Here is a 57671-nt window from a genome sequence, read left to right as displayed (position 1 = left end):
CCGGCACACCGGTCCGGACGGGGACACCCCCCACTTCGGCCCCTTCGACCTGTCGGAAGGGCTGCTGCTGCGGGCCGTCCTGCACGACCGCGGCCCCGGCCGGCCCCCCGTGCTGCACATCGCCGTACACCACCTGGTGGTCGACGGCGTCTCCTGGCGGGTGCTGCTGGAGGACCTCGACCGCGCCTACCGGGCCCGCCGCGCCGGCCGGGACGGCCGCAGCGCCCTGCCCCCCAAGTCCTCGCCCCTGCGCGCGTGGGCGCGCCGGCTGAACGCCTACGCGGCGGACGGCGGATTCGACGACGAGCGGGAGTACTGGGCCCGCGCGGTGCCCGCTACCGGCGGCGCCCTGCCCGCCGACCTGCCCGACGGCGCCAACACCTACGCGTCGCAGTGCGCCATCACCGTACGGCTGGACGCGCAGGACACCGCCGCGCTGCTGCGCACGCTGCCCGAGACCTACCGCACCCGGGCCAACGACGTGCTGCTGGGCGCCCTCGGGCGCGCGCTGTGCGCCGGGACCGCGCAGCAGCGGGTGGTGGTCGACGTCGAGGGGCACGGCCGCGAGGAGCTCTTCGCGGAGCTGGACCTCAGCCGCACCGTCGGCTGGTTCACCACCCGCCACCCCGTCGCCCTCGCCGTCCCCCGGGACGCCGGCTGGGACGCCGTGCTGAAGCAGGTCAAGGAGCAGCTGCGCGCCGTACCCCGGCACGGCCTCGGCCACGACGCGCTGCGCCACCTGGCCGGACCGGACGCGGCACCGCGCACCGCCCCCGCCCAGATCAGCTTCAACTACCTGGGCCGGATGGGCCTCGCCGACGGCGCGGACGGCGCAGACGGCCTCTACCGGGGCACCGTACGGCCGCTGGAGCTGGACGCCGACCCGGCCGCCCGGCGCCCGCACGCCCTGGAGGTCGTCGGGCAGCTCGTCGACGACTGCCTGGAGTTCACCTGGTTCTACTCCGACCGGCTGCACCGGCGGGAGACGGTGCAGGCCCTGTCGGAGGGCTACCGGGACGCGCTCGCGGACCTCGCCCGGTACGCCGCCCGGCCCGGCGCCGCCGGCCGCACCCCGTCCGACTTCCCGCTGGCCCGGCTCGACCAGGGCGCGGTGGACCGGATCACCGGCGCCGACCCGGCGGCGGTCGAGGACGTCCTGCCGCTGACGCCGACCCAGGCGGGCATGCTGTTCCACGGCCTGTCCGAGGACGGCCGCGGTGCCTACTTCCAGCAGCTGACCTTCGTCCTGGACGGCGTGCCGGACCCGGAGACGCTCGCCGCGGCCTGGCAACACGTGACCGACCGCACGGACGTGCTGCGCGGCCGGGTCGTCTGGCAGGACGTGCCCGAACCGCTGCTGGTGGTGCAGCGCCGTGCGGCCGTGCCGGTCACCCACCTCGACTGGCGCGGCCTGACCGACGCCGAACGCCGGCAGCGCCTGGACGACGTCCTGGCCCGCGACCGCGCGGACGGCATCGACCTGGGCCGCGCCCCGCTGCAGCGCCTGCTGTTCGCCCGCGTCTCCGGCACCGCGGTGCGCGTGGTGTGGTCCTTCCACCACCTCCTGCTGGACGGCTGGAGCCTGTTCCAGGTGCTGTCCGACGTGTTCGCCTGCCACGCCGCCGCGGACCCGCGGGCCGTACCGGAGCGCCCGCCGTACCGCGACTACGTCGCCTGGCTGCGCGCACGCGACACCGCCGAGGCCGAACGGCACTGGCGGCGGCGCCTGTCGGGCCTCACCGAGGCCACCCCCCTGCCGTACGACCGGGAGCCGCGCGAGAGCCACCGCGCCGAGTCCACGCACGCCGTCCGGGTCACCGTCCCCGCGGGCACCACCCGGGCCCTGGAGGAGCTGGCGCGCGGCGCCGGCCTCACCCTGAACACCCTGGTGCAGGGCGCCTGGGCGATGCTGCTGGCCCGTCAGGCCGGCCGCGACGAGGTGGTGTTCGGCACGACGGTGTCCGGCCGGCCGCCCGAGCTGCCCGGCGCCGACGCCATGACCGGCCTGTTCATCACCACCCTGCCCACCCGGGTCACCGTGCCCGCCCACGGCACCCTGCTCGACTGGCTGCGCACCCTCCAGCGCGAGCAGAGCGAGGACCGGCGCTTCGACCACACGCCGCTCACCCGGATGCGCTCCTTCACCGATCTCCCCGAGCGCACCGGCCTGTTCGACAGCATCGTCGTCTTCGAGAACTACCCGGTGGACGACGACAGCGCCGCCGCGCACGGGCTGCGCCTGAGCGACCTCGACGGCGTGGAGACCACCAACTACCCGCTCAGTCTCACCGCCTACCCGGGTCCCGAGCTGGCCCTGCGCATCGGCTACGACCCGCAGCTGTTCGACGCCGCCACCGCCGAGCGGACCGCCGAGTACCTGACCGTCCTGCTCGCGGGCATGGCCTCCGGTCCCGGACTGCCGCCCGCCCGGGTGCCGCTGCTCACCCCCGGCTGCCGCGAACAGGTGCTGCACGCCTGGAACGACACGCGCACCGAGCTGCCGGACACCACGGTGGCCGCGCTGTTCGCCGCCCAGGCCGCCCGCACCCCCGACGCCGTGGCCCTGGAGGCCGGCGGGGAACGCGTCAGCTACCGCGAACTGGACGACGGGTCGGCCCGGCTGGCCGCCCGGCTGGCCGGGCTCGGCGTCGGGCCGGAACGACCGGTCGCCGTGCTGATGGACCGCTCCGTGCACCTGGTCGTCGCCCAGCTGGCCCTCGCCCGCACCGGCGGGGTGTACGTGCCGCTGGACGGCCGGGCACCGCGCGAGCGGTTGCACCGGATCCTCACCGAGGCCGGAGCGCGGCTGCTGCTCACCGACGCGGCCTGGGAGGAGACGGCCCGCGGACTCCTGCCGGGCGACGGCGTCCTGCGCGCCGACGCACCCTCGGCGGCCGGCACCGCACCCCCCGACGCGGCCCCCGCCGACGCGGTCCACCCCGACCACGTCCAGTACCTGATGTTCACCTCGGGCTCCACCGGCGTCCCCAAGGGCGTCGCGGTCCGCCAGCGGGACGTCGTCGCCCTCGCGCTGGACCGGGCCTTCGCCGGGCACGACCGGGTGCTCGTGCACTCCCCGCACGCCTTCGACGCCGCCACCTACGAGGTCTGGGTGCCGCTGCTGCGCGGCGGCACCGCCGTCCTCGCCCCGCCGGCCGACCTGGACGCCGCCGCGGTGCGCCGCGCCGTCGGCGAGCAGGGCGTGCGCTGCCTGTGGCTGACCGCGGGTCTGTTCCGGCTGCTCGCCCAGGAGGACCCCGGCTGCCTGCGCGGCGCCCGCGAGGTGTGGACGGGCGGTGAGGCGGTGCCGGGCGCCGTCGTGCGCCGGGTGCTGGACGCCTGCCCCGGCCTGACCGTCGTCGACGGCTACGGCCCCACCGAGACCACCACGTTCGCCACCCGGCGCGTCTTCCGCGCCGGCGACCCGCTGCCCGCGGTGCTGCCCATCGGCCGCCCGCTGGACAACACGCGCGTCTACGTCCTGGACGCCGCGCTCCAGCCGCAGCCGCCGGGCGTACCCGGCGAGCTGTACATCGCCGGCGCCGGGCTGGCCCGGGGGTACGCGGGCCGGCCGGGGGCCACCGCCGCCCGGTACGTCGCCGACCCGTTCGGCCCGCCCGGGGAGCGGATGTACCGCACCGGCGACATCGTGCGCTGGAGCGCCGACGGGGAACTGCACTTCGTCGGGCGCGCGGACGACCAGATCAAGATCCGCGGCTTCCGGGTCGAGCCCGCCGAGATCGAGGCCCGCCTCACCGGCCACCCGGCCGTCGCCGAGGCCGTCGTCTCCCTCTACCAGGACGGCGGACGCAAGCGGCTCGCCGCGCACCTCGTGCCGGCCGGCGGCGCCACGATGCCGCCCGCCGCCGAACTGCGCGCCCACCTGGCGGCCGGGCTGCCCGACTACATGCTGCCCGCCGCCTTCGTGGCCGTGCCCGAACTGCCGCTCACCGGCAACGGCAAGGTCGACCGGCGGCGGCTGCCCGCCCCCGACTGGTCGGCCGGGGCCCAGCAGGCCCACCGGGCGCCGCGCACCGAGGCCGAACGGCTGCTCGCCGGTATCTGGGCCGAGCTGCTCGGCGTGGAACGCGTCGGCCTGGACGACAACTTCTTCATGCTGGGCGGCGACTCGATCCTCAGCATCCAGGTGGTCTCCCGGGCCCGGGCCGCGGGCATCGCCCTCACCCCGCGCGACCTGTTCAAGCACCCCACCGTGGCCGAGCTGGCCGCCGCGGGCGGTGCCGCGTCCGCCGTCGCCGGCACCGAACCGGTCAGCGGCGCGAGCGAACTCACCCCCATCCAGCACTGGTTCCTCGACCCGCAGCCCGAACACGCCGCCTTCTTCGACCAGTGCGTGGTCGTCGAGGCCGCCGGACCGGTGGACGAGGACGCCCTGCGCCGCGCCCTCGCCGCCCTGTGGACCCACCACGACGCCCTGCGCGCCCGGTTCACCCGCGACGCCGACGGCACCTGGCACCAGGAGGTGCCGCCCGCCGACGGCCCGGTCCCCGAGCTGCTGACGGTCCACGGCCCGCAGGAGGAGGAGCAGGTCACGGCCGCGGCCCACGCCGGCTTCCGGCTGGACACCGGCCCGCTGCTCACCGCCCGCCTGTTCACCGCCGACGGCACCCGGCCCGCCCGGCTGCTGCTGGTCGTCCACCACCTCGTGGTCGACGGCGTCTCCTGGCGGATCCTGCTGGAGGACCTGGAGACCGCCTACCGGCAGGCCGTGACCCGGGAGCCCGTACGGCTGCCCGCCCGCACCACCTCCGTCCGGGAGTGGGCCCGCAGACTCCGCGACCGCGCCGGCACCTTCGCGAGCCGGCGCGACCACTGGGCCGAGGCGGCCCGGGCCTGCGCCGTCCCGCTGCCGGTGGACGGCCCCGGCACCACCACCGCGGCCGACGTCCGCGAGGTCACCGTACGGCTGGACCGGGAGCGCACCGACAGCCTGCTGCGCACGGTCCCCGGCCTCTACCGCACCCGCATCGACGACGTCCTGCTCACCGCGCTCGGCCGGGTCCTCGCCGACTGGACCGGACGGGACACCGTCGCCGTCGGCCTGGAGGGCCACGGCCGCGAGGACGCGCTCTTCGACGACGTCGACCTCTCCCGCACGGTCGGCTGGTTCACCTCCCTCTTCCCGGTCGCCCTGCACGTCCCGGCGGGGGACTGGGGCACCGCCCTGAAGGCGGTGAAGGAGCAGCTGCGCGCCGTCCCCGACCGGGGCCTCGGCTACGGCGTGCTGCGCCACCTCGCCCGCGACGAGGCGCTGACCGGCACCCCGATGCCCGGCATCAGCTTCAACTACCTGGGCCGCTTCGACTGGTCGCCCGGCGGCGGCACCCTGGTCGGCGCGGTGCCCGGCGGACTCGGCGGCGCGGAGGCACCCGGCACCGAACGGCCGCACCTGCTGGACGTCGTCGCCCGCGTCGAGGACGACGAACTGGAGATCACCTGGTACTACGGCGCCGGACGGCACCGCGAGGACACCGTCACCGCCCTCGCCGAAGGCATGCTCCGGGCGCTCGGCGACATCCTGGCCCACTGCGCGCGCCCGGACGCGGGCGGCCGGACCCCGTCCGACTTCCCGCTGGCCCGCCTGGACCAGGCGGCGGTCGACCGGATCGCCGGCGACGGGCGCGAGGTGGCGGACGTGCTGCCGCTGACCCCGATGCAGGCGGGCATGCTCTTCCACAGCCTGCTCGACCCGGACGGCCGCACCTACGTCAACCAGGTCCAGCTGGTGCTGTCGGGCGTCACCGACCCGCGGGCCCTCGCCGAGGCCTGGCAGCACACCGCGGACGCCAACCCCGTCCTGCGCACCGGCCTGGTCTGGCAGGAGACCGCCGAACCGCTCCAGGTCGTCCGGCACCGGGCCACCGTGCCCGTCACCCACCACGACTGGACCGGCCGGCCCGCCGACATGTGCGCGCCCGACCTCGAACGGCTGCTGGCCGAGGACCGGCAGCGGGGCATCGACCTGGGCACCGCGCCCCTGATGCGGCTGACCTTCATCCGGCTGTCCGCCGACCGCGTCCGCATGGTGTGGACGTTCCACCACGTGCTGCTCGACGGCTGGAGCGCCGCCCAGGTCTTCGACGAGGTGTGCGAGCGGTACGCGGCCCTGACCACCGGGCGCCGCCCGCAGGTGCCGCAGCGCAGGCCCTTCGCCGACTACCTGCGCCATCTGGCCGGGCAGGACACCGGCCGGGCGGAGCGGTACTGGCGCGAGACGCTCGCCGGCTTCCCGGCCCCCACCGAGCTGCCCCGCGACCGGCGGTCCACCGAGGCCCACCGCAGCGCCTCCTCCGGCTCGGTGCGGGTGACCCTCGGCCGGGACGTCTCCGCCCGGCTGCGGGAGACGGCCCAGACCGCCGGGCTGACCGTCAACACCGTCCTCCAGGGCGCCTGGGCGCTGCTGCTGTCCCGTTACGGCGGCGGGGACGACGTGGTGTTCGGCACGACCGTCTCCGGGCGGCCCGCCGACCTGCCGGGCGTCACCTCGATGGTCGGCCTGTTCATCAACACCCTGCCCACCCGGGCCCGCGTCGACGGCCGGCGCCCGCTGCTGGACTGGCTGCGCGAGCTCCAGGCCGCCCAGTCGGAGGCCCGGCGCCACGACTTCGTCTCGCTGGCCCAGGTGCAGTCCTGGAGCGAGGTGCCCGGCGGGACCAACCTGTTCGACTCCATCGTCGTGTTCGAGAACTACCCCTTCGACGAGGGGTCGCTGGCCCGCCACGGCCTGGCCATGGAGCAGGAACGGGACCTGGAGCCGACGAACTACCCGCTCAGCGTGGTCGTCGCACCCGGCGACCGGCTCGCCGTCAACCTCGACTACGACCCGGCCGCGTTCGACGCCGCGACGGTGGAGGCGCTCGGCGAGAGCCTGCGCACCCTGCTCACCGCGATGGCGGCCGACCCGGACCGCCGCCTCGCCGACCTGCCGCTGCTGGACCCTGCCCAGGGCCGCGACCTGGTCGCCCGGTTCGGCGGGACCGGGGCACGGGCACCGCGCGACACGCTGCCGGAGGCGTTTCGCCGGCAGGCGCTGCGCACGCCCGGCGCCACGGCCGTGCGCAGCGGCGGCGACAGCCTGACCTACCGCGAACTCGACGCCCGTTCCAACCGGCTGGCGCGGCTGCTGGTGGCGGCCGGCGCCGGGCCCGAGCGCTTCGTCGCGCTGTGCCTGCCCCGCACCGCCGACCTCGTGGTGGCGCTGCTGGCGGTGCTCAAGAGCGGCGCCGCCTACCTCCCGGTCGACCCGCAGTACCCGGCCGAGCGCGTCGCGTTCCTGTTCGAGGACGTACGGCCGGACGCCGTGATCACCACCGCCGCGACCGCCGGCCGGCTGCCCGACGGCCCCTTCACACGCATCCTGCTGGACGAGGACCCCGCCGCCGGCCGGCCCGACACGCCCGTCGGCGACGACGAGCGGCACACCGCCCTGCTGCCCGGCCACCCGGCCTACGTCATCCACACCTCCGGCTCCACCGGCCGCCCCAAGGGCGTCGTCGTCAGCCACGCCTCGGTGCTGGCGCTGGCCGACTGGGCCGCCGCCGAGTTCGCCGGCCCGTCCCTGGCGCACGTGGTGGCCTCCACCTCGCTCAACTTCGACGTGTCGGTGTTCGAGATCTTCTCGCCGCTGCTGTCCGGCGGCTGCGTGGAGATCGTCCGCGACCTGCTCGCGCTGGCCGAGCGCCCCGGCCCCTGGCGGGCCGGACTGCTCAGCGCCGTACCCTCGGCGCTGGACCGGCTGCTGGCCGAGGACGCCGTGCACGTCACCGCGGACACGGTCGTCCTCGCGGGGGAGGGGCTACCCGCCCGCACCGTGCGCCGGGTCCGCGAGGCGATCCCCGGCTGCCGGGTCATGAACATCTACGGCCCCACCGAGGCCACCGTCTACGCCACCGCGTTCACCTGCGACCCCGCCGACCCCGACCGCGACCCGCCGATCGGCCGCCCGCTCGGCGGCGCCCGTGCCTACGTGCTCGACCGGTCGATGCGCCCGGTCCCCATCGGCGCGCCCGGCGAGCTGTACCTGGCCGGAACCGGCGTGGCCCGCGGCTACCTGCGCCGCCCCGGCCTGACCGCCGCCCGCTTCCTGCCCGACCCGTTCGGGCCGCCCGGCACCCGCATGTACCGCACCGGCGACCTGGTCCGCTGGAGCGCCGACGGCGACCTCGTCTACCTCGGGCGCGGCGACGACCAGGTGAAGGTGCGCGGCTTCCGCATCGAACTCGGCGAGGTCGAGGCCGCGCTGGCCCGGCACCCGGCCGTGGCCGCGGCGGCGGCCCGGGTGGTGGACCACGCCGGCCACCGCCGGCTGGTCGGCTATGCGGTGCCCCGCGCCTCCGGCCTGCCCGACCCCGCGGAGCTGCGCGCCTTCTTCGCCCGCAGCCTCCCCGACCACCTGGTCCCCGCCCTCGTCGTACCGTTGGAGCGGCTCCCGCTGGGCGCCACCGGCAAACTGGACCGGCGGGCGCTGCCCGACCCCGAGTGGAGCGCGTCCGCCGGCGGCACGGCCGGGCGCGAGCCGCGCACCGAGGCCGAGCGGATCCTCGCGGCGATCTGGTGCGAGGTGCTGGGCGTGCCCGCAGCAGGCCCGGACGACAACTACTTCACCCTGGGCGGCGACTCCGTCCTCGGCATCCAGATCGTCTCGGCCGCCCGCCGGGCCGGTCTCGCCCTCACCCCCCGCCACCTGTTCACCCACCAGACCCTCGCCGACCTCGCGGCGGCCGCGGAGTCCGCCGCGGCGCCCACCGCCGCCACCGAGGCCGAGCCGGTGACCGGCGACGCCCCGCTCACCCCCGTACAGCACTGGCTGTTCGACACCCTGGACGGCGACCCGGCCCACTTCAGCCAGACCGTCTCCTACGAGCTGGCCGCGGACCCCGACGAGGACCTGCTGCGGGCCGCGCTGGCCGCCGTACTCGACCACCACGACGCGCTCCGGCTGCGCTTCGGGCCGGACGGGGACGGCCGCCGCCGGCAGCACGGCACCGCGCCCGGCGACACCCCCGTGCACCTGGAGGTCCACGCCGGCCCCGCCGGACCCGAGGTGGCCGACGCGCTCGGCGCCGGCTTCGACCTGGCACACGGGCCGCTGCTGCGCGCCGCGCTGTGCCGCCCCGGCGGCGACGCGCGCCCGGTGCTGCTGCTGTCCGCCCACCACCTGGTCGTCGACGCCGTGTCCTGGCAGCTGCTGCTGGAGGACCTGGACACCGCCCACCGCGCCCTGAGCAGCGGCGAGCGGCCCGATCTCGGGGCGAAGAGCACCTCCTTCCGGACCTGGGCCCGGCGGCTGGCCGCGCACACCGCGGCGGGCGGCTTCGACGGCGAACTCGCCCACTGGAGCGCCCTGGACACCGGGCCCGCCCTGCCGGCCGACCACCCCGGCGGCGCCAACACCACCGCCGCCGAGGAGACGGTGACCGTCCGGCTCGGCGCCGAGGAGACCCGCCGGCTCCTCCAGGACGTGCCGGACGTGTACCGCACCCGGGTCAACGACGTCCTGCTCACCGCGCTGGGCCGGGTCCTGGCCCGCTGGACGGGGCGGGACCGGGTGGCGGTGACCCTCGAAGGACACGGCCGCGAGGACCTGTTCGAGGGTACCGACCTCGTCCGCACCGTCGGCTGGTTCACCACCATGTACCCGGTCGTCCTGGACGTCCCCCGGGACGCGGACACCGGCACCGTGCTGAAGTCCGTCAAGGAGAACCTGCGCGCCGTACCCCACGGCGGACTGGGCTACGGGGCCCTGCGCCACCTGCACCCGGGCGCCGGCCGGGAGCTGCCCGCACTGCCGCAGATCTGCTTCAACTACCTCGGCCGGCAGGACCGGAAGCCCACGCCGGGCGGCCTGCTGCACGCCCCGCACGGCGGCCTCACCGGCGGCATGGACCGCGCGGCCCGGCGGCCGTACCTCCTGGACGTGCTGGGGCGGGTCACCGACGGGCGGCTGGAGTTCACCTGGTCGTACTCCGGCGAGGTGCACCGCCGCGAGACCGTGGCCCGCCTGGCGGCCGAGCTGACCGAAGAACTCCGCGCGATCGAGCGCCACTGCGCCGCACCCGGCGCCGGCGGCCGCACCCCCTCCGACTTCCCGCTGGCCGGCCTGGACCAGGCCGCCGTCGACCGGCTGGTCGGCACCGGGAGGGACGTCGTGGACGTGTACCCGCTCACGCCCACCCAGACCGGCATGGTGATGCACGGGCTGGACGAGGCCGAACACGGCCTGTACGTCGAGCAGATCACCTTCGTCGCCGACGGCGCCCGCGACCCGGGGCTGCTGGCCGACGCCTGGCGGTACGTCGTCGCGTGCACCCCGGTCCTGCGCACCTCCGTCGCCCTGACCGACGTGCCCGTACCGCTGCAACTCGTCCACCGCGAGGTCACCCTGCCGGTCACCGAGCACGACTGGAGCACGCTGCCGGCCGACCGGCACCAGGGCGAGCTGGAACGGCTGCTCGCCGACGAGCGGGCCCGCGGCCTCGCCCTGGACCGGGCCGCGCTGCTGCGGCTGGCGCTGGTCCGGCTCGGACCGGACGCGGTGCGGGTCGTGTGGACCTTCCACCACGTCCTGCTGGACGGCTGGAGCGTCTTCCACGTGCTGTCCGACGTCATGGCCGCGCACGCCGCGCTGGCCGGCGGCGAGCAGCCGCGGTTGCCCGAGCGCCGGCCGTTCGCCGACTACGCCGCCTGGCTGGCCGGCCGCGACACCGGCCCGGCCGTGGAGCACTGGCGCACCGTCCTGGGCGGCCTGACCGGCCCGACCCCGCTGCCGTACGACCGCAGGCCCGCACCCGGTGCCGCGGCCCGCTCCGGCACCTGGCTGTCGCAGCGGATCGGCGCCGGACGCACGCGGCGGCTGGCCGAGTTCGCCCGCCGCCACCGCCTCACCCTCAACACGCTGGTGCAGGGCGCCTGGGCGCTGCTGCTGGCCCGGTGGAGCGGGCAGGACGAGGTCTGCTTCGGCACCACCGTGTCCGGCCGCCCCGCCGACCTGCCCGGCGCCGACACCATCACCGGCCTGTTCATCACCACCCTGCCCGCCCGGATCGGCGTCGACGGCGGCACCCCGTGCGCCGACTGGCTGCGGGCCGTGCAGGAGGCCCGCGCCGAGGACCGCCGGCACGACCACGTGCCCCTCAACGAGCTGCACGCCCTGACCGGGCTGCCGTCGGGGACCGCCCTGTTCGACAGCCTGCTGGTGTTCGAGAACTACCCGGTCGGGGACGCGACGGCCGGTGCGCACGGTCTGACCGTGCGGGACCTGGACGCCCGGGAGGCCACCAACTACCCGCTCACCGTCGTCGTCTCGCCGGGGGACGACCTCGCCGTCGAACTCGGCTACGACCCCCGGTACTTCGACGAGGCCACCGCCGAGTCGCTGGCCGGGCAGCTGCTGCACGCCCTGGACGCCCTGGCCGGCACGGACGGCACCGTCCCCCTCGACGCCGTCGACGTGCTGCCGCCCGCGCTGCGGCACCGGCTGCTGCACGGGCCGGCCCGCCCGGAGCTCGGCCCGGTGCCGCCCGCCACCCTGCCCGCCCTCGTCGAGGCCGCCGTCGACCGGTGGCCCCACGCCCCCGCGCTCGCCGCACCGGGCACGCTGCTCAGTTACGCCGAGGCAGAGACGCGGGCCAACCGGCTGGCGCACCGGCTCATCGCCCGCGGCGCCGGACCCGGTGGCCTGGTCGCCCTGCTGCTGCCCCGCTCGGCGGACATGGTGCTCGCCCAGCTGGCCGTGGCGAAGACGGGCGCCGCGTTCCTGCCCGTCGACCCCGCCTACCCGGAGGAGCGGACCGCCCTGATGCTGCGCGACGCGGCCCCCGCCCTCACCCTCGACGCGAAAGAGGTCGCCGACCTGCTCGCCGCACCGCCGGACGGCGTGCCCGGCCACCGGCCCACCGACGCGGACCGCACCCGGCCGCTCGACCTGGACGACCCGGCCTACGTCATCTACACCTCCGGCTCCACCGGCACCCCCAAGGGAGTCGTCGTCACCCACCGCGGCCTGGCCGCCTTCGCCGCCGCCGAGGCGGCCCACTACCAGGTCACGGCGGGCGACCGGGTGCTGGCCTTCGCCACGCCCAGCTTCGACGCCTCCGTGCTCGAACTGTGCATGTCGCTGCCGCACGGCGCCCGGCTCGTCGTCCCCCCGCCCGGCCCGCTGCTCGGCAGCCACCTGGCCGGCGTGCTCCGCGACGAGCGCATCACCCACACCCTGCTGCCCCCGGCCGCCCTGGCCACCCTGCCGCCCGACACGCCCGGCACGCTGCCGGACCTGAAGACGCTGACCGTCGGCGCCGACGCCTGCGGCCCGGAACTCGTCGCCCGCTGGGCACCGCACCACCGCATGGTCAACTCCTACGGGCCCACCGAGGCCACCGTCGTCGCCACCTGGTCCGCCCCGCTGCGGCCGGACGGCGCGGCCCCGCCCATCGGCCGCCCGCTGCCCGCCACCGGCGCCTACGTCCTCGACGCCCGGCTGCGGCCGGTCCCCGACGGCGTCCCCGGCGAACTGTGGCTCAGCGGACCGGCCCTGGCCCGCGGCTACCTCGGCCGGCCCGGGCTGACCGCGGCCCGGTTCGTCGCCGACCCGTTCGGTCCGCCCGGCACCCGCATGTACCGCACCGGCGACCTGGTGCGCCGCGACGCCCACGGCGAACTGCACTACCTGGGCCGCACCGACCACCAGCTCAAGCTGCACGGCCACCGCATCGAGGCGGGCGAGGTCGAGGCGGTCCTCGCACGGCACCCGGGCGTCCTGGACGCCGTGGTGAGCGTGCGCGAGGACGAGCCGGGCCTGCCCCGCCTGGTCGCCCACCTGCTCACCGCGCCCGGCGCCGAACCGCCCACCGCGGCGGACCTGCGCGCCCTGGCCGCCCGCTCGCTGCCCGGCTACATGGTCCCCTCGGCTTTCGTGCCGATGGACCGCTTCCCGCTGACCGAGAACGGCAAGACCGACCGGGCCGCGCTGCCCGCCCCGGCCCCCGACGCCGCCGGGGAACGCGAGCGGGCCGGCGAGCGGGCCGCGTACGTGGCACCGCGCACCCCCACCGAGGAGGCGGTGGCCGGGATCTGGGAGGAGACCCTGAACCAGAGCGTCGGCGCCGAGGACGACTACTTCCTGCTGGGCGGCGACTCCCTGCGCGCCCTGCTCATCGCCTCCCGCGCCAACGACGTGTTCGGCGTCACGCTCACCCCCCGCGACGTGCTGGTCGCGCGGACCGTGGCCGCCCTCGCCGAGCGCGTGGAGGAGCAGGTGCTGAGCGAACTGGAAGCCGCGGCACTCGCGGGCCACGACGAAGACGCCGCGCACGGCGGCCCCGACCACGACGAACGGTGAGGATCCGACGACCATGACGTCTTCGACCCCGTCGCACTCCGACGACCGCCCCGCCGCCGGGGCCCGCACCCCGCGCGACCGCGCCCAGGCCCTGCCCGCCGACCTGCGCGAGCAGCTGCGCCGACGGCTGGCCGGACGCGCCGGTCCCGCGGCCGCCCCCGGGGCCCGCACCGGCATCCCGCGCGCCGACCGGGACCGCCCGCTGCCGCTGTCGTTCGCCCAGCAGCGCCTGTGGTTCCTGGACCGGCTGCGGCCGGGCGACCCCCGCTACAACAGCGCGGTCGCCGTCCGCTTCACCGGCGCACTGGACCGGCAGCTGCTGGCGCAGGCGCTGACCGCCGTCGTCGCCCGCCACGAGGCCCTGCGCACCACGTTCGCCGAGCACGACGGCCGCCCCGTGCAGCAGATCCACCCGGCCGGGCCGGTTCCGCTGCCGGTGCGCGACGTGCAGGACCTCGACGCGGCCCTGCGCGCGGAGTACGCCCGCCCGTTCGACCTGCACCGGGGGCCGCTGCTGCGCGCCGTACTGCTGAGAGAGACCGGCACCGCGCACGTGCTGCTGCTCACCGCCCATCACATCGTCACCGACGGCTGGTCCATGGGCGTGGTCCTGGACGAACTGTGCACCGCCTACGACGCGCTGGCCCGGGGTGCGGCCCCGGACCTGCCCGCGGTGGCGGCCCAGTACCCGGACTTCGCGGTGTGGCAGCGCGAACAGCTCTCCGGCCCCCGCCTCGAACGCCAGCTGGCCCACTGGAAGGACCGGCTGTCCGGGGCGGTGGCCCCCGGGCTGCCGCTGGACCGGCCGCGCAGCGGCGAGGAGTCCGGCGCGGGCGCCGTGCACACCTTCACCGTGCCCGCCGCCGTCACGGACCGGCTGCGCGACCTCGCCAGGGAGCAGCACACCACCCTGTACACCGCCCTGGTCGCCGCCACGCAGGCCCTGCTGGCCCGCTGGTCCGGCCAGGACGACGTCACCGTCGGTTCCCTGACGCCCGGCCGCTCCCGCACCGACCTGGAGCGCGCCGTCGGGTTCTTCGTGAACACGGTCGCGCTGCGCACCACGGTGGACACCTCCGCCTCCTTCCGGGACCTGCTCGGCCAGACCGCCGACACGGTCAACGACGCCTTCGCGCACGGCGACACCCCGTTCGAGCGGGTCGTCGAGGCGGCCGGCGCCGCCCGCGAGGCGGGCCGCAACCCGCTGTTCGACGTCATGGTCCTGCTGCACCCCGAGCCGCCCGCCGCGCGCGCCCCGCACGGCCTGGGCACCGAGCCGGTCACCGTGCCCCGGCAGGCGGCCACCTTCGACCTGAGCGTGGAGTTCGTGCCCGACGGCGCGGGCCTGACCGGCCTGCTGGAGTACCGCACCGACCTGTTCGAGGCGGCCACGGCCGCCCGCCTCGCCGACCAGCTGCTGCGCCTGCTGCGGGCCGCCGCCGACACGCCCGACCGGCCCCTGGGCAGCGCACCCCTGCTGTCCGCCGAGGAGGCACGGCAGGTCCTGCACGACTGGAACCCGGCCCCGCTCCCGGTCCCCGACACCACCTACCCCGCCCTGTTCGAGGCCCGCGCCGCCCGCACCCCCGACGCACTCGCCCTCGTCGCCGGCGGTGAACGGCTCGACTACGCGACCCTGAACGCCCGCGCCAACCGCCTCGCGCACCACCTCATCTCCCTGGGGGCGGCCCCCGAACGGCTGGTCGCCCTGCGCCTGCCGCGCACCGCCGACATGATCACGGCGATCCTCGCCACCTGGAAGTCCGGTGCGGGCTACCTCCCGCTGGACCCGGCCCTGCCCGAGGAACGCGTCCGCTACCTGCTGGACGACGCCCGCCCCGCGCTCGTCCTGGACGAGGCCGCCCTGCGCGCCGTACCCGCCACCGCACCGGACACCGACCCCAGCGACGCCGACCGGCGTGCCCCGCTGCACCCGCTGCACACCGCCTACGTCATCTACACCTCCGGCTCCACCGGCCGCCCCAAGGGCGTCGCCGTCGCCCACCGCTCCGCGGTGCACCTGCTGGCCGCGCACCGGGCGGGCTTCGTCGCCGAGGCCGGCGGCGGCCCGCTGCGGGTCGCCCTCACCGCGTCGTTCTCCTTCGACACCTCCCTCGAAGGCGTGCTGCTGATGGCCGACGGCCACCCGCTGCACCTGGTCGACGAGGTGACCCGGATGGACCCGGCCGCGCTGGTCGCCCACGTCGCCGAACACCGCATCGACTTCCTCGACGTCACCCCCTCCTACCTGCGGCAGCTGCTGCCCGCCGGACTGCTCACCGGCCCCGGGCACCGCCCCCGGGTCCTGATGCTCGGCGGCGAGGCGGTCGGCCCCGCCCTGTGGCGCGAGCTGGCCGCCCACCCGGACGTGACCGCGCACAACTTCTACGGCCCCACCGAGTGCACGGTCGACGCGCTGTCCTGCCGCATCGACGGCGGCGACCGCCCGCTGGTGGGCCGCCCGCTGCCCGGTGTCCGCGCCTACGTGCTGGACGGCCGGCTCCAGCCGGTGCCGCCCGGCGTCGGCGGCGAGCTGTACCTCGCCGGCCCCCAGCTGGCCCGCGGCTACACCGGCCGCCCGGGGCTGACCGCGGCCCGCTTCCTGCCCGACCCGTACGGGCCGCCCGGCACCCGGATGTACCGCACGGGCGACCTGGCCCGCTGGACGGCCGACGGCCGCCTGGACTACCTCGGGCGGGCCGACGACCAGATCAAGGTGCGCGGCCACCGCATCGAACCCGGGGAGATCGAGGCGGCCTTGCTGGACCTGCCCGCGATCGCCGCCGCCGCGGTCGTCGCCGTCCCCGACGCGCACGGCCACACCCGCCTGGCCGCCTACGTCGTGCCCGCGCCCGGCGCGGCCCGGCCGGCCCCCGCCGACCTGCGCGCGGCCCTGCGCCGCACCCTGCCCGACGCCCTGGTGCCGTCCTCCTTCACCGCCCTGGACGCCCTGCCGCTGACCACCAGCGGCAAACTGGACCGCCGCGCCCTGCCCGCGCCCGACACGGCCGAGGGCGACCGCGAGTTCACCGCCCCGCGCACCCCGGACGAGGAGACGCTCGCCGCCATCTGGGCCGAGGTGCTCGGCGTGGCCCGGGTCGGCGTCACGGACAACTTCTTCGAACTGGGCGGCGACTCGATCCTGAGCATCCAGGCCGTCTCCCGGGCCCGCGCGGCGGGCCTGCGGATCGGCTCCCAGGACGTCTTCCGGCACCAGACGGTCGCCGACCTCGCCGCCGCTGCGCGCCGCACCGCCGCCGTGCCCGCGCCCCGGCGCGCGCACGAGGACGGCCCCGCCCCGCTCACCCCGGTCCAGGAGTGGTTCTTCGCCACCCACGGGCCGCTGCGGCACTTCAGCATGTCGATGCTGCTCGACCTGCCGCACGACCTCGACGAGGCGGCCCTGGAACGGGCGCTGGCGGCCCTGACCGGCCACCACCCGGCGCTGCGCGCCCGTTTCACCCGCACCGACGACGGGACCTGGCGGCAGGAGCCCGGCACGGGCCCGGCCGGCGCACCGCTGACCCGGCACGCCCCGGACACCCCGCCCGCCGAGGCCGCCGACGCCGCCCGCGCGGCCCTGGACCCGGCCACCGGCGCGCTGGTGCGGGCGGCCCTGCTGACCGGAGGCCCACGGCCCCGGCTGTTCCTCGCCGTGCACCACCTGGCTATCGACAGCGTCTCCTGGCGGGTCCTGCTCGCCGACCTGGAGCTGGCCTACCGGCAGGCCGCGGCCGGCGAGGAGCCCCGGCTGGAGCCCGAGCACACCCCGTTCGCCGACTGGGCGCGCCGGCTCGCCGAACGGGTGCGGGCCGGCGACCTGGACGACGACCTGCCGTACTGGACCGAGGAGACCGCACAGCCGCGCACCCCGCTCCCCGTCGACCTGCCCGGCACCCCGCTCGCCGGCTCCGTGCGCACCGTGCGCACCCGCGTGGACCGGGCGACCACCGAGGCACTGCTGCGGCGGGTGCCGGGCGTGTACCGCACCCAGGTCAACGACGTGCTGCTGAGCGCACTGGGCCGGGTGCTCGCCGACTGGGCGGGCACCGACCGGGTCACCGTCGCCCTGGAGGGCCACGGCCGCGAGGAGGACCTCGCGGAGGGCGCCGACCTGTCCCGCACCGTCGGCTGGTTCACCACCCAGTACCCGGTCACCCTCACCGTCGCGGACGGAGCGGACGGTGCCGACTGGGGCGCGACCCTGAAGGCCGTCAAGGAGCGGCTGCGGGCGGTGCCCCGCCGCGGCCTGAGCTACCAGGCCCTGGGCCACCTCGGCTCGCCCGGCCCGCAGGCGGCCGCGCTCGCCGGACTGCCGCTGCCCGAGGTCTGCTTCACCTACCACGGCCAGTGGGAGGCCGCCGCCGGCGGGGACTTCGCACCCGCCGCCGACGTGCCCGGCCGCGACACCGACCCCGCTCAGCCCCTGGACCACCTGCTCGACGTCTCCGCCGTGGTGTCCGACGGCGAGCTGGAGATCACCTGGCACTACAGCGAGCAGGTGCACCGGCCGTCCACCGTACGGCGGCTGGCCGACGCGATGGTGGAGGCGCTCGGCGCCGTCGCCGACCACTGCGCCCGGCCCGGCGCGGGCGGCCGCACCCCCTCCGACTTCCCGCTCGCCCGGCTGGACCAGGCCGGTGTGGACCGGCTCGCCGGCGACGGCCGGGACGTGGCGGACCTGCTGCCGCTCACCCCGCTCCAGGAGGGCATGCTCTTCCACCGGCTGGTCGGCGGGAGCGACGACGTGTACGTCGACCAGGCCGCCCTGCTGCTGGAGGGCGTGAGCGACCCCGCCGCGCTCGCCGTGGCCTGGCAGCGGGTCGCCGACCGCACCCCGGCCCTGCGCACCTCCGTCGTGTGGGAGGGCGTCCCGGTACCGCTCCAGGTCGTCCACCACCGCGTCACCGTCCCCGTCGAACAGCTCGACTGGCGCGACCTCGACGCCGGGGAGCGGGCCGAGCGCTGGGACCGGCTGCGCGCCGACGACCTCGCGCGCGGACTCGACCTCACCGCGGCGCCCCTGATGCGGCTGACGTTCGTCCGGCTCCCGGACGCCCGGCTGCACCTGCTGTGGACCTCCCACCACCTGATCCTGGACGGCTGGAGCCTGGCCCAGGTCCTCACCGAGGTGTTCGAGGAGTACCGGGCGCTCACCGCCGGCACCGAGTACCGGCCCCCGGCGCGGCGGCCGTTCGGCGACTACGTGCGCTGGCTGGCCGGCCAGGACGGCGAGGCGGCCCGCGCCCACTGGCGGGCCGTCCTCGACGGATGGGCCACCCCCACCCCGCTGCCCGCCGACCGCGTCCGGCGCCCCGGGCACGAGACCCGCTCCGCGGCGGTGCACACGGCCGCCCTGTCCGAGGAGGTCTCCGCCCGGCTGGCCGCGACCGCACGGTCGGCCGGACTCACCCTGGGCACCGTGGTGCAGGGCGCCTGGGCGCTGCTGCTGGCCCGCTACAGCGGCGAACGGGAGGTGCTGTTCGGCACCACCGTCTCCGGCCGCCCCGACGACCTGCCCGGCGCCGAGTCCATGGTGGGCCTGTTCATCAACACCCTGCCCACCCGCATCCGGGTGGACGGCGGGCGCAGGGCCGCCGACTGGCTGCGCGACCTCCAGGAGGCGCAGGCCGAGGCACGGCGGTTCGCCGCGGTGTCCCTGGCCGAGCTGACCGGGCTGAGCGACGTGCCCGCGGGCAGCCCCCTGTTCGACAGCATCGTCGCCTTCGAGAACTACCCCTTCGACGAGGCCCGTTCGGCCGCCACCGGCATCCGCCTCGCCGACGTCTCCTCCCGGGACGCCACCAACTACCCGCTGGTGCTGCGGGCGTACCAGGGCGCGCACGTCGGCTTCGACCTGGCCTACGACCCCGCCCTGTTCGACGCCGCCACCGCCGCGGACCTCGCCGGCCGGCTGTGCCTGCTGCTGACCGGGCTCGCCGACGACCCCGACCGCCCGCTGCGCGCCCTCGCCTGGACCACCGCCGCCGAACGGCACCGGATGCTGACCGAGTGGAACGGCACCGCCGAGGGCCGGCCCGCCGACACCCTGACCGGCCTGTTCGCCGCGCAGGCCGCCCGCACCCCGCACGCCGAGGCCGTCACCTGCGGCGACGACCGCCTCGACTACGCCACCCTGGACGCCCGGGCCGGCCGGCTCGCCCACCGCCTCGCCGAACTCGGCGCCCGCCCCGAGACGTTCGTGGCGCTCGCCCTGCCCCGCTCCACCGACCTCGTCGTGGCCGTCCTCGCCGTGCTGAAGACCGGCGCGGCCTACCTGCCCGTCGACCCCGCGCTGCCCGCCGAACGCGTCCGGCACCTGCTCGACGACGCCCGGCCGGTGGCACTCGTGACCACCGCTGGCACCACCGCGGGCACCGAGGCCGGCACCGCCGTGCCCGCCCTGCTGCTGGACGACCCGGACGTACGCGCCGACCTGGCCCGGCGCCCGGCCACCGGCCCCGCCGACCCCGCGCTGCGCCCGCTGCCGGAGAGCCCCGCCTACGCCATCTACACCTCCGGCTCAACCGGACGGCCCAAGGGCGTCGTCGTCCCGCACGCAAGTGTCGTCCGGCTGTTCACCCGCACCCGGCAGTGGTTCGGCTTCGGCCCCGACGACGTGTGGACGCTGTTCCACTCCTACGCCTTCGACTTCTCGGTGTGGGAGCTGTGGGGCCCGCTGCTGCACGGCGGCCGGCTGGTGATCGTGCCCGAGGACACCGCACGGTCCCCGGAGGACTTCCTGCGCCTGCTCGCCGACGAACGGGTCACCGTCCTCAACCAGACGCCGTCCGCGTTCTACCCGCTCATCCGCGCGGACGCCGAACACCCCGGCGTCGGCGCACGGCTGGCCCTGCGCACGATCGTCTTCGGCGGCGAGGCACTGGACGTCACCCGGCTCGCCGACTGGTACGCCCGCCACCCGGACGACGCGCCGCGCCTGGTCAACATGTACGGCATCACCGAGACCACCGTGCACGTCACCTACGCCCCGCTGGACCGCGGCACGCCCGGCGGCACCGCGAGCCCCATCGGCACCGGCATCCCCGACCTGCGCGTCCACGTCCTCGACGACGCCCTGAACCCCGTACCGCCGGGCGCGGTGGGGGAGTTGTTCGTCGCCGGCGAGGGCCTGGCCCGCGGCTACCTGAACCGGCCCGGCCTCACCGCGACCCGCTTCCTCGCCGACCCGTTCGGACGCCCCGGCACCCGCATGTACCGCACGGGCGACCGGGCCCGCCGGCGGGCCGACGGCACCCTGGAGTACCTGGGCCGCGCCGACCAGCAGGTCAAGATCCGCGGCTACCGCATCGAGCCCGGCGAGATCGAGGCCGCGCTACACACCCACCCGGGCGTGGGCGCGGCCGCCGTCGGCGTGTACGAGGACTCCGCCGGCACCCGCAGGCTGGTGGCCCACGTCGTCGGCACCGGCACCGGGGACCGCGCCGCGCCCCCGCCCCCCGCCGCCGCCCTCCGCGCCCACCTCGAAGGACTGCTGCCCGCGCACATGGTGCCCGCGGCCTACGTCCCGATGGCCGCCCTGCCGCTGACCGTCAACGGCAAGCTGGACCGGCGCGCCCTGCCCGCCCCCGGACCCGGCGGCTTCGCGGCCGACGGACCGCGCACCCCCCTGCGCACCCACGCCGAACGGCTCGTCGCCGCCGCCTGGACGGACGTCCTGGACACCAACGAGATCGGCGCCGACGACGACTTCTTCGCGCTCGGCGGCGACTCCATCCTCGCCGTCCGGGTCACCTCCCGGCTGCGCGCCGCCTTCGGCACCGACGTCTCGCCCCGGCTGCTGTTCACGCACAGCACGCTCTCCGCGCTCGCGGCCGCGCTCGGCGAGCCACGGGAGGGGACCGGCGCCGGCCGCGGCGAGGCCGCCGACCCCATCCCGGCGACCGACCCGGACACGCCCGCACCGCTGTCGTACGCCCAGCAGCGGCTGTGGTTCCTCGACCGGTTCGAACCGGGCAGCACCGAGTACACCACCCTGTCCGTGCTGCGGCTGCGCGGACGGCTCGACCTCGCCGCCCTGCGCACCGCCCTGGACGGCCTGGTCGCCCGGCACGAGGCCCTGCGCACCACGTTCACCGAGGACGGCGGCGAGGCCCGGCAGGTCGTGCACCCGCCGCGGCCCGTCGACCTGCCGGTGGAGGACCTCCAGGACCGCGCCGCCCTGGACGCCCTGCTGGAGCGGGAGGCCGGCACCCCCTTCGACCTGGCCACCGGGCCGCTGCTGCGCGCCCGCCTGGCCCGGCAGGCCCCCGACGAACACGTCCTCGTCCTGGCCGTGCACCACATCGTCACCGACGGCTGGTCCGTCGGCGTCCTCGGCCGGGACCTCGGCGAGCTGTACGCGGCGGCCCTCGACGGCCGCCGCCCCGCCCTGCCCCGACTGCCCGTCCGCTACGCCGACCACGCCGCCTGGCAGCGCGGCCGCGCCGACCGCGTCGAGGCCGGCCTCGCGTACTGGCGCCGCGCCCTGGACGGCGTACCCGCGCTGGAACTGCCCACCGACCGGCCGCGCCCGGCCGTGCGCACCCGCGACGGCGCCCTGGTCACCTTCACCCTGCCCGCCGCGCTGACCGGGCGGCTGCGCGAGCGCGGCCGGGAGGCCGACGCCACCTTGTACATGACCCTGGTGACGGCCTGCCAGGTGCTGCTCGCCCGCTGGGCCGGGCAGCAGGACCTCACCGTCGGCACCGTCACCGCCGGCCGCGACCGGCCCGAACTGCACGACGTGGTCGGCATGTTCGTCAACACCCTGGTGCTGCGCACCCGCGTCCGCCCCGAGCTGTCCTTCCACGACCTGCTCACCGAGGTACGGGGCACCGTCCTGGACGCCGTCGCCCACCAGGACGTGCCCTTCGAACGCGTGGTGGACGCCCTCCAGCCCGAGCGGGACACCAGCCGCACCCCGCTGTTCCAGGTCATGGTGGCCCTGCACAACCTCGGCGCCCGGGCACCCCGGCTGCCCGGGCTCACGGCCGAGCCGGTCACCCCGCCGGTCCGCAACGCCACCTTCGACCTCGCCTTCGACTTCGTCGAGACGGACGGCGGCCTCACCGGCCACCTGGAGTACAACACCGGGCTCTTCGACGCCGGCACCGCCGCATGGCTGGCCGAGCGGCTGCGCATCCTGCTGGAGGCCGCCGCCGCCGACCCGCGGCAGGCCGTGGGCGCCCTGCCGCTGATGACCGACGGCGAACGCCGGCAGGTGCTCGCCCAGGGCCGGGGCGCCCCGCTGCCCGGGCCGGACACCACGTTCTGCGCCCTGTTCGAGGCCCAGGCCGCGCGCACCCCGCACGCGACCGCGCTGGTCGCCCGGGACACCACCCTCGACTTCGCCGCCCTCAACCGGCGGGCCAACCGGCTCGCCCACCACCTGATCGCCCGGGGCGCCGGCCCCGAGGACGTGGTCGCCGTACGGCTGCCCCGCACCTCCGGGCTGCCGGTGGCGCTGCTCGCGGTCCTCAAGGCGGGCGCCACCCTGCTCTGCCTCGACCCCCAGCTCCCCGAGGACCGCGTGCGGTACCTCCTCGACGACGCCCGGCCGCACACCGTGCTGACCGGCCTCGACGACGTGCCCTGGGACCGGCTGCCCGACCACGACCCGTTGGACGCGGACCGCGTCCGGCCGCTGCTGCCCGGGCACACCGCCTACGTCGTCTACACCTCCGGCTCCACCGGCCGCCCCAAGGGCGTCGCCGTCGAGCACCGGCACCTGGTCAACCTCTGCCACGACCACCGCGAGAACCTGCTCGCCCCGCACACCGCGGGCGGACGCCGGCTGCGGGCCGCGCTCAGCGCCTCGTTCTCCTTCGACACCTCCTGGGAGGGCGCCCTGCTCCTCGCCCTCGGCCACGAGGTCCACCTCGTCGACGAGGACGTGCGGCTCGACCCCGAGGCGTTCTGCGCCCAGGTCGCCGAGCACCGTCTCGACCTGGTCAACGTCACCCCGTCGTTCCTGCGCGAGCTCACCGCCGCCGGCCTGCTCGCCCCCGGCCGCCACCACCCGCGCCTGCTGCTCGTCGGCGGCGAGGCGGTGCCCACCGCCACCTGGCGCGAACTCGCCGCGGTGGAACGGGACCTGGGCATCGCCGTGTACAACATGTACGGGCCCACCGAGTGCACCGTCGACGCGGCCTACGCCCGCACCACCGACCGCCCCGACCGCCCGGTCATCGGCCGTCCCGGCGGCAACCTGCGGGCCTACGTGCTCGACGGCGCCCTGCGCCCGGTCCCGCCCGGCGTGCCCGGCGAGCTGTACCTCGCCGGAGCGCAGGTGGCCCGCGGCTACCTCGGCCGGCCCGGCCTGACCGCCGCCCGATTCCCGGCCGACCCGTTCGGCGCGCCGGGCGAGCGCATGTACCGCACCGGGGACCGGGCCCGCTGGGACCGCGGCGGGCTGCTGGAGTTCCTCGGCCGGGTGGACGAGCAGGTCAAGATACGCGGGTTCCGCATCGAACCCGGCGAGGTCGAGGCCGCCCTGCTCGCCCACCCCGACGTCGCCGACGCGGCGGTGACCGCACGCGAACACGCCGGCCGCCTGCTGCTCGTCGGCTACGTCGTGCCCGCCCCCGGCCGCAGCCCCGGCGCCGACGAACTGCGCGTCGCGCTGCGCCGCACCCTGCCCGACCACATGGTGCCCGCCGCGTTCGTGCCGCTGGCCCGCATCCCGCGCACCACCAGCGGCAAGACCGACCGGCGCGCCCTGCCCGCCCCGCCCGAGCAGCCGGACAGCGGCAGCCCGTACGTCGCCCCGCGCAGCGGCACCGAGGAACGCCTCGCAGCCATCTGGGCCGACGTCCTCGGCGTCGAACGGGTCGGCGCCCGGGACAACTTCTTCGCGCTCGGCGGCGACTCGATCCTGAGCATCCAGATCGTCTCCCGCGCCCGGCAGTGCGGCCTCGCACTCACCACCAAGGACGTCTTCCGCCACCAGACCGTCGCCGAACTCGCCCTGCACGTCACCGAGTCGGCGCCACGCCCGGCGGCCGGCGACGCCACCGGGCCGGCCGAGGCACCCCTCACCCCGATCCAGCACTGGTACCTCGACGGCCGGGAACCCGGCGAGCGGCTGCGGTTCACCATGACCCAGCGCCTCGAACTCGCCCCCGGCACCGACGCCTCCGCCTGGCGGCAGGCCGCCGACGCCCTCGTGCGCCGGCACCCGGCCCTGCGCACCCGCTTCCACCGCACCGGCGAGACCTGGCGCCAGCAGGTGCTGCCCGAGGCGCCGGACGCCGTCTTCACCCGCCACGACCTGACCGGCGCCGACGGCCCGGCGGCGGAGGCGGCGGTCCAGCGGTGCACCGAGCAGGCGCAGGCCGGCCTCGATCCCACCGCGGGCCGGGTGGTGCGCGTCCTGCTCTTCGACCGCGGCCCGCAGCTGCCCGGCCAGCTCGTCGTCACCGCGCACCACCTGGTGATCGACGGCGTGTCCTGGCGCATCGTCCTGGCGGACCTGGAGAGCGCCTACCGGGCTGCCGCCGCCGGCCGCCCGGCCGAACCGCCGGCCGCGAGCACGCCGTACGGCCACTGGGCGGACCGGCTGGAGCGGCACACCCGCTCCGGCGCCCTGGACGCGGACCTGCCGTACTGGACGCGCACCGCCGCCGCCCCGGCCGCGCTGCCCGCGGGCCGGCCCGGCCCGAACACCCACGGCACCGCCGCCACGGTCACCGTCACGCTGGACGCCGCGACCACCGACGCCCTGTTGCGGCAGGTCCCGGAGGTCTACCGCACCCAGGTCAACGACGTCCTGCTCAGCGCCCTCGGCCGCACCCTGGCCCGCTGGTGCGGCCGCGACACCGTCCTGCTCGGCGTGGAGGGCCACGGCCGCGAGGACCTCTTCGCGGACGTGGACCTGTCGCGGACCGTGGGCTGGTTCACCGCCGAGTTCCCGCTCGCCCTGCGCGTCGCCCCGGACGCCGGCTGGCACGACACCCTCCGCTCGGTGAAGGAACAGCTGCGCGCCGTGCCGCTGCACGGTCTCAGCCACGGCGCCCTGCGCCACCTGCGGCCCGACAGCCCGCTCGCCGGCGCCCCGGCCCCGCAGATCGGCTTCAACTACCACGGGCAGTGGGACCCGGGCGCCGCCGACGGCGACGGCCCGGTCCGCGGCCCGCTGCCCCCGGCCGGGCGGGACACCGACCCCGACGCACCCCGCCCCTACCTCCTGGACGTCACCGGCGTGGTCCAGCAGGGACGGCTGGAACTGGGCTGGACCTACCCGCCGGGCGTCTACGACGAGGACACCGTCCGGCGGCTCGCGGACGACACGATCGCCGCCCTGCGTGACATCGTGCGGCACTGCGCGACGCCCACCGCCGGCGGCCGCACCCCGTCCGACTTCCCGCTGGCCGGCCTCCGCCAGGACCAGCTGGACCGGCTCGTCGGCGACGGCCGGCACGTCGCCGACGTACTGCCGCTCACCCCGCTCCAGTCCGGCATGCTCTTCCACGGCCTGGTCGACACCGAGCACGCCTACTTCGACCGCACGGCCGTCCGGCTGTCCGGGGTGGCCGACCCGCGCGCCTTCGCCGCCGCCTGGCAGCAGGTCGCCGACCGCACCCCGGCGCTGCGCACCAGCGTCCACTGGCAGAACCTGCCCCACCCCGTCCAGGTCGTCCACCAGCGCGCCGAACTGCCCGTCACCCACCTCGACTGGCGCACCCTCGCCCCGGCCGAGCGGGCCGCGGCCACCGAGCGGCTGCTCGCCGAGGACCGCGCGGCGGGCATGGACCTCACCACCGCGCCGCTGACCCGCCTCACCCTGGCCGCGCTGCCCGGGGACGAGGTGCTGATGCTGTGGTCCACCCACCACATCGCGCTCGACGGCTGGAGCACCGGGCAGCTCCTCACCGAGGTCTGCGCACGCTACGCCGAGCTCACCGGCGGCCCGCACACCCCGCCCCCGGTACGGCGGCCCTTCGCCGACTTCCTGCACTGGCTGGCCGCGCAGGACGAGACGGCGGCCGAACGGCACTGGGCCGAGGCCCTGGACGGGTTCACCGCCCGCACCCCCCTGCCCTACGACCGCACCCCCGCCGAGGCACACCGCACCCGGTCCGCCGCGGCCGTCCACCAGGAGCTGGACGCCCGCACCTCGCAGCGGCTGCGGGAGACCGCCGCCCGCGCCGGGCTCACCGTCAACACCGTGGTGGAGGGCGCCTGGGCGCTGCTGCTGGCCCGCACCAGCGGCCGGGACGACGTGGTGTTCGGCACCACCGTCTCCGGCCGCCCGGCCGAACTGCCCGGCGTCGAGGGCATGATCGGCATGTTCATCAACACCGTCCCCACCCGGGTGCGCATCCCGTCCGGGCCCGTGCTGCCCTGGCTGCGCGGCCTCCAGGAACGGCAGAGCGAGGCCCGCCGGTTCGACCACCTCGCGCTGCCGCGCATCCAGGCGGTCACCGGCGTCCCGGCCGGCGAGCCGCTGTTCGACAGCATGGTGGTCTTCGAGAACTACCCCGTGGACGAGGCCGCCACCGCCCGCACCGGCGTCCGCGTCGAGGAGGTCCGCGCCGACGACGCGACCACCTTCCCCTGGTGCCTGCGCGCCCACCTCGCCGACCGGCTCGCCTTCGACCTGGCCTACGACCCCGCCCTGTTCGACCCGGCCACCGTCGAGCGCGCCGCGGACCGCCTGACCGCCCTGCTCACCGCCCTCGCCGACGGGTTCCACACCGGCCTGGACGAGCTGGACCTGCTCACCCCCGCCGACCGCGAGCTGCTGGCCGCCTGGAACACCACCGCACGCCCGGCCCGGCCGCACAGCCCCGTCACCCTGTTCACCGCACAGGCGCGCCGCACCCCGGACGCGACCGCCGTGCGCGACGGCGACCGCGACCTGACCTACCGGGACCTGGCCGACTGGGCGGGGCGGCTCGCGGCGCGGCTGGTGGCGGACGGGCTCGCCGCCGAGGACCGGGTGGCACTGCTGATGGACCGCTCGGCCGAACTCGTCGTCGCCCAGCTCGCGGTGCTCATGGCGGGCGGCGCCTACCTGCCCGTCGACACCCGGGCCCCCGGGGAACGCCGCCGTCTCCTGCTCGACCAGGCCGGCGCCGCGGTCCGGCTCACCGCCGCCGACGTCGTCGCCGCCCGCACCGCCGGCGCGGACGGGCCGCTGCCGGCCGCCGACCCCGACCGGGCGGCGTACGTGATGTTCACCTCCGGCTCCACCGGCCGGCCCAAGGCGGTCGTCGTCCGTCACCGCGACGTGGCCGCCCTGGCCACCGACAGCCGGTTCACCGGCGGAGCGTGCGCACGAGTGCTGCTGCACTCGCCGGTCGCCTTCGACGCGGCCACCTTCGAGGTGTGGGCGCCCCTCCTCAACGGCGGCTGCGTCGTCGTCGCCCCCGCCGGCGGGGTGGACGCGGCCCTGCTGCGCCGGCTCGCCGCCGACGGCGGACTGACCGCGCTGTGGCTGACCGCGGGGCTGTTCCGGCTGCTCGCGCAGGACGCCCCCGACTGCTTCCGCGGCCTCGGCCAGGTCTGGACCGGCGGTGACGTCGTCCCCGCCCAGGCCGTGCGCCGGGTCCTGGCCGCCTGCCCCGGCCTGACCGTCGTGGACGGCTACGGACCCACCGAGACCACCACCTTCGCCACCTCCTACGCCCTGACGGACCCGGCGGCCGTACCGGACACCATCCCCGTCGGCCACCCCCTGGACGACATGCGGGTCCAGATCCTCGACCCCCGGCTGCGGCCCGTGCCGCCCGGCTGCGCGGGCGAGCTGTACGTGTCCGGGGAGGGCGTGGCCCGCGGCTACCTGGGCCGGCCGGGCGACACCGCGGCGCGGTTCCTCGCCGACCCCGCCGGGCCGCCCGGAGCCCGCATGTACCGCACCGGCGACCTCGCCCGGCGGCGGCCGGACGGCGCCGTGGAGTTCCTCGGCCGCGCCGACGACCAGGTGAAGATCCGCGGCTTCCGGGTGGAGCCCGGCGAGGTCGAGGCCGTCCTTGCCGCCCACCCCGGCGTCCTCGACGTGGCCGTGCTGGCCCGCGAGGACCGGCCGGGCGCCAAACGGCTCGTGGCCTACGTCGTCGGCCCGGCCGGCGAGGACGAGGAGGAACTGCGGGCCCACGCCGCCCGCAACCTGCCCGAGTACCTGGTGCCCACCGCCATCGTCCCTCTCGCAGCCCTGCCGCTCAGCGGCAACGGCAAGGTCGACCGGGCCGCCCTGCCCGCGCCCCGGACGCCCGACCCGGCCGTACGGGTGGCACCGCGCACCGAGGCGGAGCGCCGCACGGCGGAGGTCTTCGGCGAGGTGCTCGGCACCGAACCGCCCGGCGTGCAGGACGACTTCTTCCAGCTCGGCGGCGACTCGATCCTCAGCATCCGGCTCGCCGCCCGCCTCGCCGCGGCCTTCGACACCGACGTCACCCCGCGCGCGGTGTTCACCCACCCGACCCCGGCCGGGCTGGCCGCGCTGCTCGGCGCGCGCCAGGGCTCCGGCCGGCCGGAGATCGTCCCGGTCCGCCGCGACGGGCTCGCCCCGATGTCGTACGCCCAGCAACGCCTGTGGTTCCTGGAGGAGTTCGCGCCGGGCGGCGCCGAGTACGTCACCGCGCTCGCCCTGCGCCTGCGCGGCACGCTCGACCTGCGGGCCCTGCGCGCGGCCCTGGCCGCCGTCGTGGCCCGGCACGAGTCGCTGCGCACCACCTTCGACAGCGTCGACGGGCACGGCGTGCAGCGCGTCCACCCGCCGCAGGACGACGTGCCGCTGGACGTCCGGGACCTGACCGGCCAGGCCGGGGAGGAACAGCAGCGGGCACTGCGCCGCGTCCTCGCCGAGGAACGCACCCGCCCCTTCGACCTGCGCCGCGGACCGCTGCTGCGCACCCTGCTGGTCCGGCTGGCCGACGACGACCACGTGCTCGGCCTCACCCTGCACCACATCGTCACCGACGGCTGGTCCACCTCGGTCCTGCTCGGCGACCTCGCCCACTTCTACCGGGCCGAACACGGCGTCGTACAGGAGGACCTGCCACCGCTGCCGGTCCAGTACGCCGACTACGCGCACTGGCAGCGCGCCGCGGCCGGCGCCGGCGACGACGAGCACCTCGCCTACTGGAAGGAGCACCTGGCCGGCACCGCACCACTGGACCTGCCCACCGACCGGCCCCGGCCGCCGGTGCGCACCACCGCCGGCGCGACCACCCGCGTGGTGGTGCCCGCCCGGACCGCCCGGCGGCTGACCCGGCTCGCCCGGGACCGGGGCACCACCCTGTTCACCACCCTCGTCGCCGCCGCCCAGGCCTACCTGGCCCGGCTGTCCGGCGCCGAGGACATCGCCGTCGGCACCGTCACCTCCGGCCGCGACCGCGCCGAGACGCAGGCCCTCATCGGGTTCTTCGTCAACACCCTGGTGCTGCGCTCGACGGCGCGGACCGGACAGTCCTTCAGCGACTTCCTCACCACGGTCCGCCGCACGGTCCTCGACGCCTTCGCCCACCAGGAGGTGCCGTTCGAGCGCGTCGTCGACGAGGTGCAGCCCGTCCGCGACACCAGCCGCAGCCCGCTCTTCCAGGTCATGGTCGTCCTCCAGAACACCCCGGCGAGCGGTCTCGACCTGCCCGGCCTCGACGTCACCGACGTGCCGCCGGAGTCGGAACAGGCCGCGTTCGACCTCACCTTCGAGTTCGCCGAGGCCGGCTCGGGGGCTCTGCACGGCCTGCTCACCTACAACACCGACCTGTTCGACGCGGCCACGGCCGAACGCATGGCCGGCCAGCTCGCCACCCTGCTGGGCGCGGTCGCCGAGGACCCCGACCGCCCGCTCGGCGCGCTGCCGCTGACCACCGACACCGAGCTGAAGGGCCTGCTCGACCAGGGCCGGGGAACCTTCCGCCCGGTACCGGAGGAGACCCTGCCCGCCCTGTTCGAACGGCAGGCGGCCCGCACCCCGGACGCGGTGGCCCTCGCCGACGGCGACCGGGAGCTCACGTACGCCGAGGTCGACCGGGCGGCCAACCGGCTCGCCCACCGGCTGATCCGGGACGGCGCCGGACCGGAGCAGGTGGTGGCCCTCGCCCTGCCCCGCTCGGCGGCGACCGTGGTGGCCCAGCTCGCCGTCGCCAAGACCGGCGGCGCCTTCCTGCCCGTCGACCCCGACTACCCGCCGCAGCGCCGGGAGTTCATGCTCCGCGACGCCGGCGCCCGGCTGGTCGTCGGCGACCCGGCCGAGGTGTGGGCCGCCGACGGCCCCGAGACCGCACCGACCGACGCCGACCGCACCGCCCCGCTCACCCCCGACCACCCCGCCTACGTCATCTACACCTCGGGATCCACCGGCACCCCCAAGGGCGTCACCGTCACCCACCGGGGCCTCGCCTCGTTCGCCGCGGCCGCCGCCGACCGGTATGCCGCCGGCCCCGGCGACCGGGTCCTCCAGTTCGCCTCGCCCAGCTTCGACGCCTCCGTGCTGGAACTGTGCATCTCCCTGCTGAGCGGCGCCACACTGGTGACCGGCGAGGAAGGGCCGCTGGTCGGGGAACGCCTCGCAGAGGTGCTCGCCGGGCGGCGCATCAGCCACACGCTGATCCCGCCGGCCGCGCTGGCCACCGTCCCGCCGGAAACGGCCGCCGCCCTGCCCGACCTGCGCACGCTCATCGTCGGCGCGGAGGCCTGCCCGGCCGACCTGGTGGCCACCTGGGCACCCGGCCGCCGGATGATCAACTCCTACGGGCCCACCGAGGCCACCGTGGTCGCCACCTGGACCGGCCCGCTCACCCCCGGCACCGGAGCCCCGCCCATCGGCCGCCCCGCCGGCCACACCCGCGTCCTCGTCCTGGACACCGCCCTGCGCCCCGTCCCGCCCGGCGTCACCGGCGAGCTGTACGTCGCCGGCCCCGGACTGGCCCGCGGCTACCTCGGCCGGCCCGGACTCACCGCCCAGCGGTTCGTCGCCGACCCGTTCGGCGCGCCGGGGGAGCGGATGTACCGCACCGGCGACCTGGTCCGCTGGACCGCCGACGGCCTGCTCCGGTTCGCCGGACGCGCCGACGACCAGGTCAAGCTGCGCGGCTTCCGCATCGAGCCGGGGGAGATCGAGGGCGCGCTGCGCCGCAGCCCCCAGGTGCGGGACGCGGCCGTCGCCGTCCGCGAGGGCGCGGCCGAGGGCGCCCCGGCCCGGCTCGTCGCCTACGTCGTGCCCACCGGGCCGGCCGGGGGACCGCTGCCCGTCGACGAACTGCGGCTGCATCTGGCCGGGCTGCTGCCCCCGCACATGGTGCCGTCCCTCTTCGTGCCGCTCGACCGGCTGCCGCTCACCCCGAACGGCAAGCTGGACCGGCGGGCGCTGCCCGCACCCGGGCCGGCCCAGGCCGGGGACACGCCCCGCACCGCGCCGCGCACCGACACCGAGCGCCGCATCGCCCGCATCTGGGCCGACGTGCTGGGCATCGAGGAGGTCGGCGCCGACGACAACTTCTTCGCGCTGGGCGGTGACTCCATCCTGACCATGCAGGTCGTCTCCCGGCTGCGTCGCGACGGCCTGCACGTGGCCACCCGGGACCTGTTCACGCACCAGACCGTCGCCGAACTCGCCACCGTCGTGCGCAGCGCGCCCGAGCGGACCGGGGAGGGCCCGGTGACCGGCGAGGTGCCGCTCACCCCGATCCAGGAGTGGTTCCTCACCAGCCCGCGCGCCGCCCACCACCACTTCAACCAGTCGGCGCTGCTGGAACTCGACGGCACGCCCGACCAGCGGGCGCTGCGGGCCGCGCTCGACGCGCTGTTGGAGCACCATGACGCCCTGCGTATGCAGTTCACCCGGTCCGCCGGGACGGACGGCCCCGGCACCGGCTGGCGCCAGTTCAACCCGCCGCCCGCCGCCCACGACGTCCTGGTGTGCCACGACCTCACCGGCCTGTCCGCCGAGGAGGCCGACCGGGCCATGGAGAAGACCGCGGACGAACTGCACGCCGGGTTCGACCTGGCCCGCGGTCCCCAGCTGCGGGCGGCGCTGTTCACCGGCGGCCCGGACCGGCCCGTGTTCCTGCTGCTCGTCGCCCACCACCTCGTCGTGGACGCGGTCTCCTGGCGCATCCTGCGCGACGACCTGGAGACCGCCTACCGGCAGGCGCTCGAGGGCGGCACGGTCGGCCTGGGCGAGCGCAGCACCAGCTTTCGCACCTGGTCGCGACGGCTGGCCGCGCACGTCGCCGACGGCGGCCTCGACCACGAACTGCCGTACTGGGAGGAGGCGGTGCGCGCCGAGCCCGCCCCGGCCGCCCCCGCACCGCAGGCCGGGACGGGACCGGCCGCCGTGGTCGGCGTGGAACTGGACGAGGACGACACCGCCGCCCTGCTGCGGGCCGCGCCCACCGCCTACCGCACCCGCGTCGACGACGTCCTGCTCGCCGCCCTCACCCTGGCCCTGGCCCGCTGGACCGGCCGCGACCGGGTCCGCCTGGACCTGGAGGGACACGGCCGCGAGGACCTGCTCGACGGGGTGGACCTGTCCCGCACGGTCGGCTGGTTCACCACCGTCTACCCGGTCGCCGTCCAGGTCCCCGACCCCGGCGACCTGGGCCCCGACCGCGACTGGCGGGCCCTGGTGAAGTCCGTGCGCCGCCAGCTGCGCGCGGTGCCCGGCAACGGCATCGGCTTCGGCGCCCTGCGCACCTTCGGTCCGCCCGAGGTCCGCGAGCGCCTCGGCGGCAGCGCGCACAGCCAGGTGGTGTTCAACTACCTCGGCCAGTGGGACGCCCGTCCGGAGACCGCGGGCGGCGGGCTGGTCCGCGCCGAGCACGGCTCCTTCGGACAGGACCACGACCCCCGGGACCCCGGCTCGCACCCGGTGGAGGTGGTGGGCGCCGTCCAGCACGGCCGGCTCGCCTTCACCTGGCACCACCGCCCCGGCGTCCACGACACGGCGGCCGTGCGCCGGGTGGCCGAGGAGTTCGCCGAGGCCCTGCGGCAGCTCGCCCGGCACGCCCGGGGAGGCCGGTGACGGCGCCCAGCCGGGACGGGGCGCACCGTGCCGGGCCACCGCCCGGCACGGCCCGCGCCCCTCCCGCGCCCCTCCCAAGGCAGGACGACCTCCACCCGACGACACCCGTACTGACGACACCCGTACTGACGACACCCATAGGACGAAGGAGCCCGACATGGACGAGAACACCCGCTACCAGGTGCTGCGCAACGACGAGGAGCAGTACTCCCTGTGGCCCGCCGACATCGAGGTGCCCGCCGGCTGGCAGCCCGTCGGCAAGGAGGGCACCGAGGCCGAGTGCTCCGCCTACGTCGACGAGGTCTGGACCGACATGCGGCCCAAGAGCCTGCGCGAGCGCATGGAGAACGCCGGCGCCTGACCGGCCCGCACCACGGCACGCCGGGCCGGCCCACAGCCGGCCCGGCACCGCCGCCCCCCCGACCGCACCGCCGCCTCCCGACCGCACCACCACCGGGCGCCCCACCGCCCTCGGCCACCCAGCACCGTGCCGCACCAGCCCGAGGAGCCCGCCATGATCCCCGTACTCCACACCGAACGCCTGGAGTTCCTCCCCTACAGAGCCGAGGACGAGGACCACTTCGTCGCCCTCCTGCGCAACGAGGAGGTGTGCCGCTGGATGGGCCAGGATCTGGTGCCCGAAGCGGACCTGCGCACCCTGTTCCGCGCCATCCTCACCGACGTCTACCCGCAGCGCCGCTTCGACGTGTGGGGCCTGTGGCTGGCGGGCACCTATGTCGGCCACGCCGAGATCAAGCCGACCGGCAACGTCGACGGCCACGAACTCGTCACCGCGCTCGCCCCCGCCCACTGGGGCCGCGGCCTGGGGGCCGAGGTGGTGCGCGGCCTGCTCCGGCACGCCGCCGACGACCTCGGGCTCACCGAGGCGTACGGCATGGTCGGCGCCGACAACACCGCCAGCCTCGCCATGTGCCGCCGACTGGGCTTCCGGCACGTCCGGGACGTCGTCGACGAGGACGGCTCCGTGACGAAGATGCTGGTCGTACCCACCCTGCCCGCCGACGCCGGGCCGGCGGACCGGGCGCCCTCCGGGGCCGGAGCGGCGGACCGTGCTCCGTTGCCCGCGGGGGCGACGGATGCGGCTCCGGCCGCCACCGTGCCCGCCCCGGCCGCTGACGGCTCACTCGCCATGGAATGACCGACAGGATGGGAGCCTCAGAGGGCGCTTCCATCCCCTGCGCGGCATTCAGTTTTGCCGGTGCACCGAACGGGCCGGCTGCTTCGCATGAAGCGGCGCATGCGCCTCACGGCTGGGTGAGGATGTCGCTCACCCGGTGGGCATAGATCACCCGTCCGCAGGGCGTCGGGTCGGGTGTGGGGCCGGTCGCTGCACAGGAAGGGTCGTTGATGTCGGCGCGGTGCTCACTCTGCGACCAGAGCAAAGGTGCCGCGCCGGTGGCCTGACCGTGCTCGTAGTACATGTCCTCGGCGCCGACCGCCGTGCGGATCTCGCCCCCGGTCACCGCCAGGGCGCCGTCGCCTCCCACTGCTGCCCGCCACAGACTGGCATTGCTGTAGCGATGGCTCTGGTTGAGATACCAGCGGCCGGCGTAACGGGAGGCCCCCTGGACCTGTTTCACGGGTAGCGCGTAGGTGGCGACCGCCGACACCAGGCCGTCGGCAGTCGCCAGGAGGGATCCGTCCGTGTCGTCGACGGGCAGGGCGCCGATGCGTCCGTTGTCGGGATGAGTGGAGTCGGTGGTGCAGTACTCGCCCATGATGAGCTGCGGGGGGCTGCTGCTGCGGTCGACCGAGAGGTAGGACGCCTTGGGCGCCCCACTCGACTCGCACGTGCCGGCTGAGCTGTTGTACTGGGCGCTGACGAAATCGTAAGAGCCCACCTGCGGCAGGACGTAGCGATAGCCGTAGGAGTACCAGACGTTGCTCTGCCGTCCGACCTTGCCGTTGTCCTGGACGTTGCTGGTCAGGCCGTCGGGGGTGCTGTTGTTCGTGCTGGGGTTCCGGTCCGGGTCGAGGTCGAGGATGTCACGCAGGTCGAACACCCTCAGTCCGTGCAGGGCGTCGGTGACGTAGAGGCGGTACTTGTACCAGGCGATGCCGCCGGCGTGGATGTTGATCGCCCGGTACGAGATGTGCCCGTAGGAGTTGTAGTACGGCGCCGCGAGCAGGACGTGGCGATACTTTCCGGTGGCCGGGTCGAGGAAGGACAAGCGCACCCCCTTGTCGGCACACGCCGGTGTACCGGCGGGCGTGCAGGCGGTGGAGTCGTCGTACCAGGAAGCGATCAGGGGCCGCTTCGTACCCCAGTACTCATCGGCCTGGGCATCCGAGACACCGGTGATTCCCTGTGGGATCCATTCGTGGTTCAGGGCATCGTCGTCGCTCCAGCAGTACTTGACGGCCGGAGCCAGCGGAGCGATGCCGCCGTCGCCGGCGCCGAACGGATCAGTCGCGCAGGCCGTTCCGCTGCTGATCGACTTGTCGGCCTGGCTGAGCAGGTTCTGGACGCCCTGTGTGGGCAGCGAGGTGGTCAGATCGGCGACGCGGTCACTCAGGTCGGTGGCCGCGAGGCCGAAGCCGCCGTCGACCGTTGACACCGTGCGGGCAGCGATCGCCTGCACGGCGGCCGGCTCCGGGCCTGTCGGCGTCGCCGCAGCCGGCTCTGGCTGCCACAGCAGTGCACCGGCGGCGAGGGCCAGGGCCAGGAGACGGCCTGTCCGGCGCGGGCGGCATCGGTCGTTGCGGGTCTTCATGGTGACGAAAGCCTCTTGGTCGCGGGTGGGCGAGCGGCGGACGGTGCGACGACGACGGTGCGCCCGACGAGGCTGCTCGGTCAACCACCTGAAGTCGTCGAGGCGGTGCTCGCCTGCCACGACGCGCTTCCGAAAAGGGGAGTTGCTCACCCATGCCACGGCATGAACGCCGACGTGGCCGTTGTCGGAGCAACAGCGACTCCAACTGGGGTTCCGTGCCTCCGCGGCCGACGCCGACACCGTGATCCGGGCCCGCACGCCGCGGTCGCCCGCCGCGGGCCTGGGGGCCCGAATTCATGCGCTGAGCGACAACGGCATTGCGTTCACGGTCAATGCATCGGACAGCCGCCGGTGAAAGGCTCGCCGGGGTTCCACTGCTGAGGTTGCCGCAGCCTATGGCCGGCGGCCGTCCTGGACAGGCTGAGGGGGAGAGGCTTGTGAAGGTACGCAGACGACTGTCGCGGTGGCTGGCACTGTTGTGCCCGCCACTGATCCTCGCCGGACTGCTCCAGGGGGCCGTCCCCGCCTCCGCACTGACCACCGTCACCGCGAAGGCCTCCGCGCATACCGGGACACCGCGCAGGGAGAAGTCCGTACCCGGTCGTCCGCTGCCCGCCGCGGCCAGGCGCCGTGACCGGGAGGCCGTCTCCTCCGCGTCACCGGCGGCGCCCACCTGGCCGACGGCTCGTTCCGCCACCCTCGATGTCACCGAGGGACACACTGCAAAGCTTCCGGGGACCGGGCTCGGCCTGACGGCAACTGGGGACACTGCAGCTCGGGTTGCGGTGCGTACCTACGACCGGGCCACGGCGCGGCGGCTGGGAGCCATCGGATACGTCTTCACCGCTGCCCGCGCCGACAACGCAGTACCTCAGGCGAGACCCGCGACCGCTCCCGTGACCGTCACGATGGACTACGCGTCGTTCCGTCATGCCGCCGGCGGCGACCTCGCGAGCCGGCTACGGATGGAACGCCTGCCGCGGTGCGTGCTGGACGCCAGACCGTGCCGAGGGCGGCCAGCCTTCGTACCCGCGGACAACGACGTTGACAAGGGGCGGATCAGCGCCCGGGTGCCGCTGGCCGACAACGCGGTGTACACCCTGGTGAGCACCGCGTCCGGTGATTCCGGCGACTACCGGGCCACCGATCTCAAGGCGTCCGGTAAGTGGTCGGTCGGACCTGAGTCGGGTGACTTCCGGTATTCCTACCCGCTCCCGTTGCCCCCTCCGCCCTACGGCAAGGCGCCGGACCTGTCGCTGGAGTACTCCTCGCAGTCGGTCGACGGCCGGACCTCGGCCTCGAACAACCAGGCGTCCTGGGCGGGTCTGGGCTGGGACCTGAACCCCGGGTTCATCGAGCGCAAGTACCGGACGTGCGTCGACGACGGAAGCCCGACCCTGTCCGACCTGTGCTGGCGCTCGCCGTATTCGGGCGCGGAGGACGGCGCGGAGTACGTCATCTCCCTGCAGGGCACGACCACCGAGCTGATCAAGGACGGCAACGGCAGATACCACGCCGAGGACGACCCGGGCTGGAAGATCGAGCACACCTACGACGGTGCCAACTCCGACAACAGCAAGGAAGCCTGGGTGGTCTCCACGGACGACGGCACCCGCTACTTCTTCGGCTACCACGAGGACTCCAACTGGACGGTGCCGGTCGTCGGCAACGACAGCGGCGAACCCTGCCACGACGCGGCGCAGTCACTGTGCCGCCAGACGTACCGTTGGAACCTCGACGAGATCCGGGACCCCAACGAGAACGACACCCGGTTCTCCTGGACCAAGGAGACCAACTACTACAAGCGCTTCTCCAATGGCGACAAGGAGTCCTACGACAGGGGCGGATACCTCAGCCGGGTGGAGTACGGCATGCAGACCGGCGAGAAGCCGGCCGACCGCGTGGACTTCGCCACCGCCTACCGCTGCCTGTCCGACGTCACGAAGCAGAGCCCGAACTGCTCCGCTCCGACCTCCACCAGCGACAGCGACTATCCTGACGTACCGGTCGATCTGATCTGCACCAGCGGCCAGGACTGCACGAAGAACTCCCCGGCCTTCTTCGTCACCCGGCGCCTGGCGTCGATCACCACACAGGTCTGGGACCCGGCTACTTCGGCCTATCTACAGGTCGACCGCATCCAACCCACCTATGCGATGCCTGACCCGCCCGGCGCGACCGACGCGATGCTGTGGCTCAACTACATCCAGGTGCAGGGCACATGGGCGGAGAACGTGACTCTTCCCGCCGTGGACTTCGACGGGGCCTGGCTCAACAACCGGGTCGACTACCCCAGCGGTGATTCCACCAAGGCGATGCCCATGCGCCGTATCACCAGCATCCAGAACGGGCTCGGCGGTGCGACGGACATCCACTACGGCCACGGTTCCGCCGCCGCCACCTGTCCCAGCGACGGTTCCGACTCCACCTGGGAGTCGGGCAAGCACTGGGACACCAACGACCAGGAATGCTTCCGCGTCGACTACCGGCCCGAAGGGGCCTCCTCGACCGTGCACGGCGTCTTCCAGAAGTACCTGGTGACCAAGCTCGACCAGGTCGACCTGATCGGTGGTTCGCCCACCAGGACCACCCAGTACGACTACCTGGGCACACCGGCCTGGCACTACGACGACGACCTCACCACCCCCACCGACCAGCAGCAGTGGGCCGACTGGCGCGGCTACGCCACCGTCCGGCAGACCGACGGCAGCGGGCCGGCCGAGCAGCGCACGGTCACGGAGACCACCCACTTCCGCGGTATGGACGGGGACAAGCTCAAGAGCGGCGGCACCAAGAACGTCAACCTCACGGACTGGGACGGCAACCAGTTCGCCGACAACCACGCCAAGAGCGGCGAGACGCTGCAGACCCGCCACTACCGTCTGAACTCCGACGGCTCGCGCACCGAACTCGCCTCCGAGCGGTACACCTACTGGGACTCGGGCGTCACCGCGAACGGCCCCGGCCTGCACAACGCCCACATGATCCGCCCGTACCAGACCCGGGCCCGGCAGCTGAGGGCCGACGGGACCTGGCGGCAGACCGGCAGCGACAAGGACGGCTACAGCACCGGTGGACTGCCCACCCGGACGGTCCAGTGGGGCGAGATCGGCACCGCGACCGACAACACCTGCAGCGAGATCACCTACGCGCAGAACACCAGCGACTGGCGCTGGATGCTCGACTATCCCGAAACCCAGGAGACGCACAACGGCGACCCCGACGCGAGCACCACGCAGTGCCCCGGGCCAGTGGTGGCCCGCACCGTGACCCTCTACGACAACGCCACCGCACCCGGCACCAGCGACCAGCCCATCGACGGCAACCCGACCGAGATCCGCCGGTACTGGAACGACACGTCCCACTCCGACGAGAAGAAGATCTACGACCAGTACGGCCGCGTCACCTCCGACACCGACCCGCTCAACCACACCACCACCACGTCCTACAACCCGACCAGCGGCTGGCCGGTGAACGGCACCAGGACGACCAATCCGCTGAACCAGAGCACCACGACGTACACCAGCCGCGCCTTCGGAGTGGTGTCCCGCACCATCGACCCCAACGGCCTGACCACGACAACCGACTACGACGGCGCCGGCCGGCTGGTCCGGGTGTGGCTGCCGACCGAACCCAAGCCGAACGCCGTGGACGTCCCGCCGCCGGCCGGCGCGGTGCCCTCCTACGAGTACACCTACCGCGTCACCGTCGACGGAACCGCCCCCAACTCGCAGCCGGACAAGCCGACCGTCGTGACCGCGCGCCAGCTGCAGTCGCTCACCGACGGCACCCCCCAGTGGCTCCCGACATACACCTATCTCGACGGCTTCGGCCGCACACGCGAGGTACAGGCGCCCAGCGCGGCCCGCACCGGCGGCCGCACGGTCACCGTCACGACCTACGACGACCGGGGCCTGGCCAAGGGCACCTCGGCAGCGCTCTACAACACCCAGGCTCCCGGCGACGACCCGGACCTGCTCCTCAACCCGGCTCCCAGCGAGATCCCCTCGTGGACCGAGAAGACCTACGACGCCCTGCAGCGGGAGACCTCCAGCACCCTTTACGGCTACGGCGCGGTCGACTGGACGACCACCACCGCCAACTACGGCGACGGAAAGGTGGTCACCCCACCGCGCGGCGCCCGGACCGCCTACTGGAACGACGGCCTGGACCGACTCGCCAAGGTGCAGGAGAACGTCCCCGCCGGCAGCGACGTGCCGCCGTCCGCGACCCCCACCACCAGCTACACGTACACACCGCGCGGAGAGGTCGCCACCCTCACCGACGCGGCCGGCAACCTCACCTCGTACGGCTACGACTGGCTCGGCCACCGCACCAGCACCCGTGACCCCGACGCCGGCCCGTCGACCACCACCTACGACCCGGCGGGCAACGTGCTCACCACGAAGGACGCGGCCGGAAAGACACTCGCCTACACCTACGACGCGCTGAACCGCAAACGCACCGAATGGTCCGGTTCGGTGGGCGACACCAAGCTCGCCGAATGGACCTACGACACCGTGCCCATGCCCGGTCAGACCGGAACACCCACCAAGTTCGTCCTCGGCCGCCCCGCCACGACCACCCGCTGGAGCGGGGGGCAGGCCTACCGCGTCGACGTCACCGGCTACGACCTGCGCTACCAGGTCACCGGCCGCACATGGACCGTGCCGACCGCCGAAGGAGCACTGGCCGGCACTTATGCCTACGGCTACGGATACGACCGCGCCGGACACCAGACCTGGATCTCGTATCCAGCGGCCGGCGGCCTGCCCGCCGAGAAGGTCACCACCGGATACACGGACACCGGCCGCCCGGACACCCTGACCGGTGATGCCGCCACCTACGTGAAGACCAGCACCTACTACGGCAACGGAGTGCTCGAGGGCAGGAGTTACGGGGCCGACGGCAGCGTGCAGCGGCAGTACGGCTACGAAAGCTCCGGCGCCCAGCGCCTGTCGTCCGTACAGAGCTATGTGGCCGGCGACCGGGTGCAGTACGACACCTACGCCTACGACGACGACAGCGACCTGACCTCCGTCACCGACCAGACCCAGGCCGTACCGCAGAACCAGTGCTACGGCTACGACGCCCTGCAGCGCCTGAGCAATGCCTGGACGACGACGGCGGCCTGCTCCGCGGGGCCCTCGGGTGCCGACAAGACAGGCACGGACCCCTACCGGCTGGCCTACTCGTACGACGCCGTAGGCGACATGACCGCCGTCACCGACGACGCCGCCACGCGCACCTACTCCTACCCCGACCCCGGACCGACGGCGGTGCGCCCGCACGCGGTCACCTCCGTCGGCTCCGACACCTACGGCTACGACGCCGACGGACGCCTCACCTCACGCTCGGTCGGCGGCACCGCGGCCACCCTGGCCTGGGCCGACAACGGTTCCCTCACCTCGGTCACCAGCGCGGGCGCGACGACGTCGTTCGCGTACAACGCCGACGGCGACCGGCTGGTCCGCCGCGGCCCGAGCGCCACGACGCTCTACCTGGACGGGATGGAACTGACCCGCACCGGCTCGGCGGTCAGCGCGAGGCGCTACTACACCGCGGGCGGCAGCGTCGTCGCCCTGCGCACGCCCGACACCCTGCAATGGCTGGCCAACGACCAGCAGAACTCCACCCAGCTCGCCATCGATGCCGCCACGGGCAAGGTCTCCCGCCAGCGCTACCTCCCCTACGGCGCACACCGCGGCGCCACCGACGCCGTGCCCCTGACCGACCGAGGCTTCCTCGGCAAGACGGAGGACGCCGACACCGGCCTCGACCAGATCGGCGCCCGCTACTACGACCCGTCCCTGGCCCGCTTCATCTCCCCGGACCCCCTGTACGACAAGACAAAGCCGCAATCCCTGAACGGCTACACGTACGCCGACGGCAACCCGACGACGTTCAGCGACCCGACGGGGCTGCGCGTGTGTGAGGGCACAACAGGCGAAAACGCCTGCGCCCCGGGGCAACGGCCGGACGGCAAGGAAACGTCCGACGTGGGCGCCGGTAATGACGACGACCGCTGGCTCGGCCAGCCCGTACATCCCGGGGCCAACTGGGACACACTGCGGAGAATGGTCCAGTTGTATCGGCAAATGGGATACGAGGGAAGTGGTCTACTCACCCGCCGTGACCTCCTCGCCTGGGCGGCGCAGGGCAATGCGTTCGCTTGGGACAACTTCTGCCAGGGGGTTCTCGGCTTCTCGACCGGCACATGCAAGGCGGATCCGTTTACCGGCGATAAGAACATCTATGCCGATCCAGCTAAAGCCCTGGCGAAGTTCGCGTGGCAACACGTGGGGGTCAGTGTAAACGGGTGTGCGCTCTACTGCTTCTCGCTCACCATCCAGGATGGCCAGGTCTGGGGGGCATTCGGAGGTGGGTTGAAACTCAGCGGGATGGTCGTTGGTGTATCGGCATCGGCACAGGTCACCAGTAAGAAGCCGTCAGACCAGTCGAGCTCCTACTTCTCGATGTGCAACGGATCAAAGGTAATTACATGCGCGATGCATGGAACTGGCGACCAGGCGTGGACTGGGTATTCCATCGGCTATGGCCGATCAGCAAGGGATCTGATTCCGGTGCCGGACAATTTCCTCGGCCGAGCGATCATGTCCAGAGAGATAGCGCCTATGAGGAGCGCCTGTCTCATAGGTTTGACAAACCCCTGCTGATAAGCCCCGGGAAATCGGGAGGACAGTTGTCTGTCAAGCGTATTGCAGCCTGTGTCGCTGCTTCACTGGGTCTCTTGGCTGTGTTGATTGCGGCGCCGGGCCAGGCCCTGGCCCGGCCCCACCCGCACGCGGCACTGACCGCCCCCGGCGGCGTAGCCGCCCGGGCCGATGTCAATGGTGACGGCATCCCCGACATGGTCGTCTCCACCGGGGCCCGGCTCACCTTCGCCGGGGACCCCAATGCGGAGGGGATCGACAAGGGCGGCTCCATCTACGTGATACCCGGCGGGGGCACGCTTCCCGCAGGGCCCGCCGTGACGATCAGCCAGGACAGCAACGACTTCGTCCCGGGCAGCGGGGAGTCGGACGACACCTTCGGGGCGTCCCTGGTGACGGGCGACTTCAATGGTGACGGACTCGCCGACGTCGCCATCGGCAACCCGAGCGAGAGCATCAACAGCAACCTCGCCGTCGGCATGGTCACCATCCTGTACGGCAAGCGCGAATCGCCCTACCTGGGCCTCATCCCCAACGGTCTCGCGCAGATCGACCAGGGCGTGCCCGGCATCCCCGGTGACAACGAGCCCGGCGATCGGTTCGGCGCGAGCCTCGCGGTCGGTGACTTCGACGCGGACGGCTTCGCGGACCTCGCTATCGGCGCCCCCGGCGAGGCGATCGGCAGCACCCAGCGGGCCGGCGCGGTCACCGTCCTGTTCGGCAGCGGCAGCGGCATCACGGCGAGCCGCTCGGTCGGTGTCTCGCAGGACACCTCCGGGGTTCCGGGAACGCCGGAGACGGGGGACAAGTTCGGCTGGTCGGTCGCGGCCGGGGACGTCACCGGCGATGCCAAGGACGACCTGGTGGTCAGCGCGCCCGGGGAGGCGATCAGCGGGGTGTCCGACGCCTGGGGCGGCGTCGTGGTGATCCCCGGCTCCTCGGGAGGCATCAACGCGGCCGCCACCAGTTCCATCAGCGTCCAGGACACCCACACCCAGGACCACCTGCGCACCGTCGCTGTGGGACGGTTCCACGGCGGCAACAACGCCGACGTCCTGGTCTTCGCCGACCGTGCCTCCGGCGAGCCCCAGTACTCCGGCGCCCTCGTCGTCGCCCGCGGAGGGTCCGGCGGTATCAGCCCCAGCCGGGTACAGACGATCAGCCAGAGCAGCCCTGGCATCCCCGGCACTCCGGAGGAGAACGACTTCTTCGGCGGTTCCCTGGCCGTGGGGGACCTCGACGGCGACGGGTACGCCGATCTGGCGACGGGGGCGCTGCGCGAGAACAACACCGGAACGGTGACGCTGCTGCGGGGCGGCAGCGCGGGCCTGCTGTCCGCCCCGGGTGCCACCTTCGACGAGAACGCCGCGGCGATCGGTGCCAGTGCCCAGGTCGGTGAGGGATTCGGCTACGGCCTGCGGATCCTTGACGTGACGGGCGACGGACGGCCCGAACTGCTGGTCACCGCGCCGTGGGAGGACGGCTCCTTGCAGGCCGGAGCCCTGTTCGTGCTGAACACCGCCCTCAGCGGGGACACTCTCACCGTCACCGGCTCGCAGGTCCTCACCCGCGGAGCGCTCGGCGGGGCGTCCAACTTTGGCCCCGCCACGCCCTTCGCGGGGGGCGCCGTCGTCACGCTCGACTCCAACGAGCAGCCGCAGCGCGCACCGCGAGGCCTGCTGCCCGCCGTACGAGCGGAGCGTGGCGCTCGCCGGTGAGGACGGGGAGGAGCACGGGCGTCCCGGGGCCTACCGCAGCTGTCGCCTGCGGTAGGCCCCGGGCGTGACCCCGTACGCCGACTTGAAGGCCCGGCTGAACACCGCCGGATCCCGGAAGCCCCATCGCCTCCCGACCTGGCCGACGCCGCGACGGACGAGAGCGGGGTCGGCGAGATCCGCCCGGCAGCGTTCCAGGCGCCGTCGACGCACGTAGGCGCCGACGCTCCGCCGGTCCCGCTGGAAGAGATGATGCAGATACCGCACGGAGATGTGGTGCGCGGCGGCTATCGAGGCCGGTGAGAGATCGGCGTCGGCAAGGTGGTCCTCGACGAATGCCTTGATGTCCCGGAGCAGTCCGTCGACGGGTGACGCGGTGGGCCTCGGCGCGGGTCTCGGACCGCCGTCCGTCCCGCGGGACGCACCAAGGCCTGTGCTTCTCCGCCCCCTCGATACGGCGTGGCGCGCAGCGTTCACGTGAACCCCCGGAGTCTGTGCGTACGGCGGATCGGCCGGCCCGATGCTCGGCCGCCGCAGGTGCCGACGAGTCTGGCCGGGTGCGATCGCGGCGGCCATCGGTGCCGGGCACCTGACCCAAATCCGGGACGCCCGGCCCGTGGCCTGCGAGGATGCCAGAGCCGTGGGCAACGCGGTGGGACGCTGGAATGCGCCCGGGGAACGTTCGTGGCACGACGGACCGAGCGGGGAGGGGCGTTGTGGGCCGTTGGCGACCACTGCCGGGAGACCTGCCGATCGAGGTCGTCCGGCTGGTGCGGGAGCTGCGCCTGTGCCTGGACAGATGCGAGGCGAGCGCGGCGGCCGTGGCCACCAGAACCGGGTACAGCCGCAGTTCCTGGCGGCGCTACGTCAACGGTTCCCGGCTGCCGCCCTGGCCTGCCGTGGAGGCAGTGGGCCGACTGGCGCATGCCGACCGGGAGCAGTTACGGGTGTTGTGGGAGTCGGCCGCTCATGCCTGGCAGAAGGGGCAGCCCCTGGACACCGGGCCGGAATCGCGGGTGTCCGAGGCGCTCCCCGCCCTGGACCTGTCCGGGCCCGCCGGAGAGCCACCGCCCCACACACCCTCGCCGCCGGCCGCCCTCTCGTCCGGGCGACCCGGGGCGACAGCCGGCCCGGTCATACCCTGGGTCGGCGTCGCGGCCGTCTGCGTGCTTCTTGCCGTCGCCGTGCTCGTGTGGCCGTGGAACGCCAGGTCGGCCGACCGCCCACCACACGGCGCACCGACCGGCGTGCCGGCCTGGCCGTACCCACTGGCGGGCGGCGCCGACAGCGCGACGACCGGATGCCGGTCGGTCGCCTGCGAGGGGCGGGATCCCGGCCGGGAGCGATGCGACGGCGACCGGGTGACCGTCCACCGCCTGCGGGCGTACGGCCAGGTCCTGGAGCTCGTGTACAGCCCGGCATGTCAGGCCAGTTGGGCAGAGGTCGAGTCGGCGGGGGCCACGCGCGGCCTGCGCATCACCACGCGAGGGGGAGAGGGGAGCTCGGCCCCCGCCGGCGCGGTCCGCACCCCGATGGTCGCGGGCGGTCCGGGATCGGCGACGGCGACCGTGGTCGTCGGCGGCCACCAACTCGGGGTCACGCTGTACGACAGCTGGATCGACCGCGTCACCGGCACAGGATCAGGGTGACCTCGTCGGTCCGTAGCCGACGAAACACCCCGGCGTCGTAGACCTCGAGGAATCCGTCCGCGTCCCGACGCAGCGGAAGGTCGTACCGCTCACCCCGGTAGACCGTCCAGCGGCCCACCGGGGCCAGACGCGCCGCGGCCGTGCCCCAGGTCGCCGGTCCCACCACACCGTCCGCCGAGAGGTGGTGATTGCTCTGCCATGCGCGGGTCGCGACGGCCGTCGGACCGTCGTACACGCAGGAGACCCGTCTTCGCGCCGTGTAGCCGTCGGCCCACAGGATCGCCTGCCACAGCCCCACGACGTCACTGCGCGTCGTTCGACCGGACACCAGCAGGTCCGCCGCGTGCAGGTCCGACAGGAGTACCCGGCCGTTCGGCTCTCGTTCGTCGTGCGGTCGAGTGGCCCCCGCGCACAGCGCCCCGACGAGAAGTACACACAGCGCGGCACCGGCCGCGGTCTTTCCCCACATCCAACCGTCTTAGCCGCGTCCGTGGGCACCGGCCAAGGAATTTGGCAGATTTGACGGTGCTGGTGGTCTATGCCCCGCCGCTACCGTGGGAGACAGGTGGGACAACTGGTGGTGGGGGGTCTCAGTGACCGACTGGAAACCACTGCCGGACGACCTGGCGACGGACGTCCGGCAACTGGTCACCGAACTACGGACGTTGAAGATCCGCAGCGGACTGAGCCTGACGGCACTCGCCGAGCGAACCCCGTACAGCAAGTCTTCCTGGGACCGGTACCTCAACGGCAAGACACTGCCGCCACGGCAAGCGGTCACCGTCCTGGGGCAGTTGTCCGACGCGGAGCCCGCCCGGCTCGCAGCGCTGTGGGAACTGGCCAACGCCGCCGCGCACGATCAGCGGGCGGGAAGCGGACGGCCCGCACCACCCGCCCCGCGGCCCGAACCGCCCGTCGACCCCACTGAGGCCACTCCGCCGTCGTCCGACAAGGGGCGGCGTCTTCGGCACGACGCACGGCTGCTCTGGGCGGCGGCCCTGCTGTTGGCCCTCCTGCTCGCGGGCACCGCGGTCGTGCTGGTCAAGGGTGGCTCGTCGACCGGCAGGGCACGGGCCGCCGTGTCGAAAACCGAGCCCCAAGGCAGGCAGGCCGACGTCAACTGCTTCGCGGACAGCTGCGCCGGAAAGGACCCGAAAGAAGCCGGCTGCGGGGGTGACGCGTGGACGGCGGCCCTGACCAAGGTCCAGCAGGTCTACGTGGAGCTGCGGTACAGCGACGCCTGCCGGGCCGCGTGGGCCCGCATCAGCTGGGGCCGCCCCGGCGACATCGCCCGCATCGTGGGGCCGCGCAACAGCACCCAGCAGAACAAGGTGCACTACGACACCGACACCTACACCGCCATGCTCGCCGCCCCCACCCCGTCGGCCGTCAAGGCCTGCGCAGTCCTCACCTCGGGCCGGCACGGCTGCACGGGTCCCGGAGGGGACCAACGGTTGACCGAGCCCCCCAATCCTCCTGCCCCCACACTGTCGCCCACGGGATGACCTGCCACTACACGCCCGAGCCGGTGCTGCCGTCACCGCCTCGGGAAGCCGCGGGTTTTCACGGACTCCTTGATCGACCGCCTCGCCGGCTGTTGCGCTTGCGGTTGGCGATCTGGTCGGCGCCGGGGTCACTGCCCGGATTCCGGAGACGGGCGAACCTCGGTCAGCGGAGTCCGGCCCCGTCTCGACCAGGTCCAGCCCTTTTCGCCTCAGCTTCTACGGCTCCTGCCCATTCAGCAACCCTGACCAACCGAGGCTACGCTTAAAGAGGGGATCCGCCGCGTAGAGAGGTGGGGCCATGTTCGAGGACCTTCACGCTCCTGATGGCACGAATCAGCCCATCAACAACCAGACACTTCAACGTATCGGTACGGTGCTCCCGTTCTCGACCGCAATCCTCTTCGCGGGTGGAAACTCGGACTGGGAACAGGCTGGCATTGTCTACATCAACGGAGTACGCCAGACGGAACAGATAGGCAACTTCAGTCGCCCGAATACGTTTGGTGTCGGAGAGGAAACCTTCGATCAGGAGATTGCGGTTGCCGGTTGGCACAAGCGGGGCGCCCCTTCCGGCGGACTCCCCTGGACGGCGTCGCGTGGTCAGGTACAAGGTACGGAAGGCCGATGGGATGATTCCTTTGGCGACTTGGACTTCAACGACTTCACAGCATCGCTGACCGCTCTCACCGGTACGGTCCATCCTATAGGTGGCTGATTGTCTCGACGCGAGATCAGTCCAGCTCGCCGGCCGCGTGCAGCTCGGCAAGCAGGAGGCGGTGCAACTGGTCGAAGACGCCGGCCTCATGCCACCGGCCCAGCCGACGCCAGCAGGTCTGACGGAACCGAACCCCGGCTCCCGTAGCAGCAGTTGCCGGCTCACGTCGTTGGAGAGCACGTACAAGATGCCAGGCACAGCCGGCCGTCCACCGGCTTCGGCCCGGGCGCCTTCTGCGGCCAGGGCGGCAGCAGCGGCCCGATCAACACCCACACAAGTCGTCGTAGCCGTTGTCTTTCCGGACGCGGCCGTTGAGTTCACTCGCTGATGCCCTGGCCATGCCGGCCGGGGAGACGGATGCCCCTGCCCCTGCCGATCGTTGAGCTGGTCCAGGCCGAACCGGGTGACGGCGAGCGGGTGTCGGCGAAGGAGCTGGTGGCCCGGTTGGATCTGCCGCTGGTGCCGGCGAAGATCGAGGGAGCGCGGTCCAGGGCGAAACGGCTGGTCGAGCCGGGGGGCGTCGCCGTCGGGCCGGTTCATGCGGCGAGCGTCGTCCGGTCCTGCGGCGGGGAGTTGACCGGGCGGGCCAGACGGCGGGCCATGAGCATGCTCGCCGAGAAGCGGATGAACGCCTCGCTGCTGGTGGGCAGCGTCTCGAAGTCACGCACCAGGCGCCGTGAACGCAACAGCCCCCAGAGTTCGTTCCACCACCCGCCGTCTCGGCAGCACCACAAACCCCGTGTAGCCGCCGTCGGCCCAGGCAAGGGTGATCTTGCGGAACCGTGCCCGCAGCCGCCGCCATACCCCCGCCTTCGTCCAGGCCGTGAACCGGCGGTGGGCGGTGGCCGGCGAGCCCCCGAACTCGCCCGCCTTCGCCCGACGCGGGGAACATCGGTACAGCGGTAGCACTGAGCACTTGATCTTGGATACGCTGCCGCCGCCCTGTTCACATGAGAGGACATGATGAAGAAGCACATATCGCGGCTCGTAGTCGCAGTCACGGCCGTCGCAGCCAGCACGATTTTGAGCTCGCCCGCAGCGCACGCTTCGGCCCCGAAGGTCACCTGGAGTGACGATGCCACCGGGAAGTACCTGGTCTACGAGCCCAGCACGGAATCGGCGGTCGAGACGCACGACCACACCTGGTACAACGGGCCTTATGACTGGAGCGATTTCCAGCAGTCCGACGGCAGCTATATCGAAACGCCGTACGGGGTCTCCAACGTGTGCCTGACCGCTTACTGGGACAATAGCGTTTACATGGAGAACTGCAAGCCCAACAACGATTACGAGCGCTGGTACGAGGAGTGGCAGGGCAACGGTTGGCGCCTGCGGAACAAGGCCACCGGCTACTACCTGGACAGCAACGCCAGCGGCAGCGTCTATGCTCTGCCCGGCAACGGCGGCAACTACCAGCTGTGGCACTAATTAAGGTTGTCTTTGCGTACTCTGAAGGAGGTCTTGTCTTCGGCTGTAGCCGTCGCGTGTGGCCGTGGCCTTAGCTGCCGACGAAGAGGTGGGCGCGTTCGTCCGGGGCGGCGCCGCAACCCACCACGCGGACGCCGCCTTGCGGGAGCGGGCCCGGCGCGCGGTCAGGTAGGCCATCGCCACTAGCAGTGCCCTGGCGTGATGACCCGTCACGCCTCCGAGGAGAGCGGCGGGGCGATCCTGAAGCACGCGTCCTGAAGCTCTCCGGGGGTGTTCACCGGTTCCGCGAAGAGGTGGAAGTCCCGGTGCCGGAGGAAACGGTCGGGGAACCGCACGGACCGGAACGAGGCCTGGTTCGGGTCGATCTCCGCTCTTTCAAGGACAAAAGTCGAATCCTCACGAACCTCTTCCGCGACGTCGGGGTCGATGATCCCGGTGAAGAACTTGCCGACTACGCGGAACCCCTCCAGCGCGTCGATCCGCAGACAGAAGCCCAGCGGGAGAGTGGCTCGCACCAGCCGTCCCGTTTCGCCGAAGTCCAACGCGGGGCCGGTCCACTCGAAAGTGGCGTTGCGCCGGTCGTCATCCGTTTCGATCTTGGAGATATCGACGTCGCCGCTCCGTTCGACGATGAAGAAATCCGGGAAGTTGTTGGAAAACAGCGAAAGCTTGGGCATGACGCCTCTCCTTCCCTCAGCCCCATCATGCGCCCCGCCCCGCGAAGCCGCATATCGGCCCCGGAGCCCTGGAGGTTGCCCGTAAACCGCTGGGACGGGTGGTGCGTTGACTGGGCACGGGTGGGGTGATCTCTGCGGATGATGCGAAGTGGATCGAGCCGTTCTCCGGGCTGAGCGAGTCGCAGATCGCCAGGTGGGTGGCGTTGGTGCGGCGTCGTGGTGGTGACGTTCAGCGTGGCCGTCCCGGGCGGCTGCCACTGGAGCACCGGGTATTGCTGGTGGCGACGTACTGGCGCACGAACCTGACGTTGCGGCAGGTGGCGCCGTTGTTGGGGTCTCGAAGTCCGCGGCTGACCACACCCTCGATCACCTGGCGCCCTTGCTGGCCATCTCGCCGGCCACGCAAGGACACCGTCTACATCGTCGACGGCACCCTGGTGCCCACCCGCGATCGCAGCGTGGCCGCGTCCGCCAAGACGGTTGGCTACCCTCTGGCATGGGGAGGCAACCCTGGGTGACTGGTGGGGCAGGCGTTCGGATCTCTCGCCGGTCAGCAACACCGGACGCCTGGCCTCGGCTCGGACGGTGTGTCCCCGTCGGTGCCGTTCAGGTTGGGGGCGACCCGGACCCCTGCAAAACCACCGGCAGGCGTCCAGGTCGCCGAGCCGCAGGCCCCCGACTTCGGATCATGCCCGAGCCGGCTTGCCTTACGTGACGTACGCCTTCTCAGGCTGCTGATGCGGGCGCCCGGCTTGCGCTCCGTGCGGCGCGGGCGAGATGACGGTCGATCAGCGTGGCGAGAGCGGGGCCGTGTTCGTAGGCGAGGGGCGCCAGATCGGGCGGGAGCACGAAGCCTTCGGGGAGGCGGTCGTAGGCGGTGGTGAGCTGGTGGCGGTAGGCGTCGTCCAGGCGGGCCGGCCAGTCGCCGGTCAGCGGCGGGCGCATCCGTGATTCGGCGGCGAGCGCCCGGTGCTGGACGAGCGCTTCCTCGACGGCTTCCTCCTTGGTCCAGTCCGCGATCGGCGAGCGGTCGGGCCGCCACGGGGCGAGCCGGTCGCCGGACCGGCCGCACACGACGGCCTCGGCGAGTTCCTGGGCAATCAGCGGTGAGGCGTGCAGGCCGTCGCTTCATCCTGATGTCGAGCGTCTCGCGGACGGTGCTGTGTCCGCCGTCGGCGTCGACGAGGCACGGCACGCTCACGGTCCGGCGGCTGCCGTCGGCTCGTGTCAGCTCAGCGTGCACCTGCTGGCCGCTCTGGTCCAGGGACGTCAGCCGAGTGCCGTACTCCACTGTCCCGCCCAGCTCCAGGAACCTGTCCCGCAGAATCTCCTGCGTGCGCCATTGCGGCACCAGCCACGGCACCGGATACCGCGACCGGGGCGCCTCAGGATCGCGTTCCATCAACCGCCACGTGCCGTCGCGCAGGCCGTTGCGCCACGTCTGCATGGGCGGCAAGGGGCTGCCGGCCTCCCGCAGCGCGTTGTCGGTTTCGGCTCGGAAGGAGTGCGAATACACAGCACCTGACACAGAATGCGTCATATGCCAGATATGTCCGACGGGTGGGAGGTGTCGCCATCCGGCCGTCCCCATCCACCCGCATGGCCCGACGACGCAGCCGAGTCCGTGGCGATTCCTCCTGCGGTCTCTGCTTCTTTCGACTTCAGTGACGGCCTCGACTTCGATCCACTGCTGACCCGCCTCATGCAGCAGGGACCCGTCACGCGCGTCCGTCTGCCGTACGGCGAGCGCGAGGCCTGGCTCGTCACCAGTTACGACGGCGTCCGGCAGGTCACCACCGACGCGCGTCTGAGCCGCGCCGCCATCGTCGGCCGTGACTACCCCCGCCTTACACCGGAGCCGATCGTCTCCGCCGAGTCGATCAATGTCCTGGACCCACCGCACAGCACCCGGCTGCGGCGCCCGGCCGCCGCGGCCTTCACCCACACGAATGTCGAACGGATGAAGCCGGCCATCGAGCGCGTGGCCGGCCGCCTGCTGGAGGAGATGGCCGAGCACGGGCCGCCGACCGACCTCGCCCACCACCTCTCTGCGCGTCTGCCAGGACACACCATCTGCGAACTGCTGGACGTGCCCGATGCCGACCGGGCCGAGTTGCTGCATCACACCCAGCAGATGCTGGCCACCTCACCGACGGCACAGCAGGCGGCCGCAGCCGCCAAAGCGCACCTGCGCGACTACTTCACCGCCCTGGTCGCGGAGCGACGCACAGCGCCGGGGGACGACCTCGTCAGCCAGCTGACCGCCCCCGGCCCGGACGACGAGGCCCCGTTGAGCGACCAGGAGGCGGCCGTCCTGGCGCTGACGCTCATCCTCAGCGGCAACGACACCGCCACCTGCCAGATCAGCAACATCGCCTATACCCTGCTGACCCGCCCGGGGCAATGGGAACACCTGCTGCACCACCGCGAGGACCTGCCGCCCACCCTGGACGAACTCCTGCGCTACCTGCCGTTCCGCAAAGGCGTCGGCATCCCCCGTCTGGCCCTTGAGGACGTGGAAATCTGCGGCAGCCGCATCCGCGCCGGCGACTACGTGCACGTGTCATACCTGACTGCGAACCGCGACCCTGCTGTCTTCCCTCACCCCGACGTACTCGACCCCCACCGTCCTGCCCACCCTCACATGGCATTCGGCTGGGGCGGACACCACTGCCCCGCCACAGCCCTTGCACTGGCCGAACTCCACATCGCGATCAACGCCCTCCTCACCCGCTTCCCCCGCCTGCACCTTGCCGTACCCGCCCACGAACTTCGCTGGGACACCGCAACCATCCGGCGCTTCCCCCTCCAGCTCCCTGTCGCCTGGTGACCCGCCGTCGTCTCCGACGGCAGGCGCGAACCACAGCGTCTCGACCGCGACCGCCGGCACGTCGGCCCAGCGCTCCCGCTTGGGGCGCTGACGGGCCTGGACGGCTTCCTCGATCACCCGCAGGGGCAGCCTAAGGTGCGGCTCAGCAACTGGAGCTCCTCCTCGCGGGGCTCATCCGGACGAAGCGGCATGTGTGAAACGATCAGTCGCCGTGAACCCGTCGGCCTTCGGCCAAACCGCGGCACACTGACCGGCCGAGAGCTCGCGGAGTACGGCGGCCAGCGCCGTACTCCGCGAAGCGGTCGGAGGTATCGTCGGGGCCTCAGGGCATCATCTCGTACGCCCCGGACAGTGCCTCGACGCGGCGCCAGACACGCTCCGAACGCGCCTCGTCGACCGCCGGGCGCCGGACGGCACCGAGTGCCCAGGACTGCTGCTCCTCGGTCGCCGAGTCCTTGCCGTGCAGTTCGACGGCGTGCGCGGAGAAGTCCCGTACGAGGACGGCGAACAGCTCGTCGAGCACGTCCTCGTCGAGGCCTGCCAGGGCCGCCTGCTCCAGGACCAGCTGTCCGTGGACGACGAGTGCGAAGAGCTGGCCGACGGCGAGGAGGAGGTCGAGGTCCCGGCTCTGCTCCTCGCCGGGCGCGGCGGTGCGCACGAACTCGCAGAGCGCGTCGGCCTGTTCGCGGAACCGGGCGACGTTGGGCAGGTGGGCGTACGCGTCGAAAGCCGGCCGCCAGTCGTGGAAGCGTACCGATCCCAGGCCGCGGGCCGGCCCCTGCCGGAAGAGGAAGTCGTCGTCGGCCGCGTCGAGACGGGTCGGGACGGGCTCGTAGGCGACAGGGTCGAGGAGGTGGTTCCGCATGAACTTGAGGATCAGAGCCAGGTTGACGTGGACGGTGCCCTCCAGCTTCGGCAGGCTGCGGATCTCGACGGCGGCCTGGGCGAAGTAGTTGTCCTTCTCGAAGCCCTTGGCGGCGATGACGTCCCACATCAGGTCGATGACCTTCTCGCCCTCGGTGGTCACCTTCATCTTCGTCATCGGGTTGAAGAGGAGGTAGCGGCGGTCGTCGGGACCCGCGCTGCGGAAGTAGTCGACGGCACGGTCGCTGAACAGCTTCATGCCGACCAGCCGGACGTAGGCGTCGGTCAGCTCGCGCCGCACGTGCGGGAAGGCGGTGACGGGGCGGCCGTAGAGGATCCGGTTCTGCGCGTGGGTGACGGCCTCGTACATCGCGTGCTCGCAGATGCCGATCGAGGCGGTGCACAGGTTGAACTTGCCGACGTTGACGGTGTTCAGGGCGGCGTCGAAGGCGGCACGGCCGGTGTGCAGCACGTCCTCCGGCGTTACGGGGTAGTCCTCGAGGCGGAACTCGCTGACGTACTTCGACGAGTCGACGACGTTCTTGACCAGGTGATACGAGGGGTGACGGCTGTCGGCGGCGAAGAAGACGTAGCCGTCGGGGCCTTCGATGTCGGTGCGCCGGCCGAAGACGGAGACAAGGCCGGCGGCGTTGCCGTTGCCGATGTAGTACTTGGAGCCGTTCGCCCGGAAGCCGCCGTTGCCGTCGGGCTCCAGCAGCATGTCGGTGGAGTAGATGTCGGCGCCGTGGGCCTTTTCGGACAGGCCGAAGGCGAACACTTCGCCCTGGGAGAGCAGTTCGGCGGCACGGGCCCGGGCGGCGGGATTGTCGCTCTGCCAGACGGGGCCGAGGCCCAGGATGGTGACCTGCCAGGCGTACCAGTAGTCGAGGCCGTAGAAGCCGAGTATCTCGTTGAGGGCGGCGATGCGGGCGGTGTCCCAGCGCTTGTCGGCCTCGCCCCCTGCGGCGGCGGCCGGGGTGAGGAAGGTCGCGAAGAGATTTTCCTTGGCGGCGAAGGCGAGGAAGTCGCCGAGCCAGGCGCGGTTGCGGTAGTCCTCGGTCAGCCGGCGCTTGCCCCGCTCTTCGAACCAGTCGACGGTGGTGCGCAGCAGCCTGCGGGTCTCCGGGTCGAAGTGCGCGGGGTCGTAGGTGCGCGGGTTGAAGAGCAGCGCGTCGGTCACGGATGCCGCCTTTCGGCTGGGATGGATGAGGGTGGGGCCGGGCACGGTCAGGGTCCCGGTGAAGGCCCGCTCGGCAGGTCAGTGTTCGACGTCGAAGCGGGCCAGGGTGGTGAGGACGTCGTCGAGCCAGGCGATCATCATGCGTTCGTACGCGATACCGCCCCGCAGCACGACGTGCTGGAGTTTCCGTTCGGCGTCGAGCGGACCGTCCGCGCCGGGGTCCCCGAAGTCACGGGCCTCGCCCGCGAGGTAGTGGGCGAGGCGGTCCATGTGCGCCTGCCGGTGCCGCTCGACCTCGTGGATCAGGCCGGCCGGGTCGTCGAAGGCGGCACCCCGGATCTTCACCGCCAGGTCGTGCCGGACACTCTCGGGTTCGGTCGGGTCGTGGAGCCACGCGGAGAGCGCGTCCCGTCCGGGTCCCGCAACGGAGTATTCCTTCTTGTCCGGACGCCCGTACTGCGGGACGTCGCGGACGTCGACCCAGCCGTCGCTCTCCATGCGCTTGAGCACACGGTAGATCTGCTGGTGAGTGGCGGTCCAGAAGTACCCGATGGACCGTTCGAACCGCCGGGCCAGCTCATAGCCTGAGCCCGGCTTCTCCAGCAGGGAAACGAGGATCGCATGCTCGAGCGCCATGCCCTCGATCTTGCTATGCACCTCGTTGCATAGCAACGTTGTCGCGGTGAGACACGGCTCACCCGGGGGCAGAGCGCGCAGATCATCGCCGACGGCGGCGTGCCGGGGGAGGGTGGCAACCCGGCCGGGCGTGCTCGGCGCCGGCGGTGTGCGGGCCCGGCACCGGTGTCCGGAGGGCGGGTTCAGCCGCGGGTGTCGCGCTCCCAGAGGTAGAAGCGCTGCGCCATGGCGTCCTTCGGGGACCGCCAGGTCTCCGGGGCGTAGGCGCTGACGTACGCCGAGAGCCGCTCGCCGACGTCCTGGAACTCGGGGTGCGAGGTGACCTTGGCGATGGCCGGGCCGGGCTCGCGCTCGGACTCGATGAGGTGCATCTACACATCGCCGAACTGGAAGAGGCTGCGCCGCACCACATCGACGAGGTGCGGCAGCTCGCCCCGGTCGGACTCGGCGAACACCTTGGCGACGTCGGGGGTCGGTGGCCAGGGCGGGGCCGGCGGCCTCACATGAGCGGGCGGCGTCGACGGCTCGGGTGAGCCGGGCAGCGTGGTTGAACCGCGGCAGGCGGGCGCTCAGCCTTCCGGCGAGTTCGTGGTCGTGCCGGCGGTCAGCCGCCAGAGCCCGGCCAGCTCGTAGTAGACGCCGTTGACCAGTTGCAGCAGCACCAGCGTGACCGGCCAGAGCAGTGCGCCGAGGCCGGGCACCAGGTCCATAGGCAGGGTGTAGGCCATCACGACCCGCACGACGGCGTCGAGCAGCATCGCCACGCCCCAGATCGCAGTCGAGACCCGCCAGATCCGCCGGAAGGCCGGCTCGCGTTCCCACAGCACATCCCAGGACGTGCCGTCGGATCGGAACCGCCCCTCCAACAGAGGGCGGCCGCCGTGGAAGAGCAGCGGGCGCCGGGCCCCGATCGAGATCAGGAACCAGAGCCCGGCCACGCCGGTCAGCCACCCGTCCTTGGCCAGCATGAACCGGGGGCTGCCGCTGACCAGCGCGGCTGCGATGCCGAGCAACATGGTCCCGGCGACGAAGCCCGCCATGCCCTCCAGGCTGCGGGTGCGCAGCCACTGCACCACCGTGGTGAGCGCCGGCACGAAGGCACCGGCCAGCAGCGCGACGAAGACGCTGACGCCGGTAGCACGCAGGCCGTAGTACAACGCGATCGGGACCACGATGTCCCAGACGACACCGAGCAGCAGGCGTCGCCCGCTCGGCCGCGGCGATGCCCCGGAGACCACCTTGTGCGCGGTCATGGCGTCCTCCAGTCGCCAGAAGAGCCAGGGTAGTGACTCACAGACACACAGTCTCCATGTCCGGGCGAGGCGGCTGTGTCATCCCTACGACGGCGGCGTCGAGCGCAGACACGGGGGCTCAGCCACGTGGCATGGCCTCGTGTCCGGAGCGGCACCGGTCCGGGCATTTCCGGTTTTCCTCCCCCGCGCACGGCCCGGGCGCGGTTGGATGTCCTCATGACCTCTGCCGAGCACGCGCGGCTGATGCGCGCCAACCAGGCGAACTGGGACGCCCGCACTCCGGTCCACGTCACCAGCCGGTTCTACGGCCTGGACGCGGACCTGCATCCGGAGCGCTGGTTCGCCGCGTTCGAGTGGGAGGACCTCGGCGAGTTGTCCGGCCGGGATGTGCTGCACCTCCAGTGCCACCTCGGCACGGAGACGCTCGCCCTCGCCCGGCGTGGCGCCCGGGCTGTCGGCCTGGACTTCTCGGCGGCGTCCG

Annotated in this window: 21 protein-coding genes and 3 pseudogenes (2 of these 24 running past the window's edge); 13 read left to right on the top strand and 11 right to left on the bottom strand. The window is 73.7% G+C overall.

Annotated elements, in window-relative coordinates; all coding sequences use genetic code 11:
* The 4 genes from ACZ5CZ_RS22555 to ACZ5CZ_RS22540 all read left to right on the top strand — a co-directional run.
* Positions 1–13357: the 3' portion of a non-ribosomal peptide synthetase gene (locus ACZ5CZ_RS22555; protein ID WP_468945395.1), read on the top strand. It extends 5273 nt beyond the left edge of the window; the window shows 13357 of its 18630 coding nt (coding positions 5274–18630); its start codon lies off the left edge, out of view; the stop codon is at positions 13355–13357.
* Between the two features lie 13 nt (positions 13358–13370).
* Complete coding sequence (locus ACZ5CZ_RS22550) at positions 13371–33329, top strand: non-ribosomal peptide synthase/polyketide synthase (protein WP_468945393.1); 19959 nt, start codon at positions 13371–13373, stop codon at positions 33327–33329.
* 157 nt (positions 33330–33486) lie between these two features.
* Positions 33487–33690: an MbtH family protein gene (locus tag ACZ5CZ_RS22545; RefSeq protein ID WP_067045059.1), complete on the top strand. Its 204-nt coding sequence runs from the start codon at positions 33487–33489 to the stop codon at positions 33688–33690.
* Positions 33691–33843: 153 nt separating this feature from the next.
* A complete protein-coding gene (locus ACZ5CZ_RS22540) occupies positions 33844–34488 on the top strand; it encodes a GNAT family N-acetyltransferase (protein WP_468945390.1) in 645 nt (214 codons plus the stop codon).
* 106 nt (positions 34489–34594) lie between these two features.
* On the opposite strand, the gene ACZ5CZ_RS22535 is transcribed toward ACZ5CZ_RS22540, so the two are convergent.
* The gene (locus ACZ5CZ_RS22535; protein ID WP_468945388.1) at positions 34595–36184 is read right to left on the bottom strand and encodes a hypothetical protein; all 1590 of its coding nucleotides are present in this window, start codon (positions 36182–36184) and stop codon (positions 34595–34597) included.
* A gap of 776 nt (positions 36185–36960) precedes the next feature.
* Between ACZ5CZ_RS22535 and ACZ5CZ_RS22530 the strand changes: the two genes are divergently transcribed.
* Together ACZ5CZ_RS22530 and ACZ5CZ_RS22525 are read left to right on the top strand one after the other, a co-directional pair.
* Positions 36961–42741, top strand: coding sequence for an RHS repeat-associated core domain-containing protein (locus ACZ5CZ_RS22530; protein ID WP_468945386.1), 5781 nt, complete (start codon positions 36961–36963; stop codon positions 42739–42741).
* A gap of 80 nt (positions 42742–42821) precedes the next feature.
* On the top strand, positions 42822–44456 hold the full coding sequence (locus tag ACZ5CZ_RS22525) for a hypothetical protein (protein ID WP_468945427.1): 1635 nt from the start codon (positions 42822–42824) through the stop codon (positions 44454–44456).
* Positions 44457–44486: 30 nt separating this feature from the next.
* Here the strand turns inward: ACZ5CZ_RS22525 and ACZ5CZ_RS22520 are convergent, their stop codons facing one another.
* On the bottom strand, positions 44487–45029 hold the full coding sequence (locus ACZ5CZ_RS22520) for a helix-turn-helix domain-containing protein (protein WP_468945383.1): 543 nt from the start codon (positions 45027–45029) through the stop codon (positions 44487–44489).
* 140 nt (positions 45030–45169) lie between these two features.
* On the opposite strand from ACZ5CZ_RS22520, the gene ACZ5CZ_RS22515 reads away from it, so the two are divergent.
* The gene (locus ACZ5CZ_RS22515) at positions 45170–46102 is read left to right on the top strand and encodes a helix-turn-helix domain-containing protein (RefSeq protein ID WP_385845399.1); all 933 of its coding nucleotides are present in this window, start codon (positions 45170–45172) and stop codon (positions 46100–46102) included.
* Here ACZ5CZ_RS22515 and ACZ5CZ_RS22510 read toward each other — a convergent pair.
* On the bottom strand, positions 46080–46571 hold the full coding sequence (locus tag ACZ5CZ_RS22510; RefSeq protein WP_468945380.1) for a peptidoglycan-binding domain-containing protein: 492 nt from the start codon (positions 46569–46571) through the stop codon (positions 46080–46082). The two genes, ACZ5CZ_RS22515 and ACZ5CZ_RS22510, sit on opposite strands and share 23 nt — an antisense overlap.
* Positions 46572–46695: 124 nt before the next feature.
* On the opposite strand from ACZ5CZ_RS22510, the gene ACZ5CZ_RS22505 reads away from it, so the two are divergent.
* Positions 46696–47607 carry a helix-turn-helix domain-containing protein gene (locus tag ACZ5CZ_RS22505; protein WP_468945377.1) on the top strand — a complete coding sequence of 304 codons (912 nt, stop codon included), beginning with the start codon at positions 46696–46698 and terminating at the stop codon, positions 47605–47607.
* Between the two features lie 298 nt (positions 47608–47905).
* On the top strand, positions 47906–48322 hold the full coding sequence (locus tag ACZ5CZ_RS22500; RefSeq protein ID WP_385845395.1) for a hypothetical protein: 417 nt from the start codon (positions 47906–47908) through the stop codon (positions 48320–48322).
* Between the two features lie 536 nt (positions 48323–48858).
* Here ACZ5CZ_RS22500 and ACZ5CZ_RS22495 read toward each other — a convergent pair.
* Positions 48859–49008, bottom strand: a complete 150-nt coding sequence (locus tag ACZ5CZ_RS22495; RefSeq protein ID WP_468945374.1) for a hypothetical protein — start codon at positions 49006–49008, stop codon at positions 48859–48861.
* A 274-nt stretch (positions 49009–49282) separates the two neighbouring features.
* On the opposite strand from ACZ5CZ_RS22495, the gene ACZ5CZ_RS22490 reads away from it, so the two are divergent.
* Positions 49283–49750, top strand: a complete 468-nt coding sequence (locus tag ACZ5CZ_RS22490; RefSeq protein WP_385845392.1) for an RICIN domain-containing protein — start codon at positions 49283–49285, stop codon at positions 49748–49750.
* Between the two features lie 209 nt (positions 49751–49959).
* Here the strand turns inward: ACZ5CZ_RS22490 and ACZ5CZ_RS22485 are convergent, their stop codons facing one another.
* A complete protein-coding gene (locus tag ACZ5CZ_RS22485; RefSeq protein WP_385845391.1) occupies positions 49960–50427 on the bottom strand; it encodes an AbfB domain-containing protein in 468 nt (155 codons plus the stop codon).
* A gap of 110 nt (positions 50428–50537) precedes the next feature.
* Between ACZ5CZ_RS22485 and ACZ5CZ_RS22480 the strand changes: the two are divergent.
* Positions 50538–50915: pseudogene (locus ACZ5CZ_RS22480) on the top strand (helix-turn-helix domain-containing protein); the annotation flags it as partial.
* A gap of 238 nt (positions 50916–51153) precedes the next feature.
* Here ACZ5CZ_RS22480 and ACZ5CZ_RS22475 read toward each other — a convergent pair.
* Together ACZ5CZ_RS22475 and ACZ5CZ_RS22470 are read right to left on the bottom strand one after the other, a co-directional pair.
* The gene (locus tag ACZ5CZ_RS22475) at positions 51154–51501 is read right to left on the bottom strand and encodes a hypothetical protein (RefSeq protein WP_468945431.1); all 348 of its coding nucleotides are present in this window, start codon (positions 51499–51501) and stop codon (positions 51154–51156) included.
* Positions 51502–51562: 61 nt separating this feature from the next.
* Positions 51563–51829, bottom strand: a pseudogene (locus ACZ5CZ_RS22470) (FAD-dependent monooxygenase); the annotation flags it as partial.
* Positions 51830–52051: 222 nt separating this feature from the next.
* On the opposite strand from ACZ5CZ_RS22470, the gene ACZ5CZ_RS22465 reads away from it, so the two are divergent.
* Positions 52052–53257, top strand: a complete 1206-nt coding sequence (locus ACZ5CZ_RS22465) for a cytochrome P450 (protein ID WP_468945370.1) — start codon at positions 52052–52054, stop codon at positions 53255–53257.
* A 322-nt stretch (positions 53258–53579) separates the two neighbouring features.
* Here ACZ5CZ_RS22465 and ACZ5CZ_RS22460 read toward each other — a convergent pair whose 3' ends face one another.
* The 4 genes and pseudogenes from ACZ5CZ_RS22460 to ACZ5CZ_RS22445 form a co-directional block, all read right to left on the bottom strand.
* Positions 53580–55301, bottom strand: a complete 1722-nt coding sequence (locus ACZ5CZ_RS22460) for an acyl-CoA dehydrogenase family protein (protein ID WP_468945368.1) — start codon at positions 55299–55301, stop codon at positions 53580–53582.
* Positions 55302–55379: 78 nt separating this feature from the next.
* A complete protein-coding gene (locus ACZ5CZ_RS22455; protein WP_468945366.1) occupies positions 55380–55937 on the bottom strand; it encodes a PadR family transcriptional regulator in 558 nt (185 codons plus the stop codon).
* A gap of 182 nt (positions 55938–56119) precedes the next feature.
* A pseudogene (locus tag ACZ5CZ_RS22450) lies at positions 56120–56440 on the bottom strand (TcmI family type II polyketide cyclase).
* 66 nt (positions 56441–56506) lie between these two features.
* Entirely contained in the window at positions 56507–57190 is a 684-nt protein-coding gene (locus ACZ5CZ_RS22445) for a VC0807 family protein (RefSeq protein WP_468945363.1), read from the bottom strand.
* 216 nt (positions 57191–57406) lie between these two features.
* Here ACZ5CZ_RS22445 and ACZ5CZ_RS22440 point away from each other — a divergent pair, with 216 nt between their 5' ends.
* Positions 57407–57671 carry the start of a class I SAM-dependent methyltransferase gene (locus tag ACZ5CZ_RS22440; RefSeq protein ID WP_385845382.1) on the top strand. The gene runs 563 nt beyond the window's last position, so 265 of the gene's 828 nt are visible here — the first part of the coding sequence; the start codon lies at positions 57407–57409; its stop codon lies beyond the right edge, outside the window.

The organism is Streptomyces sp. NPDC031418, assembly GCF_055581605.1.
The sequence above is the reverse complement of the archived record's forward strand: the minus strand, read 5'-3'. Positions and strand labels throughout refer to the sequence as shown.

Excerpts from the sequence above, each read along its gene's own strand:
- ACZ5CZ_RS22545 (WP_067045059.1), top strand. The coding sequence starts at position 33,487 with ATGGACGAGAACACCCGCTACCAGGTGCTGCGCAACGACGAGGAGCAG.
- ACZ5CZ_RS22445 (WP_468945363.1), bottom strand. The coding sequence starts at position 57,190 with ATGACCGCGCACAAGGTGGTCTCCGGGGCATCGCCGCGGCCGAGCGGG.
- ACZ5CZ_RS22490 (WP_385845392.1), top strand. The coding sequence starts at position 49,283 with ATGATGAAGAAGCACATATCGCGGCTCGTAGTCGCAGTCACGGCCGTC.
- ACZ5CZ_RS22510 (WP_468945380.1), bottom strand. The coding sequence starts at position 46,571 with ATGTGGGGAAAGACCGCGGCCGGTGCCGCGCTGTGTGTACTTCTCGTC.
- ACZ5CZ_RS22520 (WP_468945383.1), bottom strand. The coding sequence starts at position 45,029 with ATGGCCGCCGCGATCGCACCCGGCCAGACTCGTCGGCACCTGCGGCGG.
- ACZ5CZ_RS22550 (WP_468945393.1), top strand. The coding sequence starts at position 13,371 with ATGACGTCTTCGACCCCGTCGCACTCCGACGACCGCCCCGCCGCCGGG.
- ACZ5CZ_RS22485 (WP_385845391.1), bottom strand. The coding sequence starts at position 50,427 with ATGCCCAAGCTTTCGCTGTTTTCCAACAACTTCCCGGATTTCTTCATC.
- ACZ5CZ_RS22500 (WP_385845395.1), top strand. The coding sequence starts at position 47,906 with ATGTTCGAGGACCTTCACGCTCCTGATGGCACGAATCAGCCCATCAAC.
- ACZ5CZ_RS22455 (WP_468945366.1), bottom strand. The coding sequence starts at position 55,937 with ATGGCGCTCGAGCATGCGATCCTCGTTTCCCTGCTGGAGAAGCCGGGC.
- ACZ5CZ_RS22540 (WP_468945390.1), top strand. The coding sequence starts at position 33,844 with ATGATCCCCGTACTCCACACCGAACGCCTGGAGTTCCTCCCCTACAGA.